The organism is Deinococcus frigens DSM 12807 (assembly GCF_000701425.1).
Classification (GTDB): Bacteria; Deinococcota; Deinococci; order Deinococcales; family Deinococcaceae; genus Deinococcus; species Deinococcus frigens.
On sequence record NZ_JNIW01000012.1, the window covers coordinates 1 to 55858 of the forward strand.

Genomic DNA, 55858 nt, shown 5'->3' on the forward strand with positions numbered 1-55858 from the left:
TCTTTTTTCGTTGCCGCTCCACTGTGTGCGAACCAATGCCATGCGTCGTGAATGGTTCTTGTCCATGACGCTGTCATCGAAGATGACATAGCCCCTGTCGCTGAATTGGACGTGTGGGCGCACCTGCGTCCACAGCTCCGCTGCCGTCAGGCGATCTCCTTGCAAGTACCGCTGAACTGCGTCATGAGCAAAATCGTCGATGTGATCGGCAAAATAGGTTTGCGTTCGGTTGATCTGTGTGGCAGCCAAAAACTCGCAGTACCGTTGCCGACTGACTTTTCGAGGTCTTCCCATCAGCTCAGAATCTCAAATTTGTCCAGTTTCGCGTAAGCCCTACTGGCTTTAATCCGTCGCGCCCGCCACTTCCCGGACCAGCTTCTCAACCACTTCCGGCACGCCGTCCCGCACGTCCTTGTGGATGCCGAAATCCTGGGCGATCAATCGGGCCGTTATCTTCGCCGACATCATCACGCTGGGGGTGCCGCCGCCAGGCTGTGCGCCCGCGCCCACCATGTACAGGTTGCCAATGTCCTCGCTACGGTTGTGCGGGCGGAAATACGCGCTCTGGATCAGAACCGGCTCGGGGCCAAATGCGTTACCTAGGTAGCTGTCCAGCGTTCCCTCGAAGTAATCCGGGGTGATGTACTCGCTGTGCGTCAGGCGTTCGCGCAGATTGGGGATGTAGCCGCGCTCTTCCAGAAAGCTGTAGACGCGCTCTACCAGCTTCGGTCCTTCCACTTCCCAGTCCAGGCCGCTGGCATTGTGCGGCACCGGAACCAGGGTGTACGCGGCGTGGTGTCCGGCGGGGGCCAGCGCGGGATCGGTCAGCGTCGGCACATGCAGGTACTGGCTGAAATCGTTGCCCATCACCTTGTGACCGAAGATCTCGGTCAGCAGTTCCTCGTAGCGCGGCCCCAGGATGATGTTGTGGTGGCGCAGGTCCAGCGGACGGGCCGGATCGTCGCGGAAGCCGAAGTAGATCACCAGCAGGCTCATGCTCTGGCGGGCGGCCTTGATGCGCACATCGCTGTTGACCAGGCGGGCGGCGGCTGGAATGCGCCTCAGGTTGGTGTTGGCCCAGTCGCCGTTGCTGACCACGATATCGGCGCGCAGTTCCTCGCCGTTCTCCAGCCGCACACCCCGCGCTGTCCGTTTGAGGGTGAGCCGCTTCACAGGCTGACCGCGCCCGTCCGTGACCAGAATCTCGTCCACGCCCGCGCCCAATCGAAGCTGGCCGCCCAGTTCCTCGAACTTCTGCACAAAGGCGCGCACCAGCGCCCCGGTGCCGCCCATCGCGTAGTGGATACCCCAGGTTTTCTCCACAAAGTGGATCATGGCGTAGATGGCCGGAACGCTCAGGGGATTGCCGCCCACCAGCAATGTCTCGAAGGAAAAGACCTGCCGCATTTTGGAATTGCTGAAATACTTGCTGGTGAACGAGAACAGCGTGCGAACGGCGTCCAGGCGCATCAGATCCGGCACGACGCGCAGCATGGATGCCATGTCGCCAAAGTGCGTGTAGCCCAGTTCCAGAAAGCCGCGCTCGAAGATGGCGCGGGCGTCGGCGTGGAAGCGCTCATAGCCCGCTAGGTCTTCGGGCGCAAGTTCGGAAATCTGGCGGCGGGTGCTCTCGGGATCGCCGTCATAGTCGAAGTAGGTGCCGTCATCAAAATAAATGCGGTAGAAGGGCAGGATCGGCACCAGTTTCACGTAGTCGCGGGTGCGCGGGCCGCCGCTCTCGCCGGACTTGATGCGGGCGTCCTCGGTCAGCGTGTGGGGCGGGTAATCCGGCTGGCCCAGCATGCCCTTATCGCGTTCCAGGGCAAACAGCTCCTCAATAAAGTGCGGCACCGTGATCACGGTAGGTCCCATGTCGAACACATAGCCGTCGTCGGTGCGCTTCTGGTAGGCGCGGCCCCCCGGCGCGTCCAGGCGCTCCAGGATGGTGGTGTCAAAGCCCAGGCTTTGCAGCCGGATGCCCAGCGACAGCCCGCCGATGCCGGAGCCGATGATGATGGCGGTCTTGCGCCTGCTGTTGGAGGAATGAGAGGTGGCAGTCATGCTGCGCCCACTACAGCACGTCCGGGCGCGCGGGTCTGTAGCAACGGGTCAAAGGCAAGAGGAAGCGGAGGCCAATTGCTCTGGCCCCCGCTTAATGTTTGTGGCCAGATCAGCGCACGGTGATGATGAGGTCTGCCGGGCGGATCAGCACGCCGTCGCCGTTGAACACCGAGCGGATGGTGTACGTTCCGGCGGGAACATTCTGGTTCTGATCGTCCTTGCCCTCCCAGCGAATCTTCTGCAACTCGCTTGTCTCGCCGGGAGCCACGTCTGTCCCGACAATCTGCATGGTGCAGATGGCGTCTTTCGGCGTGGTGCGGACCACCTGACCCGCCGCGTTCACGACCTCAAAGCGCACGTCGCACGCGCCGTGTTGCAGCTTGATGGCGCTGCTGCCCGTATTGGTCAGCCGCACGCTCCACGTGTTCGCCTGACCTGCCTGCACGCTCTGCGGTCCCTCCAGTTTGGCGGTGTGGGGCTGCGCCAGCGGCGTGTTGACGGACGGCAGGGTGGTCACGGTGGGGGGCGTCACTGGGGTTGCTGAGGCGGGCGCTGGAGCCGGAGTCGTGCTGGGCCGTGCCGCGCCGCTCTGGGGCAGGACGGGGATGTCCGTGATGCTCATTTGCGCGTGGGCCAGCGTGCCGCCCAGCAGGGCCAGCGTCAACAGCAGAGGTCTCGTCATGCCCCCAGCCTGACGCGCCGCGCCTGATGGGGGGTGAGGACAGGTGAAGAAACGGTCATGTGACCACCGACTTTCAGCGCCACGGCAATCAGCGCAGCAGCTTCAGCATTCCCTGGTACATGGCAAAGAAGGTCTGCTCGTCCAGCGGTTCGGGGCGGTTCCAGGTGGCGCTGATGCACAGCGTCTTGCCCGCCCTGGTGGTGACCTGGGTGGTCAGGTTCAGCACGCCGATCTCGGAGCCGCCCTTGTAGCTGACGCTGGAGAAATCGGCGGGATCGGCGAGGCCGGGATTCAACTGGGTCTCGGGCAACCCTGCCACGTCGGCCAGCAGGTGGCACAGGCGCTGGGGGCTGGCGAACCACTCCACGTCCTGCGCGGTGGTCTTGGCCTGCGCGAAGACCCCGACATTCGGCAGTGGCAGGGTGTCGGCCCGCTTCAAGACCTCGCGCCGCGCGTCCCGGTCCAGTCCCGCAGAACGGTAGGCCCGCAGCAATTCGATGTTGGCGGGATCTTTCAGCACAAAAGCCTCGCGGGTACTGGGCATGGCGGTCTGGCCCAGCCGGGCTTCCACCCCCGCGCGGCCCACGGCCTTCAGCAGCAGATCAGTGGCCGTGTTGTCGCTTACGCTGATCATGCGGGCGGCCAGATCGCGCAGGGTGTATTTGCTTCCGCTGGGCGCGTTCTGCAAAGTTCCGCTGGGCAGGCTCTTGTCAGCGTCGGTCAGCGTGACCTCATCGGTCCACTGTTTCTCGCCGCGCGTGACCTGCGCCTGCAATTCACCCAGAATCGCCAGCTTGAAGGCCGAGCCAATCGCCAGCAACTTGCGGCTGTTCAGATCGGCCAATGGCTGGGGCTGCCCCAGCTCTTGCACCAGCAGACTGACCTGACCAGGCAGGGCAGCGAAGGCGGCGCGGGCCTCGTCCAGACTGGCATACGAGATGTCCGGTGCGACGGGGCGCAACAGCAGGCTCGTGATCAGCCCCTGCTCATCCACAGCGAAGCTGGGCACGTCCAGTTGCCCTTTTTCAAAAGTCAGCCGGAAGCCGTTGTCCTGCGGTTCCACCCTCTGGAGCGGGCCGTTCTCGGTGCGGATGTCTGCAAAATTCCTGGTCAGGTCCGCCGCACTGATCTGGGACAGAAACTCCGGGCTAAAACGCGAAGTGTCCACCGGATCGGTCTTGAACAGCTTTTCAAGGAGGGCAGCCGCCCCCGCCTTTACGCCCTGCGCCGCCGCTGGATCAGCCGCTGCCGCCGCCGGACCCGGCACCGCTCCAAATCCAGTCAGCCGTCCCTGGCCGTCCAGCGAGGCAATGGTGACGATCAGTGTGCCGCGCTCGTAGACGGCCAGCGGGCGCTCCTGAAAGGTATCCAGCCGCACGAACTTGCCAAACTGCGTGGGCAGGCTCCTGAGCTGGGCGGCAAGGGTCCCGAACGGCACCTGCGCCAGAAAGTCCGGCGAGAACCACTCCGCCCTGATCTCCGGGGCCGAGAGCAGGCGGGTCAGCGCCTCCGTCTGCGTCATGGTCTGCGCCTGTGCCGGGGCAGAGGCGATCAACGCGATGCTGGTGGTCAGGGTCAACAGTGATCTGTTCATGCCAGTGAATACGAGATGACTGCCGTAGCGGTTGCGTATCTTACACTTCACGCGCCCCTTGATTGTCTGCCTTTCCTCGCCGCCCCGTATGCCGTAAACTGAACCCATGATCCGCTCTGCGCTTACCACCAGGGGACCCCGCGACTAGCCCACGCTAGAGCGCCTGTCCCCGGCTGTGTCACGCCGGGGCTTTTTTTGGTCCCCGCCCAATTTTTCAGATGCCCGGTCCCTTAGACCCTCAGAATTTTAGACCCTTAGACCTCCGCAGGAGCATCCCATGACCCAGACCGATGAAACCCCCATCTCAATCAACGAACCCAATATTCAGGAACCCAGGGCCGAACGCTACAATCCCCACGCCATCGAGCAGAAGTGGCAGGACCGCTGGGCCGAGGAAGGGCTGTACCGCTTCGACGAGAACGCGCCCGGCGAGAAATTCTACGCGCTGACCATGTTCCCGTATCCCAGTGGCAACCTGCACATCGGACACTGGTACGCCAATGTTGCCCCGGATGCCCGCGCCCGCTGGATGCGGATGCGCGGTTACAACGTGCTGTTTCCGATGGGCTTTGACGCCTTTGGCCTGCCCGCCGAGAATGCGGCGATCAAGAACAACGTGGACCCGGCCAAATGGACCTACAGCAACATTGAAAGCATGACGGGGCAGTTTCAGCGCATGGGAACCATGATCGACTGGAGCCGCCAGTTCGCCACCTCTGATCCGGAGTATTACCGCTGGAACCAGTGGTTCTTCACCGAGTTCTTCAAGCGCGGCCTGGCCTACAAGAAGGGTGGTCTGGTCAACTGGTGTCCCAAAGACCAGACCGTGCTGGCCAACGAACAGGTGGTGGGCGGCGCGTGCGAACGCTGCGGAACGCCCGTGGAGCGCCGCAACCTGAACCAGTGGTACCTGAGAATCACCGACTATGCCGACGAACTGCTGGACTTTTCCGATACCGATATGCCCGAGCGCGTGCGGGCCATGCAGACCAACTGGATCGGCAAATCGGTGGGTGCGGAAATCGTCTTCGACACCCCTGCCGGGCCGGAAACCGTGTTCACCACGCGGCCCGATACCATCATGGGCGCAACCTTTCTGGTGCTGGCCCCCGAACACGCCAAGGTGGCCGAACTGACCACTGACGGGCAGCGCGCCGAAGTAGAGGCGTATATCGCGGCGGCGGGCCGCAAGACCGATGTGGAGCGCCAGCAGGACGTGGGCGAGAAGACCGGCGTATTCACCGGCAGCTTTGCCACCCATCCCATCGGCGGCCATCAAGTGCCGATCTGGGTGGCCGATTACGTGCTGGTCACCTACGGCACGGGTTCAATCATGGCCGTCCCCGCCCACGACGAGCGCGACTTTGCCTTCGCCCGCAAATTTGGCCTGGACATCACCGAAGTGATTCGCGCCGAGGGGGCCGGGCCGATGGGCGCGGACGCGGAGGGGGCTTACAGCGGCCCCGGCGTGATCGTCAACAGCGGCGAATTTGACGGTCTGCCCGGCGGCAAGGTCAGCATTGACGCTGTGACTGAAAAGCTGGAGGCGTCAGGCGTGGCGAGGGCCAAGACTACCTACCGCCTGCGCGACTGGCTGCTGGCCCGGCAGCGCTACTGGGGAACCCCCGTTCCCATCGTCTACTGCCCCGAACACGGCGCTCAGCCCGTCCCTGCCGATCAATTGCCCGTTACGCTGCCCAAATTCAAGGGCTTCACGGCCAGCGGGCAGAGTCCCTTGAAACTGGACCGCGAATGGGTGCAGACCACCTGCCCGGTCTGCGGCGGCCCAGCCGAGCGCGACACCGACACCATGGACACCTTCGTGGACAGCAGTTGGTACATGTACCGCTTCCTGTCGCCGCACGATGACAAACATCCCTTTGACCCGGCCAGGGCCAACCTGCTGCCTGTGGACCTGTACACCGGGGGCATCGAGCACGCCATCCTGCACCTGCTGTACAGCCGGTTCTGGACCAAGGTGATGCGCGACATGGGCCTGACCACCCAGAACGAGCCGTTCGCGTGGCTGCGAAACCAGGGCATCATCCTGGGCGAGGACGGCGAGAAGATGAGCAAGTCGCGCGGCAACGTCGTGGACCCCGACGATCTGGTGCGCGAGTACGGCGTGGACACGGTGCGGACCTACCTGCTGTTCATCGCTCCGTGGGAGGTGGGCGGCCCCTGGGACCCGCAAGGGATCAACGGCCCCTCCAAGTGGCTGGCCCGCGTGTGGAACGTATTCTTCGGCGAGCGCACGGCGGGACCGGACGAGGCCGTAAGCGTGGCTGACCTGCGCTACGGCGTCCACAGCACCCTGAAAAAAGTCACCGGCGACTTCGACCGCCTGAGCTTCAACACCATCGTGGCCGCGCTGATGGAGCTGACCAATATTCTGGTCCGCGCCCGCCGCTCGCCCGCCTACGTCACCCCCGAATGGGACGAGGCGCTGAACATCTTCAACTTGATGCTGGCTCCGGTGGTCCCCCACATCGCCGAGGAAATCTGGCACGAGCGGGGCAAAGAGGGCAGCGTGCATGTCGAGTCCTGGCCCGCCACCGACGAGGCCGCTGCCGTTCGCGACACCGTGACCATCGGCGTGCAGGTGGGCGGCAAGGTGCGCGGTCAGGTCAGCATTTCCAAGACCGCCACCCAGGACGAGGCCCTGGCCGCCGCCCGCGCCGAAACGGATGTGGCCCGCTTCATTGAGGGCAAAACGCTGGTTAAGGAGATTTACGTGCCGGGGCGGATCATCAATATCGTGGTGAAGTAAAAAAACTTGTGGCGCCGCTCTGGAGCCTGTGCCGGAGCGCCGTTCTCGATTGATGGTCCAGAGTCAATCTGTATTCCCTCACCTCACGGTAAGGTCAGCACCCGAACGTTGCCGTCCTTCGCGCTTAAATAATTCAACAATTTCCCGGTCGGGCTGATGTTCCAGTCGCCCTGCCGCACCTGATCGCCCAGATCGCCCAGCGTGTTCCAGGCGTTCGCCCTCACGTTGTACTGCCGCAAAATGTGCGCGCCGCCGCCCGGCTTCAGCGGAATCAGCACGAAGCGCCCCGCGTCGCGCCAGCGGTAGGACCCGTAATCGCCCATCTCGGTGGGGGAGCCGCCCGCCGTGCTTTGCAGCCACAGGCCGTTTCTCGCGGCGCTGTCGAAAGAAATCGTGTACAGCACCCGCGCCCCGTCCGGGCTGAGGCTGATGCCCCGGAAGCCCAGCGCTGTCCGCAGGGTCTTTTTTGCGCCGCTGCGAATGTTGAGCGTGAACAGCTCCCGGTCCCGGTTGCCCGGCGCGCTCTTGCCCGACAGCAGCAGCGTGTCGTCGTCCACCCAGCCGCTGACGCCGCCGCCGTAGAGGGTGGCGACAGTGCGCGGAGAACCGAAGGCATCGGCCACATAGACTCGGGTGGCGCGGCGGTCATAGTTGCCGCTGGTGTCGCTGCGGGTGTAGGCCAGACCCGTCTCGGCGTCGTTCCAGCTCACGTCCGCGCCGTAGGTGGGCAGCGTGAAGCGTTTGCCGTCGGCCAGCCGCTCCAGCACCGTGGCTTCACCGGGGCCGGGCCGCACCGCCCAGCGCAGTTTGGGCGAGAAATAGGCGACGCTTGAAAACCGGCGCGTGACCTCGCCCCCCGTGGCCGCCACCTGATAGAAGCCGGTGCTGGCGCGGGTGGGCGGGCCGTCCAGAAACAGCAGCGCTCCCGAATCCGGCGTCCAGACTGTGCCGGGGCAGCACTCGCCGCCCAGCACAGCGCGGGAAGGGAGGGTGGCGGCCAGGGCAGACGCGCCCGCGAGAACGGCGGTCAGCAGCAGCCCCCTCACCGCGCGCCTCCTGGAGCGATGGGCCAGGGGTTGGCGAATTCGTTGAGCAGGCGGCCCCCACGCAGGGCGGCGGGTTGCGAGTCCGGCGATTGCCACTTGCGCGGCGCACTCAGGTCGTATTCGTAGCCGCGCCCGAAGCTGCCCGCCAGTGCCAGCGTGTTCCAGTCGGCATTCAAGTACGGCAGTGGGTTGAAAAAACGCTGGTGCGCCCGGTCCCGCAGCTCCAGATGCAGATGCGGCGCGCTGATGCACGTTCCCTGCGAGTCGCCGCTCTGCCCGATCACCTGCCCGCGTGTGACCTTCTGGCCAGGCCGCAACGAAGCCCGCTGGAGCAGATGTCCGTACAGGCTGCTCAGGTTGCCCGCGTGGTCAATCACGACGTTGTGCGGGGGGCTGCCGTGCGGGCCGTCCACCTCGGCCACCACGCCGTCGCCGATGGCGCGCACCGGGGTGCTGCACGGCGCGCTGAAATCCAGCCCGGCGCGCTGAAATCCAGCCCGGCGTGGATGCCCTGCAAGTTGCCGTAGGTGCTGCGCCGCTGACGGTACGCGCCGGTGGTGTTGCCGTAAGCCTGGCCCAGCAGCCAGGAGTCGGGGCCGGGCGCGCCCGCGAAGGGCAGCCCAAATTGCCGCGCAGGTTGGGCGACGGCGCTCAGGGGCAGGGCTGGAGCGTAATGGGCTGCGGCCAGGGAGGTCAGCAGCAGGCCGCACAGGGCAGCCCACGCTGTCTGCGGGCCGCGCTGCGGAATAGAGGCGGGAGAGGCCATACGCGATCTTGACTTCATTCGCCGTGTAGAGGCGTGCCTGCGCCTACGGTTGGGGGTTGCGGCTCCGCGTGGTTCAGACCTCTGCCTCCCGCTGCGCCGCGCCGGGTCTACTCTGAGCGGCATGACCCAGATGGCCCCTGAAACTCAGCGCCACGCCGCGCCCGCCGCCCACGTCCCGCTGAACCGCGAACGCCTGATCGCCCCCGGCCCGGTGGAGGTGGACCCCCGCGTATTGCTGGAGCTGGCGCAGCCGCAGATGCACCACCGCAGCCGCGCCGCCGTGGACAAGTTGCTGGAGGCGCGGCAGAAGCTGACCCGCCTTCTGGGCGATCCCTACGAAGCGGTGATCACCACCAGCAGCGGCACCGGGGCCTTCGAGGGCGCGCTGGTCAGCACCACGCCCGCCGGGGCGAAGGTGGTCAATGCCCAGGCCGGGAAATTCAGCGAACGCTGGGGCGACATGGCCGGGCGCTTCGGCTACGACGTGGGGATCGTGGCCCGTCCCTGGGGCGAACTGCTTGAGCCAGATGAGGTGGCAGATGCCAGCCGTGACGCCCACACCCTGCTGATCACCCACAGCGAGACCAGCACCGGGGCGCTGCACGATCTGGGGACAATTGCGCGGGCTGCCAAGGCGCAGAACCCTGGTCTGATCGTCATCGCCGACTGCGTGACCAGTTACGGCGTGGCGGAGTTGCGGCCCGCCGCGTGGGGCGTGGACGTGATCGTGTCGGGCAGCCAGAAGGGCACGGCCACCCCGCCGGGCCTGGGCTTCGTGCTGTTCAGCCCGGAAGTGCAGGCGCGCATGGTGCAGAACAGCGCCCACGGCTACTACCTGGACCTGACCCGCGAACTGAAGGGACAACAGGCGGGCAACACCCCCCAGACCCCTGCCATCAACCTGATCTACGCCCTGTCTGCCGCGCTGGACCGCCCGCTCAGCGTGCCGCTGGAAGTGCTGTGGGCCGAGCAGCAGCGCAAGGCCGACGCCTTGATTGCCGCCGGGACCGCGCTGGGCTGCCCATCCTGGACCGCGCGCCCCAGCCCCGCCGTCGCCGTCCTGAAAGCGCCCGAGGGCCTGACGGGCCGTCAGATCGCCGCCGTCCTGACTGGCATGGGCCAGCGCGCCCTGGCGGGCCAGGCCCCCCACGAAGACGCCGTGTTCCGCGTCAGCACGATGGGCCACGCGGACCGTTACGACGCTCTGGGTATCGCCGGAATGCTGGAAGATGCCTTTGCGGCTCTGGGCCACGGCTTCGAGCGGGGGGTGGCGGTGTCGGCGGCGTGGGCGGCGCTGACATAGGGGCGACGTCCGAAGGCCGGCAAGATTCAAGCTCACCTCCAGCGTTCAGACCCTTCGACTTTTAGACGGCGAGGTCTAATCCAGCACAGTCATCCCCGAATCCTTCACCCGCTGCCTGACATTCTCCGTTCCCTTGCCACCGACGCGGATCACGAAGCGGCGGTGACCATCCCGGCCATCGTAGGTGGCGACGCTGATGATATTGCTGGGCATGATCGCCTGGGTGGCCCTTTCCAGGCTGCCGGGGGTGTCGGGCATTTCCAGCGTGATGCGCGGACCGCCCTCACGCATGCCCAGAATCTCGGTGAACGCCCGCAGCACGTCCATGGTGGTAATGATGCCGCTCAGCTTGCCGCTGTCGTCCAGCACCGGCAGGCCGCCCACGTGGTGCTCCTGCATACGCAGGGCGGCGTCTTCCATGTACTCGCCCTCGGCAGCCGTGATCACGGGCCGGGCCATCATCTCGGCCACCGTCAGCTTGCTCAGCAGGTAATTCAGCTCCCACACGCTCAGGGTGGTGGCCTTGCTGGGCATGGCGTCTTTAAGGTCTTTGCGGGTGGTAATGCCGATCAGTTTGCCCCCCTCCATCACCGGCAGGCGGCGGAAGTTGCCCTCCTTGAGGATCTTCAGCGCGTCCATCACGGGCGTACCGGGGGTCACGGTCACGGGATCACGGGTCATCCAGTCGCGTACAAGCATGTAAATAATCTACTGGATTGCGCCTGTGCCGAGATCAGGCCAATGTCCTGTGCTGGCTGGTTCGCCAGAACGGCTCCGCCGGGGGAGAAGCCCCTACAGCACCAAGACCCCATGATGCTTGGCCTTGTCCTGCGGCTCTACATGAATGGTAATGCTGCTGTCGGGCATCTCGGCGCGGATGGCGTCTTCCAGGCGGTCACAGATGGCGTGGGCCTCCTGCACGGCCATCTCGCCGGGCACCACCATGTGGAACTCGATGAAGGCCAACTGCCCGGCGTGGCGGGTCCGCAGATCGTGCATTTCCAGCGCGCCGTCGCCGTGTTCGCTCATTACGTGGCGGATGCGGGCCTCGGTCTGCGGGTCCACGGCGGCGTCCATCAGACCGCCCACGCTCTCACGGACCAGGCCAAAACCGCTCCACAGGATGTTGGCCGCCACCAGCAGCGCCAGCGCCGGGTCCAGCCAGGTCACTCCGGTCAGCTTGGCGGCCAGCACGCCCAGCAGCACGCCCACGCTGGTCAGCACATCGGTCTTCAGGTGCCGTCCGTCGGCCAGCAGCGCCGGGGAGCGCAACTCGGCCCCCATGCGCAGCAGCCGCGCGGCCCACAGCGCGTTGACCACGCCCGCCGCCAGATTGACCAGCAGCCCCGCGTAGGGCGCGTCCAGCTCGCGCGGGTTCATCAGCCCCCCAATCGCCTCGCGCCCGATGCTCAGGGCGGCCAGCACGATCAGCACGCCCTCGGCCACCGCGCTGAAATACTCTGCCTTGGTGTGGCCGTAGGGGTGGTTCTGGTCGGCAGGCAGAGCCGCCACGCGCAGCGCGACGAAGGCCGCCAGCGCCGCCGCCACGTTGACCACGCTCTCCAGCGCGTCCGAGTACAGCGCCACGCTGCCGGTCATCAGGTAGGCCACGAACTTCAGGCCCAGCACCACGCAGGCCACTCCCACCGTCCACAGCGCCAGCCGCGCCGCCCGTCCGGCCCCCTGCTGCCGGGGCGTGGTGCGGGGAGGGAACGGCGCGCTCATGCCCGAAGATTAACAGGGTTAGGCACGGCAAAAGGCGTGGTGGGGGGATGAAACTGGCCCGGAGACAGTCCAGAAGATGAGGTTTGGACGTGCCTCGCTCCAGCCCAGAACCAGCCCAAAATCAGCTCAGAACCAGTGCAAATACCAAGAGGTCATCTGGGCGCGGCGGTCTTCATAAAGTGCCGATCAGATGGGGGGGGGTGGCCCAGGTTGCCAGTCTCAAAAGTGCCCTCTGGCACGCGCGTCAGCCGCCCGTCATGCTGCTGATCGTAAGCTGAAGCACCATTAACGTTCCCCCCCTGCGCCCTCATGGCCCGTCATGTTGTCCGGCTTAACCTGCTTCTCGGAGGTACTACCCGTGAAGAAACTCTTGATGATTCCGGCAGCCCTGCTGCTGTCCACCGCCGCCGCCGCCCCCAAAATCAGCGCCCAAAGCATCATCGTGAACCCCACCCAGCCTGACCTGAGCGTCAGCGTGCGGATCAACAAGGACACCACCGGCAACCAGAACCCGGCCTACAAGGTCGATGAGAACGCCGTAATTACCGCCACCGTCAACCGGGACGCCTACGTGTACCTGTTCAACGTCAACCCCGACGGCAGCGTGGACCAGATCTTGCCCAATCGCCTGAGCGACAGCAACTTCGTCAAGGCCGGGGCCACCAAGAGCTTCCCCGAAGCGGGCGACAACTTCAAGTTCACCATCGCTGGCCCCATCGGACAGAACAAGGTGCTGGCCCTGGCGAGCCTGACGCCTCTGAAGCTGGACCAGATCAGCTCCTTCAAGACCGGTCAGGACCAGTTCGCCACCGTCAACGCCAAGAGCCAGGCCGGGCTGGCGCAGGCCCTGAGCATCGTGGTCACGCCGATTCCCCAGAACTCCTGGGTGTCTGATACGGCCTTTTACACTGTGGCCGCCGTGAACCCGGTCAGCACCGGCAGCCTGTTCGTGGGTGCCAACGTGGACAACGCCACCGTGATCCTGAACGGCCAGCGGCTGGGCGGCGCGAACGTCACCTACAACAACCTGCGCCCCGGCAGCTACCCGGTCCGCATCCAGGCCCCTGGTTACAATGACATCTCCACCACGGTTGCCATCCGCGCCGGCACCACCACCAACCTGAACGCCGAGTTCGTCGCTGTGGTGGTCACCCCGCCCGCGCCCACCCGGCTCACCATCTCCATTCGCAGCAACCTGAACAATGCCCGCGTGTTCGTGGACGGCCAGGAGGCCGGCACCGTCCGCAATGGCACCCTGAGTGTGCAGGTGGACCGGGGCAGCCACGAAATCGTGATGATCGCTCCGGGCTACCGCACCTTCCTGAGCACCTACAACGTGACCACCAACGGTCAGATCACCATCAACCCCACCCGCTAAATTGGCCCCTGTGGTTGTGATCCCCCGCCGAAGAGGCGGGGGTTTTTCTGTGGTTTGGCCCTTAAATCCCCGGCGGTCTACCGTGGTCCCGTGGTCAGCAGATCGCGCAGCACCCGCGCAGTCATGCCCCAGATGTCGTGGCCCTGCCAGGGATAGCGGTACAGCACCGCCAGTTGCCCGTCGGGCATGCGGCGGGTCTCGCGCGTGGGCGTCAGGGCGCGCAGTTCCGAGAGCGGGGGCAGTAAGAGTTGGGCCACCTCGCCGGACAGCCGCAGCAACGGTTGGGCCGGAATTCGCGTCAGCACGGGTGTGACGTGAAAGCCCGCCGGGGTGTACACGTCGTCCATCTCGCCCAGCACGGTCACGGCGGCGGGGTCCAGGCCCACCTCCTCCCACGCCTCGCGCACGGCCCCGGCCACCACGCCCTCCCCAGATTCCAGGCTGCCGCCCGGAAAGGCGATCTGGCCCCGGTGGGTGGGCAATTCCGAGGACCGCACGGTGAGCAGCACGCGTGGGTCCACCTCGCGGGTCAGGGCCACCAGCACGGCGGCGCGGCGGTACTCGGGCAGGTGCAGCGGCTGGCGGCGGCGCGCGGACAGCCAGCCCTCCCAGGGGTCAGGCTCCAGTCCTGTGCGGGCATCTTCGAGCAGCGAAACGTCCAGCGGATCGGTCATGCGGTCCCGGTCATGCAGCCTCGGTCATGGCGCCGGGGTGGCGTCGGGCAGGCCCTGAAGCATGCGTGTGGTGTGGTCCCGCAGCGCCAGTTCGGGGTCCACGCCGCTCGCACGTGCCCACGCCACCACGGCGGCCAGGACCTCCGCAACGCCCTGCGGCGAGTCGGAGGCGACCTCCAAAACTCCGGTCACCTGTTGCCGACTGCCCTGAGTGCCCGTCAGTTTCTGCGCCGTCCCCTCGCGGGCCAGCGCGCCCAGGGCAGACGGCACCCGGTCCAGCGCGCGGCGGGGTTGGCCGCCCTGTTCTGCCGCCTTGATGGCCTGCCAGTTGCGGACCACCTCGGCGCTGCCGCTGACCCGCGTGGTCCCGAAGACATGCGGGTGCCGCCGCACCAGCTTTTGCACGATGGCCCCCTCCACATCCGCGTAACTGAAGGTGCCCTGTTCCTCGGCAATGACGCTGTGGAAGGCCACTTGAAGCAGCACGTCGCCCAGTTCCCCGGCCAGTTCCGCCGGGCTGCCGCCGTCAATGGCGTCCACGGCCTCCGCCGCTTCCTCTAACAGGTAAGGGCGCAGCGAGGCGTGGGTCTGCTCGGCGTCCCAGGGGCAGCCGTTCGGGGCGCGCAGGCGGCGCATGGTGTTCAGCAGGTCCTGCATGCGGGCCACTGTAGCGCCTGGGTCTGGTTTTTGACCGTGGGCCAGTGGCATCCGCCTCATGCCCGCTTCACGAGGCGTCAGGCGGGATGTGCTGCACTGTAGGCATGAAGCCCCAGACCACTCTCGCGCCCGCCGCGCTGCTGACCACCCTGCTGCTGGCGGCCCAGGCCCAGACATCCGCGCAGACTGCCGCTACGGCGCTGCCCGCCCCGTGGACCACGGCCCGGCTGGCCACGGCCACCTACGTGATTCTGGACCCACAGATGACCGGCCCCAGCCTGATCGGCGGCAGCGATCAGAGCAGCGTGCTGGCCGCCATGCGCCGGGATTCGGGCGGGGCGCTCAAGCGGCGGTATCCGGGGGCTACGATCAGCGCCGACGCCGCCAATCCCCAGGCCATCCGCGTGACCCCGGTGCTGAAGACCCCCTCCGCGCTGCTGCCGTGGCTGAAACTGACTGCCCGCCTGGATTTTGCGCTACCCGAGGGCGAGCGGATCAGCGTGGGGCAGGATTTTACCCTGTGGGACGTCTACCAGCACCGGGCCGAGGCCGCCAACTTCGTGTATGACCAGTTGGCCCAGCGCCTGCCCTGAGCAGGGGGCGGTGCTGCCAGCACTGCCGCCGATCACGCTGTCACTCTTCTTCACTCCACTCTCCTGTTTTTGCCCACCCACCGCCCACTCATGGCATGTGCCGGGGCCAGGACTCCGGGGAGGCTTGAGATGAATAGAACGGCATATTTGAGACGTTGCATGGTCATTAGCCTGCGGCACCGCGCCATCTGGATTCTGGTGGGAGGGCTGGCCGGATTGACCCTGGCCACCGTCTTGGGGCTGCGAGCGCCGTGGTGGATCGTGCTGGCCCTGCTGGGGGCCGGACTGATTGCTGCGTCAATAGCCGCCAGCTCCTCCCTGCGGCATGCGGCGGACCCGGAGCTTCAAGCCGAATATACGGTCCCGGACTCCTCTCAACGCAACGATCGACCGCGTTGAAACCCATGATTGCGTTGAAACCCACGACTGCGCCCGTTCGTACTGCGCCCGTTCATTCAGTGGCCGGACGCCCGGGCGTGTTAGCGTCGGGGAATGACTGACCAGACAGTACAGGACAAGGCGGGCACGCGCGGCAGTGCATTTATCACCGGGTCCAGCAAGGGCATCGGCTACGAGGTGGCGCGCGCTCTGGCCGGAGCGGGCTACGCCGTGACCATCACCAGCCGCAACGAGCAGGAGATCGGCGAGGCAGCCCGCAAGATCGGTGGTACGGACAAGGTCAGCAGCGCAGTCAAGGTCAGCGGCGCAGTGCGCGGCGTGGTCTGTGACGTGCGCGATCCAGCGGCCCTGGAGCGCGAGGTGGCCGCCCACGTCGCCGCTTTCGGCGGCCTGGACGTGCTGTTCGTCAACGCGGGCGTGGGCAACTTCGCCAACGTGGCCGATATGAGCATCCAGCAGTGGCAGGACGTGATCGATACCAACCTCTCGGGGGCCTTTTACACCATCAAGGCGGGCATTCCGGCGCTGAAGAAGGGTGGCGGCTACATCTTCACGCTGTCCAGCCTGGCGGGCAAGAATCCGTTCGCGGGCGGCGCGGCCTACAACGCCAGCAAATTCGGTCTGAATGGCCTGTCCGAGGTGCTGACCCTGGACCTGCGCCAGCACGACATCAAAGTGACGCAGATCATGCCTGGCAGCGTGGCCACCCATTTTGCCGGGCACACGCCCAGCGACGCCGATGCCTGGAAAATCCAGCCCGAGGACATCGCGCAGCTCACGCTGGACCTGCTGAACATGCCCGTGCGGACGCTGCCCAGCAAGGTCGAGGTCAGGCCCAGCAAACCGCCCAAGAAGTAAGGGAACAGTAGAAATAGGGAGACAGATTGAAGCCGCTCGTAGGTTGTGGCGGACGTGCCATACGACATGGCCGAGAACGGGACCGCCCTACCCAACCCCGAGCGGCCAGAGCCAGTCCGGGCGAATCTGGAGCGTCCCGCCGCTGCGGGCCATGAAATCCCGGCCAGCCGGGTGCCTGGCATGGGTAACGGCGTGTTCGCCATCGTAATCACCCTGCTGGTGCTGGAGCTGCGGCCTCCCGGAATCTCTGGAGTGCTGGACGGTGCCGGGCGCGCTCAGGAGCTGAATGGGGCCATTCTTAATCTCTTGCCCCGTCTGATCGTCTTTTTCGTGACGTTTTTGGTGGCGGGCATCAGTTGGGTCAGTCACACCTGGTCTCAGTCCCATCTCTCGCGGCTCGATTCGCGCCTGGCGTTTTTAAACATCATCTACCTGATGTTCGTCTCGCTGTTGCCGGTTCCCTCGGCACCGCTCGGCGCGTTCGGCGACACGCCCACCGGTCTCGCCAGCTATGCCCTCAATCAGGTGCTGATCGTGCTGGCCTTCCTGTGGATGCTCTGGCACGCGGTCCGCCACGGGCTGATGGCTCCTGGCTGGCAGGCCGAACGCCTGGGCAGCGGGCGCTGATCAACCTAAGCGTGTTCGCGCTGATGGCGCTTTTGGCCCTGACCGCGCCGACGCTGGCCTTGTTTGTGCCATTCGTGCTGCTGGCGGCCCATCCGCTGCTGTCGCGGGCGCGTGGGCTGGGCTGTTGAGACGTTCAGACTGCGGCGCGGCGGCCCTGCTAGACTGCGGGGCGTGTACACGAACCGCCGCGCGCATTACGAGTACGAGTTGCTGGAGCGCTTCGAGGCGGGGGTCAGCCTGACCGGCAGTGAGGTCAAGAGCATCCGCGCCGGGGGCGTCGATTTTCGCGACGCCTTTGCCCGGCTCTCGGGCGGCAACGTCGATCTGGAGGGCCTGTATATCCCGCCCTACACCGAGGCCACCTACAACAACCACGAGCCGCGCCGCACCCGCCGCCTGCTGCTACACCGCGAGGAAATCCTGAAGATGAAGCGCGGGCTGGAGCAAAAGGGCCTGACCCTGATTCCCACCCGGCTGTACGCCAAGGGCCGCTATTTCAAGGTGGAGGTGGCCCTGGCGCGCGGCAAGAAGCTGCACGACAAACGCCGCGCCGAGGCCGAGAAGACCGTGCAGCGGGAGTTGCGGGCGCTGTGAGGTTTCTCGGAAGATCTTTTCTATCGAGGCCGCCTGCGACGGGCCGCGCGGGCGGGCTGCGGCGCTCCTGGCCGCTGCTGTCTGCCGCGCTGCTGGCCGGGCTGGCCGGGGCGCAGGTGACCTTCGGCAAGCTGAATCTGGCCGGGCAGCAGGTGGACAGCATTGGGCTGTACGGCGCGGAGTATGTGAACGGCGACGTGCTGGGCAAGCTGGTCCGGGTGACCCGAGATGGACCGATCGTGCGCGTCAGGGGGCTGGGCCACACGCTGCTGGTTCCCATCGACCTGGACCAGGAACGCGCCACCACCGATTTCAACATCGTGCAGCTCGACACCCGCCGGATTCAGGCCCCAGCAGCCACACTGGTCAACGGCAAGCTGTACCTGCCGCTGAGCACCCTAGCCACCGGGCTGGGGGCCAGGTACGAGCAGGGCAAGCTGACGCTGGCGCAGCCGGAGTTGCTGGGCGTCAGCAGCCGCGCGGGCCAGGACAGTGACCGGCTGGTGCTGGACCTCAGCCGTGACGTGGGGATCAGCGATGAGGCGCGCGGCAGCCGGGTGGTGGTGCGGTTGCGCGGCGTGAAGGGCGAGGCCCGCAAATACACCACGCGCGGGGCCTTTGTGCCGTCTGCCGAGGTCAGCCGTGACGGCGATGACCTGATCCTGAGCGCGCCGATCACTGCCGCCAGCGGCTACCGGGTCTACAAGGTGGTGCGGCCCGGCGGCACGCGGGTGGTCCTGGACCTGGGGCCGGGCATCCCGCGCGTTAGCCCGGCCCTGCTGGAACGGGTCACGCGCCCGCTGATCGTGCTGGACCCGGTCAAGGTGACGGGGATTGGCCGCGACCCCACCCTGGACGTGGCCCGCCGCGCGGCGGAGATGCTGAGTGGGGCGGGCTGGCAGGTGCAGGTCACCCGCGATACCGCCAGCGCCCTCAACCGCGACGAGAAAATGACACTGGCCCGCCAGAGCGACGTGTATCTGGCCCTGAACCTGGGCCGCTTTCCCGGCTCGACCCGCAGCGGCGTAACTGTCTACGAGCCAGCCGGGCCGGCCCCGTCTCAACTGGTCAGCAGCGTCCGGGTGGGCAGCACGCTGCCTTATGGCTCGCTGGTGGTGGGCGACACCGGCGGCACCCGTCGCCTGAGTGAACTGCTGCGCGGTGAACTCAAGGGCGGCAACATCACGGCGGGGCAGGGCAGCCTGTCGCGGGTCATGACCCTCAGCGAGGCTCCACAGGCCGCGCTGCTGCTGGAACTGGGCTGGGCCAGCAATTCCAGGGATCTGGCCAACCTGAGCGTCGAGCGCCGCTTGCAGGCGCTGTCGGTGGCGGTGGCCCGCTCGGTGGCCACCTACCTGACCGCCCGGGCCAACAACAACGCCAATGTCGGCGCAGGCAGCGCGCCCAACGCGGGGGCAGGCCAGTGATCCGCCGCCTGTTCTCGCTGTTTAATGTCATCAGTGCCGCGCTGCTGGCCGCCGCCGTGCTGGCCTATCAGGCGGTCCAGCGCCCCCCCACCCTGCCAGAGGCCCCCAAATTGCGACTGGCCGAGCGCACGCCTATGAAAGTCCAGGTGTACTTCACCGATCCGCAGGTGCGCGCCATGAAGGCCGAGACGCGCACCGTGCAGGTGACCCAGAGCAACCCGCGCGCCGTGGCCCAGGCCACGCTGAACGTCTGGGCCGCCGGGCCGAACAGCTCGTCGAATCTGGCGGTGGTGCCTGTGGGCACGGCAGCCCCCAAGGTCTACCTGCGCGGCACGCATTACTACGTGGACCTGCCCGCCGCCTACGCGGGCCTCCGCTACGGCCCCAGCGGCGAGCGCATGCTGCTGTGCACCCTGACCCGCACCCTGCTGAACACGCGCGGCGACGACGTGTCCTTTGTGCTGGACGGTCAACCGGTGGACAGTCTGGGCCAGATCAATCTGCGTGGTCCGTTCACGCGGCAGGACTGCGCCGATGAATAGGAGGGAGATGTCTGACCGTCTAAAGGTCTAACCGTCTGACCGCTTAAAAAATGAGGACTTGCTGCCTCATTCTTTTACGCTTTGACCGTTTGACCTTCAGGCAGTTCGACCCGCAGCCATGCTGAGGACCATTACCCTTCAGGGCTTCAAGAGCTTCGCCGAGCGTACCCGGCTGGAGTTCGGGCCCGGCGTCAGCGCCGTGATCGGCCCCAACGGCAGCGGCAAGAGCAACGTGGTGGAGGGCCTGCGCTGGGTCACGCACGGCGCGCGGGCGCGCGAGTTGCGGGCTGGGCGCGGCAGCGAGCTGATCTTTCACGGAAGCGGCGGCAAGGCTCCGCTGGGGCTGGCCGAGGTGCAACTGGAATTGCAGACCCCGGAGGGCCGCGTGAACCTGTCGCGCCGCATCTACCGGGGCGGAGCGGGCGAGCAGGACCTGAACGGGCGGCCCGTGCGCGCCCGCGACGTGCAGGCAGCGCTGCGCGGCACCGGTCTGGGACCGGGCGGTCTGGCCGTCATCGGCCAGGGCGAGGTCAGCGGCGTGGTGGGTGCGGAGGGCCGCACGCTGCTGGGTTACGTGCAGGAGGCCGCCGGGCTGTCCCGGGCCGTCAGCGCCCGCCAGGAAACCGAGGCGCGGCTGGGGGACGCCGACACCCATCTGGCCCAGTTGCGCCTGCTGCAAGGCGAGCGCGAGGCGGCGGTGTCACGCCTGGAACGCGCCGCCCGTCAGGCCAGGCGCTGGCGAGAATTGAGTTTGCGGACGCTGACCCTTGAAGACGCCCTGAAGCGCGAACGCCAGGCCGCGCTTCACCGTGAGATTGCCGGGGCCAGGAGTGAGACGGCGCAACTCGAAACCCGGAGCGCCGTCCTGGCCGCCCAGGTCCAGATTGCCGCCGCAGGTGTGGAAACTGCCCGCGAGTCCGCGCAGGACGCCCGCGCCCGCCGTGACGCGTACGCCGGGGCCTTGGACGCGCTCAGGGCCGCCCGCGACGCCCACGCCCAGGCTGAACGCTACCGGGGTCACCTGCGGGGCGAGGCCGAGGGCTTGCAGTCCGAACTCGCCAGCCTTCCCACATCCCCTCCGGCCCAGCCCGCGTCCGATCTGGCCGCGCTGGACGCCGCCTCTGCCCGCATTCGCAGCGACGCCGAGGCTGCCGAACGCCGCGCCCGCACCCTGGACGCCGAGCTGACCCGCGCCCGCACGCTGGCCGCCCGCGCCGCAGAGGGACTGGCCCGTGCCGATGCCAGCCGCGAAACGCTGAGCGCCGAGCTGGAGCGGGCCGAGGGGAACCTGGAAGTCGCTTCCGAGGGCTTGGAGGCTGCCGCCGAACGCCTGAGCACCTCGCGTCTGGCCCGCGAATATGCCGAAACGCAGTACACCGCGCACGCTGCCGAACGGGAGACCGCCGTGAACCAGGAACGCCACCTGGCGGGCGAGCTGGCCCGCGTGAACGCCAGCGTGGCCCCGCTGCGGCGTGAACGCCAGCGCCTGGAAACCGCCCTGAACAGCTACGCCCGCTACGGCGAGGGCGCGCGCAACGCGCTGCGGCTGGACCATCCCGGCATCGTGGGTTCGGTGGCGGACCTGCTGACCGTGCCTGCCGAGTATGAAACCGCCATTGGCGCGGCGCTGGGGCGGCGGCTGGAGCAGGTGGTGGTCTTGCGGGCCGACGACGCCCGCGACATCATCGAGGAGTTGAAGCGTTCCGGCGGGCGGGCCACCTTCCTGCCGCTGGACCTGATCCGCGCCCGCCCACGCCGCGACGCGCAGTTCTTGCACGAAACGGGCGTGGTGGGCAATCTGGCGGACCTGTGCCCCAGCGATCCGCCGCTGGTGGGCCAGGCGATTCTGGCCGATACGCTGGTGGTGCAGGACCTGCGCGTCGCCAACCGGATGGCCCGCTCGCACGCAAGCCGCCCGCGCCTGGTCACGCTGGACGGCGAACTGGTGGAACCCGGCGGGGCGATCACCGGGGGCCGCCTGCGAGACAGCGGCGCGGGCGTCCTCGGCGATCAGCGCCGCTTTCAGGAGCTGGAGGCGGAGCTGGAGGAGGCCGACGCGCTGGGAGCGCGCCTCGCTGATCAGTTGGAGCAATTGAGGCTGACTTCAAGCGGCGGCAACGAGCGCCATGATCTGATTCTCGCCGCCCGCGAACGCGCCGCCCGCGAAGAACGCGAGGCCGAGCGCCGGGTCACCGAACTGACCGCCCAGACCCGCAGCCTGGGCGAGAACCGGGACCGCCTGCTGGCGCGGCTGGGGCCGGAAATGGGGGTTGTGGCGGCCTCGGAGCTGCCGGATGTAGAGGCGCTGGAGGCCAGGTTGACCGCCGCCCGCCACGCTGCGGAGACAGGCCGCGCCGCCGAACGGGAAGCTGTTGAGGCGCTGGCCCTGGCCCGCGAACTGGCTGCCGCGTGGCAGGCTTACGAATCCGCCCAGAGCCGCGCCGCCGAACTCCGCACCCGGCTGGATGCCAACGCCGGGGCCACCGCCACCCAGAACGCGCATCTGAGCGCCGCCGCCGCCGAACTCGCGCGCCGTGAAGCCGCCCTGGGCGAACTGGACGAATCCGAATTCCCGCGCGCCGAGGCTGCCCGTGAGGCCGCCGCCCTGGCCTACGCCACCCTGATTGGCAGCCAGAACAAGGTCCGCGCCCGCCTGGACGACTTGCGCGTGCTGATCGCCCGCCGTGAGGGCAGCCTGGAACCGCTGCCCGACGGCTGCACCCCACCCGGCACCCCGCGCGAGTGGACGGCGGAATCAAGCCGCGCCCACGCCGAACTGGGAGAATTGGGGACCGTCAACGCCCGCGCCGAGGCCGATCACGCCGCCGAACTGGCCGAACTCCAGACCCAGCGGGCCGAGGCCGCCGACGCCGAGAGTGCCACCGCCGAACTGCGTGCCCACATGGGCGAGCTGCAAGACGCCGAGGGAGCCGCCACCCACGCCGCCTTCACCCGCGTCAACGCCGCCTTCCGTGACTACAGCGCCGAGCTGCTGGGCGGCGAGGGCGAGCTGGAAGGCGAGAGCGACGACTCGGGCCGGTTGACCGGACTGCGGTTGGCCGTGCAGCCCAAGGGCAAGCGCACCCGCAACCTCAACCTGTTGAGCGCCGGGGAGCGCACGATGGCGGGCCTGGGCTTCCTGTTCGCGCTGAACCACGCGGGCGGCGACGGTGGGGCAGGCGGGTTGCCTCTGGCCGTGCTGGACGAGGTAGACGCTCCGCTGGACGAGGCCAACATCCGCCGCTTCACCGCCTTTCTGGAGCGCTTCAGCGCCCGTGGCGCGCAGTTTTTGCTGGTCACGCACCAGAAGGCGACGATGGAAGTCGCCACCGCCCTGTGGGGCGTGACCACTGACGGCAGCGGAGCCAGCCGCGTCCTGAGCATCCGCCAGGCCGAGGACGGCGCGCGGCGGGTGATGGTGGAGGGTTGAGGAAGGTCTTTCTTACGTCGGCGTCTTGCCAAAACGGTCCAGCTCCCGTTGCAGCTCCCGGTAAAACTGCGCGATGTGAAAGCCGTCGCAGGCGGCGTGGTTGGCATGGACCGCTACCGGCATCAGCAGTCGCCCCGCGCTCTCCTGATATTGCCCCACGGTGAAAATGGGCAGCAGAGAGTCCGCTCCGTCCTGAATCTTCAGCTCGAAGGCGCTGAAGCCCAGCCACGGCGCGACGGAGATGTTCAGCACATGGGGCGGCGCACCCGGCTTGGGCAGATACTCCAGGAGTGAGCCGTAGCCCTGCGCGTCGGCGTGATAATTGCTGAGAAACCCTCCGAAGTCGTCGCCCAGTTCCGTCCACAGGGCCGAGAAAGTTTCCGTCTCTGGATGAAAGACGGTGTAGAGGGGCAACACACCGTCCCAAATGCCGGGCTGATCTCCGTCCAGGAGGCCCATTCGCAGGGCGGGGAGCCGGTTGACCACCGCGCAGATGCTATAGATCACGGCGGGTGCGAAGGGCGTCCCGCGTTCTTTCAGTCGGCCTCTGAATGCCGTCACGTCCACGGAAGCGGTGACGTTAAAGGTGCAGGGGTTTTACCGGAAGTGCTGATAGGTTTGCCGACGGGGCCAGGTGATCAGATCAAGGGGACGGAGCATCCCCGCAATTTAGCGGCATCAGTGGGCTGGCCTCCTCACGCTGCGCCATTTTGCCAACCCCCCCCGACTCCGCCAGAAGGCTCAAGGCAGCGTGGGGGCAGATTTGCGACAATGGGGGCATGAACACCCCGACTCCGCAACAGGCGCTGACCGAATTCCTGTCCTGCTGGCAGAAACGGGATTATTCCAGCATGTCGCGGCTGCTGCCCGCGCACGGCACGCCGCCCAAAAAGCAGACCGTCAAGGCCACCCGCGAGCTGTACGGCACCCAGAAACTGACCGATTTCAACCTGCTGGCCGCCCGCGACACCGACCCTGCCGCCACCAATCTGGATGTGGAACTGCACTACCGCGAGGCCGGGGAGCTGGAGGTCAAGCGCTGGCGCTTTCGCATGGTCTATGTCAACGACGCTGGGCAACCGATCCCGCGCAACCAGCCGTCTGGACACTGGAAGCCGTATGTCCGCCGCGTGCTGCCGGACCCCCCGGCACTGCGGGCCTGAGCTGCGGTAAGCGACAGAGTCACCGAAGCAATTCCGCCCGGCGACTCTGTTTTTAGTGGTGCGGGTGCGGCTTATTTCTTTCTGGCTTTGGGAACCGCGACGGCCAGATCGGCGGCGGTGATCGGGTGCTCCTGCGCGCCAAAGCCGGTGGCGGCCAGCGCTCCGGCGGCGTTGGCAGCGCGCGCACTCTCGGCCATGCTGGCCCCGGACAGGACCGCGTGGGCGAAGGTGGCGGTAAAGGTGTCGCCCGCGCCGGTGGAGTCCACCACTGCGCCCTCAGGGGGCACGGCGTCCACCAGCTCGGTCTCGGTGGGGGTCCAGATGATGCTGCCCATCTTGCCCACCTTGACCACCACCCGCTGCGCCCCGGCCTCGCCCAGTTGCTTGAGGGCGGCGCTGATCGAGCGCGTGCCGGTCAGCGCCTGCAACTCGTGCTGATTGAGGGTCAGGTAATCCGAACTCAGCGCCTCATCGCGCAGGCCGGTGCCCACTTTGTTGACCGCGCCGGTGCCCAGGTCGATGAACACCAGAACAGGTTTCTTGGCTGTCCGCGCGTACTCGATGGCCTGCAATGTAAATTCGCGCTGCGGACCCTCGATCAGGCTGTAGGCGTTGACGATCAAAGCGTCGCTGGCCTCCACGTCCTTTTTCTTTAGCTTGGCCGGGTCCAGTTGGCGGTTGGCTGCGCCGTCGCTGATCATGGTGCGCTGGCCGTCTGCCGTCTGCATCAGGGTAATGGTGCTGGTCAGGTGATCGCCGCTGCGCTGGATGGCCGCCTCACTGACGCCGCTCTCGCGCACGCGGCCCAGGGCGTAGTCGGCAAATGGATCGTCGCCCACGCAGGCGGCCAGCGTGACGCTGTGGCCCAGCCTCGCCAGCGTCACGGCAATGGTGCCGCCCGCGCCGCCGGGCTTCATGCTGGCACGCACGGGCGTGACTTCCTCGCCGGGTTTGGGCAGTTTGTTCAGGTGGTACAGGTGGTCAACGGTCACGTCGCCGATTACGTAGAACTTCAAGGGGAAACCTCCGGGGCAGACCCCGTGTCGAGAGCGTGGTGTTGCCGAAGCAGGATGATTTTAAACAGGCGACAGGCGAGGCGGACGGCCCCGCCAGCGATGGGGTCAGGCAAACAGTTCCCGGGCATGGAATCGTAACCGTCACCCTAGCACGCCCAGCCGCCCGGCCAAATCGCGCAGGGCGTCCAGCGGCACGTCCTCGGCGCGCACGTCCGGGCGCAGACCCCCAGCCGTCAAGGCCCCGTCAATGGCCGCCCCATCCTGACCGATCATCCGCAGGTTGTTCCGCAGGGTCTTGCGGCGGTGGTGCAGGGCGGCCTCGACAAATTTCAGCAGCGCGGGTGGGGGTGGCGGTCGTGAGCGGTCAAAATCCAGCCGGATCACGCTGCTGGTTACGTCGGGGGCCGGAAAGAACGCGCCCTTGGGCACGTCCCGGACATGATTGACCGTCCCGTAGAGCGCCGCCAGCGCGCTGAGGAAGCCGTAGTTTGCCCCCCCCGGTGCCGAGGCCAGGCGCTGCCCAACTTCCTTTTGCACCAGCACGGTGGCCGACACGATGGCGGGCGCACGCATAAAGCGGGAAAGCAGCACGCCGGTGATGTAATACGGCAGATTGGCGATGACCCGCGTGTCGCCGGGGAGCGCCGAATAATCAAATTCCAGCGCGTCACCCCAGACCACGTTCACGTCCAGCCCGGCCAGCGTCTCGGCCAGCACCGGGCGCAGGCGCTCGTCCTTTTCCAGCGCGGTGACCTGTGCGCCGCGCGTGGCGATCTCGCGCGTCAGTACGCCCAGGCCGGGGCCAACTTCCAGCACCGGGGTGCCCCGTGCTTCCCCCCCCGCCAGCCCCACCTCGGCAATGGCGCGCAGGATGTTGCCGTCGATCAGAAAGTTCTGGCCCAGGCTCTTGGTGGGTTTCAATCCGTGCTGGGTCAGCAGTTCCCGCACCCGCGCGGGCGAATACAGCGGGGCGCTGGGGTTGGGGGCAGCGGTGTGGGTGAGCAGGTCATCGGGCATCAGTGGGCCATCTCCAGTGGGCCGCAGGCGGCGCGTCAGTATACCCGCGCGGTGGTCAGGACAGGAGATCGTCGTTTGGTGTGCGCTGCTGCCCGGGAGCTGGCGGCCTCCAGACTGGGGAAGAGGGGCCGAACGGGATGAACGTGAGGTCCGCTCCTATTGGAGTTTGTCCGCTGGTCCCCTTACATCCTTGCCCCGCAACGCCCCGCCGCCTCGCATCTCTCTCGTCAAGTCGAAGGTCAGGGGGTCATCCGCAAGGGACGGGGGGGCACTGTGGGGCCTGGGCCAGATTGAACGCCGCTCAGCTCAACTCAGCGCAACTCAGTGCAACTCGGCCAGGACCTCGATTTCCACCCGCACGTCGCGGGGCAGTCTGGCCACCTGCACGGTGCTGCGGGCTGGCGCGGGGGCCGGGAAGTGGCGCTCGTAGACGGCGTTCATGTCGGCAAATTCGTTCATGTCGGCCAGAAAAACGGTGGTCTTGACCACGCGCTCCAGATCGGTGCCTGCGGCCCGCAGCACGGCGCGCAGGTTCTGCATCACCTGCTCGGTCTGCTCGGCAATGCCGCCCTCCAGCAGTTGACCGTCCGGGGTCAGCGGAATCTGGCCGCTGGTCACCACCAGATTGCCGAAAACGACGGCCTGGCTGTAGGGGCCGATGGCGGCGGGGGCGTCGGCGGTCTGGACAATGTCTTTCATCGCCTGAGCATAGCGGTCCGTGAAGGAGAGCGCGTGGCCTGCCTCTCACTGAAGCTGGTTCAGCGTCCGTTGTCGGGGGTGGAATGCTGCGGCGGGGCTTTGGACGCGGGCGCAGTGGGCACTGTGGACGCAGTGGGCACTGTGGGCACCGTCCGGGGCGGCACGATCATGGCGCTCCCAAGAACGGCGCTGGGGCGGCCCAACCGCCCGCTGACCCGGTGGATCAGGGCCAGCCGCTGGACCAGCAGGATGCCGGCCAGCAGCGCGGTGCCGATGACGGCGATCAGGACGCGCTGGATGGGCAGCAAGATCACGCCCAGCAGGGTGAAGTACGCCAGCATCAGCAGCAGGTAGGTGTTCAGGCTGTTGCCCCGCTGCGCGCCGAGCAGCGCGTCCACGTAATCGGGGCCGCTGTGCTGGGGGGCGGGCAGGTCATAGCTGGGCAGGTGCAGGTCCAGCCGGACGTCGATAACCAGCGCCGTGATGTTGTCCGGGCCGCCCGCGTCGTTGGCGGCGTCGATCAGGCAACGCACGGCGGAGTCCGGAGCGAGCGGACGGGTCAGTAATTCCAGCAGGTCGGCGTCGGCTACCACGCTGCTGAGGCCGTCGCTGCACAGCAACAGGCGGTCCCCGGCGCGCAGCCGCAGGCCGAACAGTTCCAGCCGCACCCGTTCCTCGCCGCCCAACGCGTTGCTGACCACGCTGCGCCACTGGTGGTCTCTGGCCTCTTCCTCGGTCAGGTGCCCCAGGCGCACCTGCTCGCTGACCCAGGAGTGGTCATCGGTGAGACGGTGCAGCTCTCCGCCGCGCAGCAGGTAGGCGCGCGAATCGCCGACGTGGGCAATGATCAGCGCGCCCCGGTCGATCAGCGCGGCGATCAGCGTGGTGCCCATCCCCATGTATTCACCGACGGCGTGCCGCAGTACCGACACGTTGGCCGCCTGCACGGCCTCGGCCAGCCGCACGGGCGGCGCAGTGCGGCGGGCCAGATAATGGGCGCTCAGCGCTTCTAAGGCCAGCGTCGCCGCGAGTTCCCCCGCCGCGTGGCCCCCCATCCCGTCGGCCACCGCGAAGAGACCTCCCCGCGTCAGACCCAGGGCCAGGGCAGCGTCCTGGTTGACCCCTCCTCGCCGCTGACGACCCACGTCCGTCAGCAGGCCATACGACCAGTTGGGCGCTCCCGCAGCCTGCATGCGGCCACTATATGTCACCCTTCCTTACTCAACTCTATAAAACATCTCATCTTTCTGACGAAGTGCGAACTGTACTTGCCCTTCCGACCTAGACAACGAAATTTAGTAAATGCTCCATTTTTTTGAAGTTCTTTCTTGAGGTATCGGTTACTCTGCGCGGAGATTCGCCGTCCACACATGAGGCGGTCCCTCCCAGCTGCAGGTCACTTACATCGGGAAATCTGCCGATTGGCTGTCAGGTGCGCTGTAAGCTCCTGCGGCGAGACTGTTGTCGCCTGGGTCCCCCCTGACGAACGGGTGTGCGTTCCAGGGCGGCGCGGCGAACTGTGATTGTCGTGCGCGCGTTTCTCGGTTCCCGGCAGCGCCGCTCCCCGGCTACACTGACGCGGTATGTCGCTCCCGTCCATTGACCTGTCATCTGCCGCCGAACTCGTCCGTGCCGTGGGGGCAGGTGAAACCACCCCCGCCGCGTTGCTGAACGCCGCCCGCATACGGGCCGAGGCGGCGGGTCACCTGAACGCGCTGATCAGCCTCAACGATCATGCCGAAACCGGGGCGGCGGCGGTGCAGTCGCGTCTGAAAGCAGGCGAGAGGCTGCCTCTGGCGGGCCTGCCGGTCATCGTCAAGGACAACCTCAACCTGAGCGGCACGCGCACCACCTGCGGCAGCCGGATGCTGGAACACTACGTCAGCCCCTACACCGCCACCGCCGTGCAGCGCCTCCTCTCGGCGGGCGCGGTGATCGTGGGCAAGGCCAACATGGACGAGTTCGCGATGGGCAGCTCCGGCGAGAGCAGCGCTTTTGGGCCAACGCTCAATCCCTGGGACACGTCGCGCGTGACCGGCGGCACCAGCAGCGGCAGCGCGGCGCTGGTGGCGGCGGGCGTGGTGCCGGTGAGCCTGGGCAGCGACACGGGCGGCTCGGTGCGCCAGCCTGCGGCGCTGTGCGGGGTGTACGGATTGAAGCCCACCTACGGGCGGGTCAGCCGCTACGGTCTGGTGGCCCACGCCAGCAGCCTGGACCAGATTGGCCCGCTGGCCCGCAACGCCGCCGATCTGGCCCTGATCATGAACGTCATCGCCGGGCACGACGGGCGCGACGCCACCAGCCTGGACGCGCCGCCCGCCTTCGTGGCCGGAACGCCTGAAGACCTGCGCGGTCTGCGCGTGGGCGTCATCCGTGAGAGCCTGGGCGGCAACACTGCGGGCGTCAGCGCCGTGCTGAACGCGACTCTGGAGGCTCTGCGTGGTGCGGGCGCAGGCGTGGGCGAGGTCAGCCTGCCCGCACTGAAACACGCCATCGCCGCGTATTACCTGATCTCCATGCCCGAGGCCAGCAGCAATCTGGCCCGCTACGACGGCATGGTCTACGGCACCCGCGAACCGGGGGCCGACGTGCTGGGCAGCATGACCCGCACCCGTGAACGCGGTTTTGGGCGCGAGGTCCAACGCCGCATCATGATCGGCACCTACGCCCTGAGCAGTGGCTATTACGATGCCTACTACAGCAAGGCCACCCGCGTGCGCCGGTTGATCGCGGGCGAATTCAGCGCCGCCTTTGGACAATTCGACGTGCTGGTCACGCCCACCAGTCCCTTTCCGGCCTTCCGCCTGGGCGAGAAGATGGATGACCCCCTGACCATGTACGCCGCCGATGTGGATACCGTGGCCATCAACCTCGCGGGCCTTCCCGCCCTGAGCGTCCCCGCCGGATTTGAAGAGGTCAAGGGGAAGCGGTTGCCCGTGGGCGTGCAATTCATCGCCCCTGCCTTGCAGGACGAGCTGCTGGTCAGGATCGCCGGTGGCCTGGAAGGGATTGGAGCGGTGCGGGCGGAGGTGGCTCCAGGTCAGTGAAGTGCGAGGACCGCTTTCGCCGTTCACTTCACGCCCAAGCCCGCACCACCTTCAACCGCTCCCCGTCGCCGTCCACCACCGCCACCAGCTCGCCGCCAAGTGTTACCACATGCCGCCCCACTTCCGAACGCCTGGGACGCTTCCCCTGGCGCAATTCGCGGGCCATCTGTTCGTCGGCATCAATGTGCGGAAAGTCCAGTGCGGCCAGATTGCTCAGGCCAGAGGCGGCCTCTAAGTCCTCCAGTTGCACGGCGTCGGCCAGGCTGTAGCGGCCCACCCGCGTCCGCACCAGGCCCGAAAGGTGGGCGGGCAGACCCAATGCCGCCCCCATATCCCGCGCCAGCGAGCGCAGATACGTGCCGCTGCCCACGCGGGCACGCAGGAGCAGGGTGGGAAATTCCCCCAGTGCTTCCGGCAGGGTGAAGGTCAGACCCGTTCCGGCAGGATTCCAACCTGACGGGTCAAAGGTGCGCGGCGCAGCTTGAACGCTGGGAAACACGCCCAGCAGCTCCAGCGAGTGGATCACCACATTCCGTGCGGGCAGGTCCAGCTCGCCCCCCGCCCGCGCCACCGCGTAAGCGCGTTGCCCGCCCACCTGAATGGCGCTGTACTGGGGGGGAATCTGTTTCTGCGGGCCGGTGAACTGGCCCAGCATCGACCTGATTTGGCCGGCCTCCAGGGTTGGCACCTCCGCCGTCTCGTCCAGCGGCCCCTCGGCGTCCAGCGTCGGCGTGCCCGCGCCCAGGCTGATCCAGGCCAGGTAGTCTTTGCTGTCGGCCTCCATGAACTGCACCACCTTGGTGCTGTCCTCCACGGCCAGCACCAGCACCCCGGTGGCCAGCGGGTCCAGCGTGCCGGTGTGGCCCACCCGCTTGGTCTTGCGGGCGCGGCGGGCGCGGTTCACCACGTCATGCGAGGTCAGGTGCAGCGGTTTATCGACGGCAATCACGGGCATGGGGCAGATGCTAGAGCGTGGACACCCACGGACACCACGGCCCGCGCCGTCAGGGCTTCTGCCGGGGGCCGTGTACTCGCAGTACAAAGCCCTGGGGAGAGTCGTAGGCTCGCTCTGGAGCGTAGAACACTGCCAGCACCTCGTCCTGACCGAAGGTGCGCCCGCGCGTCCACGCCGCCAGCCGGTAACGCCGTGGATCACTGGACGTCATGGCCTGACGCACAAAACCAGCATCGGCGAGCGTTTTTTGCACGGATGGCTGCGCGTAGAACGCCTCAATGTCGTCCCAGCCCTTGCCCACATCCAGCTTGGCGAAATCCCCGACCTCCACAGGTCCGTACAGCGGCCTAAGATGGTCTCGCATGCTGCCCATTGCCAGGTCGACACGGCTCTCGAAGCTGCCGTTGTATTTGCCCTCTACTGCAAACGGTGGCAGGGGCAGCGTATTCAGGGTGGCGGGAGCAGCGGCGCAGCCCACGGCAAACGCGCCCAGCAGGGCGTTCTGGATCAAGCCGCGCGCAGAATTCACCCGAATCATGCGTCAATTTATCAACCCCCTGCTGACCGTCAATGAGGCAGAAGCAGTGAGGTCAGGGTGAAACGATGGCTGAACCCACGCACGCCCGCCAGTTGCGTACACTACCGGGCGTGCTGCGCGCCTCGTTCTGGCTGACCGCCCTGCTGTTCATTCCGCTGGGGCTGCTGTTGTATTTTCTGCCGCCGTCGCTGGCCGCCACGCTGGGCGTCTCGCCGCTGTGGCTGCCGCGTGTGGCGGGCGGATTGCTGCTGGCCTGGGGCGCATTCCAGGTGGCGGCGGGCGTTGCGCCGGACGCGGCGAAGGTGGGCGGACTGGCCGGGGGCAACCTGCTGACTGTGGCCGCGCTGCTGCCCGCTGCCCTGCGCGGTGAAGCGTTGCCCCCTGTGGTACGGACGCTGTTGCTGACGGTGTCGGTGGCGCTGCTGCTGCTGGCCGTGCTGGCCATTGTGGCGGTGCCATCCCCCCGCACTCGGCCCGTCAAGGTGGACCAGTGAGCGGCCCGTCTGGTGGCGAGCGACTGCAAAAGCGGCTGGCCCGCGCCGGAGTCGCCTCACGCCGCGCCGCCGAGACGCTGATCAAGGCCGGGCGCGTGCAGGTCAACGGCGTCGTGGCGACGCTGGGGCAAACGGTCACGGAGGCCGACGATATTCGCCTGGATGGGCAGTTGCTGGATACTGGAGCAGCGGAGAAGGTAACCTACGCGTTGTACAAGCCGCGCGGCTACGTGACCACCGCCAGCGACGAATATGGGCGTAAGAACGTGCTGGACGCCATGCCCAGCATTCCCGGCCTGCATCCCATCGGGCGGCTAGACCGCGATTCGGAAGGACTGCTCCTGCTGACCACCGACGGTGACCTGACCCTGACCCTGACCCACCCGCGCTACGGCCATGAGAAGGCGTACCGCGCGTGGACCCACGGCGACGCCCCGCCCACCCAGGCCGAGCTGGATCAGTTGCTGGGGGGCGTGATGTTAGAAGACGGCCTGGCGAGTGCAATCAGCGCCACGCCGGCCAGCGACGGCGCGTTCATCACGCTGGGCGAGGGTCGCAAGCGGCAGGTGCGCCGCATGCTGGAGGCCATCGGCCACCCGGTGGGCCGCCTGATGCGCTACCGCGTGGGCGGCTACTGGCTGGGCGATCTGGACGTGGGCGAATACGCCGCGCTGAGCGAGCGCGACTTGCAGGGCTTGCTGGATCCATCGAGTATTCCGGCGGGCATCTGGGACGGCAAATGGGAATTGATGGAGCGGCGCTGGGGATAGGGGAGGGCTGTCTACTTTTGACCGGACAAAGTGAGTGAATTTTACCGAGCATCTGGGACTGGCACAGCTCCGTAGGAGAGAATGGAAGCATCGGGAGTCTCCCTGCCCAATGCTGTAATCCGGACAAATGCTCTCAAGACCAAACAGTCAAACGGTCTAACCGCCACAACATTAGTGTCAGGGGACTTGGCGGCGCGGTGAACCGGAAGGTCAACCCCTCTGTCCGCTTCACAGCCAGCTTCCCTCGACGGGAGCTGAGAAAGCACCCTGCCTTTCATTGAACGCAGGTCTCCCGCACGGGGGAGGGGTGAAGCTGGTCTGCTCACCTCAGAACCGAATTCCAAGACGGCCCTTTTCCCGTCAACCCTCGTCCCCAGTCTGCTATCCTTCCCCGCGCGGGGGAATGTTCGGTCGCGCTCCTGGGGTTCATTCGTGGACTCTGGGGGTGAGGAAAGTCCGGGCACCGCAGGGCAGGATGCCAGTTAACGGCTGGTCGGCGAGTCAAGTGCCCGCACGCGCGCCTGCGTGTGGGTGGCGGCGAAGCCGAAGGACAGTGCCACAGAAACTGAGACCGCCAGTTCCACACAGGCCGGGCGTGGGCCGGAGCTGGTCAGGGTGAAACGGTGCGGTAAGAGCGCACCAGGCCGCAGGGAGACTTGCGGCGTCTGGTAAACCCCATCCGGTGCAAGACCCGAGAGTGCGCGAGGAACGGCCCGTTCCATTGACCGCCAGGATGGTCGCAACGAGGCGCGGCGGCGACGCCCGCCCCAGAGAGATGGCCGAACAGTCGCTGCAAGGTGATGGACAGAACCCGGCTTACAGTTCCCCCGCACCACCCGCCGCCTCTCCTGTTTTGGGAGGGGTGGTTTCTTTTGACGGTTTGCTGCCCCCTGCCAGTTTCAGTCCAATCAGCGCGGCGATCAGCAGCCCGATCAGAATCAGCCGCGCCGGGCTGAGACTTTCCTCAAACAGTACCGTCCCCATGAATACTGCTCCCACTGCCCCGATCCCGGTCCAGATGGCGTAGGCGGTCCCCAGCGGAATGGTCTTCAGCGCCCGCGAGAGGAAGTCGAAGCTGAAATAGGCACAGACCAGAAATACGTAGAAGAACGCGGGGCGCGCCTGCTCCAGCTTCAGCGCGGTGGCGAAGCCGATTTCCAGCAGGCCCGCACGGCGCTCAAGACCGCCCTGTCGCGGATGCTGATTGATCCTGGCTCAGCCTGAGCGCCGGAAGTCCACTGCCGCCAGCACGAGGCCGGCGATCAGCAGGACGCCGCCAAGCGGGGTGATCGCGCCGAGCCACTTCATGCCAGTCAGGGCCAGGATATACAGCGTGCCGCTGAAGATCACGGCCCCGCCCAGCAGCAGCGCAGGCGCGCGGCGTTGCTCTGGACGGGTGCCCAGCACCAGCAGGGCCAGCGCGGCGTACATCTGGTAGCGCACGCCGGTTTCAAAGTTGGCAAGTGATGACGGCTCCAACGTGGCTTTCAGCCCATGCGTGGCGAAGGCCCCCAGCGCCACGCCCAGCGCGGCCAGCACGGCCCCGGTCTGAAACGCGGGCAGCGGGGCGGCGGGAAAAGCGGCACGGGTCGTTCGCATCCCATCAACTTAAAGCATTTGGCATCGGAGCTGTACGGAACGGTGGGAATCCACGGCTCTGGCCTGGAGTGACGAACGCGGCCTGTCGCTCTGTTGAAACGGGCCGCCCCCGGACAAGCTGCACGTCATTTCTCCGTTCATATCCGTACGGTCAGGCGGTAGCGGGAACGGCATGCCGATACCCTGGATGTGCGGGTCAGGCCCACGGGTCGGCACCAGAAGGTGACGGTGACGGCGGCCCACGAGCCACAATGACTGGGCAGGCCCGTATGCCTGAAGAGGCCACTGGCCTCAGGGTCTGTCTCAAGACCGTGGACCGGGTATTTCGACGCCACCACAGCCTACGCCCTGCATTAAATTTCAGGACATCCGGGACAGTGCTGCATGTACTTTCATTCTACTCAGGAGTTGCACCTATGAATAGCGCGGGAGCAGCGTCCCAGACGATAAATCTTGACCTGCTCGCGTGGGGCGGTTTCTGCCATTCTCTCGCCTTCCTCCGCTCCCCCGCATCTCAAAAGCCCAGTGTCTCAATGCTGTCGTCACGCCTTTCATCATTTTCCCGAACCGATCACGCCTATCCAATTTCGCCAGACCAGTCTGGCGATTACTCTGGGATTCTCCCGCCAGGAGAGGTTTTTTCTGATTATGCAGGTGCAACTCCTGAGTTCTACGCACTGCGTCTTGTTTGCCTTTCCTTCCAGTCGGGTTGAGGTGCCCACCACAATCCGCAGCGCCGGGACAGCTATTCAACAAAACTTCCAGAATGGCGTGGTTGCCGTATTTCTTGTCTTGCCCACGACATAGGGTAGTGGGAAGAGTTGCCCTGCTGTCCCCGCCTTTTTCTAGCCCTCAGCAGGTCTTGCAGCGCGTCAGCTTGAACGGCGTCTTAGGGCCGCCTGACAAACAGGGGCAACCCAGAAGCCTCTACCGCGCCCACCTGTACGGCCCGGCGGTGCAATTCCTGCACGGCGCGCGTGCCCTCCTCTCCCACATCCAGGCTAAAGAGGTTGACGTACAGGTCGATGTGCGCCTGCATCACCTCGTCGGCCATCTCCAGCGCGTGCCGCCGGATGTAAGCGCGCGAGGCATCTGGGTTGGCATGGGCGTATTCCAGGCTGGCCCTCACCGCCCCGTTCAGCGCCCACTGCGTCTCCGGGGCCAGATCGCGGCGCACCAGAATCGCGCCCAGCGGCAGGGGCAGTCCCGTCTCGCCCTCCCACCACGCGCCCAGGTCCATATGCTTGCTCAGGCCGTGCTGCGGGTAGGTGAAGCGCGATTCGTGGATGATCAGGCCCGCGTCCACTTCACCCCGTTCGGCGGCGGGCATGACCTGGTCGTAGCGCATCCGCACGACTTTCACTTTGGGATAGACCAGTCGGAGCAGCAGTTCCGCCGTCGTCGAAGCGCCGGGCGAGGCCACGGTCAGACCGTTCAGATCCGGCACGTCGCCGCGCGTCACGATCAGCGGCCCCACCCCGCGCCCCAGCGCCCCACCCGCGCGCAGGGCCACGTAGCGGTCCATCACGCCGAAATACGCGCGGTAACTGATCTTGGTCATGGGCAGGCGGCCCAGCGTGGCCCAGTCGTTGAGGGTCTGCACGTCCTCCAGCACCTCCTGCACGGGTATGGGCGAGGGCACCAGCCCGGCATGCAGCGCGTGGAAGATGAAGGTGTCGTTGGGGCAAAAGGAATAGCCCAGTTGCAGGGGTGCGGAAGTAGGAGGTGCGGGGGTGGAGGGCGGGAGATTCATTGGCCCCAGGGTACGCCTCACCGCGCGCGCGGGTCAGCGTTTGATCACACGGCGTCCTATCACGCGGCCCACGCCTCAGCGCACGTCCCTGAGCGCCTCGCGCGCCCCCTGCGCGTCGCGCCCGAGTTGCGCTTTCAGCTCGTCCAGGCCGCCGAATTTCTGTTCGCCGCGCAGGTGCGAGAAGAACTTGACCTGCAACTCCTTGCCGTAGAGGTTGCCCTCAAAGTCGAACAGGTGGACCTCGAAGCGGCGGGTCTTGCCGTTCACGGTGGGCCGGAACCCCACATTCGCCATGCCGTGCCAGCGTTCGCCCCTGTCGCCCAGCGCCACCACCGCGAACACGCCCAGCGGCAGCGCCTTGCCGTCCGGCACGCCGATATTGGCGGTGGGCCAGCCAATCGTGCGCCCCAACTGATCGCCGTGAATGACCACGCCCTGCGCGTCGTAGTGGCGGCCCAGCAGCCTTCCCGCGCCGTCCACGTCGCCCGCCGCCAGCAACTCGCGGATGCGAGTGCTCTTGATGTCCTCGCCGCCCAGTTGGTGCATCGGCAGGGCCACCACCTCGCCCGCCACGCCCCGCAGGTCCTCGACGCCCCCGGCCCGTCCGCGCCCGAAATGAAAGTCCTCGCCCACCACCAGCGTGCGGGGGCGCAGGGTCCGCAGATCGTCCAGGAACGCCTCCTTGGGCCGGGCCGCAAATTCGGGGGTAAAGGACATGGCAATCGTCTCGTCCACGCCGTAGCGGGCCAGCAGGTCCAGCTTTTCCGGCAGGGTGGACAGGAATTCCACGCCCTGGGTCAGCACCCGCGTGGGCGGATCGAAGGTATAGACCACGCTGGGCACGCGGTGTTCGCGCGCCTTGGCCTTTAACTGGGCGATCAGCGCCTGATGTCCCAGATGCACGCCGTCAAACGATCCCACCGCCACCACCGTTTCGGTATCGGGGCGCTGGGCGGGTGACACGTAGGTTTTCACCCGTCTGCCGGGTTGTGGGTGTCCAGGCTCTGAAGGCCGTACAGCGCCGCAGCCAGCGTCGTCGCGCTGCCCACGATGCGGCCCTCGCGCATGCCGTCCAGCACCCGCTGGGGCGGCATCCAGACCACCTCGATGTCCTCGTCCTCGTCGTGGGGCAGCTTGCTTTCACGCAGGTTGGTCGCCTGGAACACGTACAGGTGCTCGTCGCAGAAGCCGGGGCTGGAGTAAAAGCGGGTCAACAGGCGCATCTCGCCGTCCAGTCCAGCCTCTTCCTGCAACTCGCGGCGGGCCGCCGCCTCCGGGGATTCCTCGCCGTCGATCAGGCCCGCCGGAGCTTCCAGGGTGTGGGCGTCCACGGCGCGGCGGAACTGGCGCACCAGCAGCATCTCGCCCGCGTCGTTCAGGGCCAGCACGGCCACGGCGTCGGCGTGGCGGATCACCTCCCACTTGTTCTCCAGCAGTTCCAGTTTCAGGATGTGGCCGTCATAGATGGTCCGGGCTTCGCCAGTCATGCGGGCCATTGTAGGGATGTGCGGCGGGGGTTTGGCTGCTTGCAGGTGGGAAGGCTTGAGCTTTAGCTGGTTGCTCCACCCCCCAGCCCCCAGCCCCAGAGGGGACGGGGGAGCTTACGTTGCACTGGGCAGGGGTTCGTTGGGATTGATCGGCGGGAATTTGAGGTAGAGGTTCCTGCTCACACGCCCCGCTCCGCCCAGCGTCGTAAGGCCCGTCCGCTGCGCGTCCGACGGCCTTCGGTGGCTGTGTGCGGTGGGGTTGATGTGGAGTTCTGAAGGCTGGATCTGTCCCCTCTCCCCTTGTGGGTGACTGGTACAGCCGCGTAGCGGAGGGAGGGAGAAGCGAAGCGTCGGAAGGGTGAGGGGGCCACCGTGCAGGCCGCAAATGCAAACTGGATGGATACGGTTTCATCTCTCTTTCCGCCCAATACAATGCCCCCTATGTCCGCCCTGCCCCCCCATCTGGCCCAACCCCTGACCCCCTACACCGGGCAGACGGTGGCGGTAGGCGTGTCAGGTGGGGCCGATTCGGTGGCACTCTTGCGGGCGCTCCTTCTGGCCGGGGCGCGGCCTGTCGCCGTCCACTTGGACCACGCCCTGCGCCCCGAATCGGCTGAGGACGCCCGCTGGGTGGCGCAACTGGCCGAATCGCTGAACGCCCCCCACGAGTCGGCGCGGGTGGACGTGGCGGCGGTGGCGGCGGCGCGCGGCTGGAATCTGGAGGACGCCGCCCGCCGCGTGCGCTACGACTTGCTGGGACGCGTGGCCAAGCAGCACCGCGCCGCCGCCATCCTGACCGCCCACACCCGCCGCGACCTGGCCGAGACGGTGCTGATGGGGGTGCTGCGGGGCGAGGCGGTCCTCAGCGGTATTCCCGCCGAACGGGGCCGGGTGCGCCGTCCCTGGCTGGATGTGCCGCGCGAAGACCTCGAAGCGTTCCTGACTGTACTGGGTCAGCCCTGGCGTGAGGACGCCTCCAACGCCGATCCCGCGTTTACCCGCGCGTGGATTCGCCGCGAGGTGATGCCCGTGCTGAGCGCCCGCTTTCCGGGGGCCGAGGCGGGACTGGCGCGGGTGGCACGGTACGCCGCACAGGACGACGCCGCGCTGAATGAACTGGCCGCCCGCCTGACGTCGCATGTTCCTCTGCAAAAGCAACCCGCCGCCGTGCTGCGCCGCTATGTGCGCCGGGGGCTGGTGGGTGCGGGGCTGTCCTTCCACGCCGGTCACCTGGAACTTCTGGCGGGCGCATTAAAAACCGGCGAAACGGCCCACGTCACGTTGCCGGACGCGCGGGAGGTCACGGCTACGGGCGGGCGCTTGTATCTGGCGGCGCAGCGTTGGCCCGAACCGGATTTCTCCCTGCCGCCTGGCTGGCAGCGCCGCACCCGGCAGGACGGGGACCGGGTTCGCCTGCCCAGCGGCACCCGCAAGCTCAGCGACGTGCTGACCGATCTCAAGATTCCGCGCCGGGACCGCTCCGCCGCGCCGCTCGTGGTGTCCGGGGGCGGCGTGCAGTGGGTGGGCGTCTCGCCTCCGGTGTGGGCCGTGGGCGCGCGGGAGGCGGTGGGCGCGGCCCCGGACCCCATGCACTCCGCGATGGGCGAGGCGCTGGATTTGGCCCGGCAGGCGGCAGCCGAACAGGAGGTCCCGGTGGGCGCGGTGGTTCTCGGCCCGGATGGCGCGGTGGTGGGCCGGGGCCGCAACACCTCGCGGGCAGACGGTGACATGACCCGCCACGCCGAACTGGCCGCTTTGCGAGATGCTTGCTCTCACCTGGGAACACCGTATCTGACGGCCTGTACCCTTGTTGTCACGCTGGAACCCTGCCCGATGTGCCTGGGAGCGGCGCTGGAAGCGCGGGTGGGCCACATCGTTTACGGCGCGGCCAACCCCAGGGCCGGTGCGCTGGGCGGCGTGACCGACGTGCTGGCCAGCCACTGGGGCCACGCACCCACGGTGACGGGCGGCGTGCGGGCGGGAGAGGCGGCGCGGCTGCTGCGGGCCACCTTCCAGGGCATCCGGGAGGGTCGGCAGGTGGACGGCTCCTGATTTCGTCCCGCGCATCTTCCCGACTTGCTACCCTCCTCGCGTGACCATTCCCGCCTCTGCACTCCATGACGCTGCCGAACGCTTCGGCACGCCGCTCTACGTCTACGACGCCGCCGAGCTGGACGCCGCCCTGGCGCGGGTGCGGGCTGCCTTCGGCACGGCGCGGGTGTATTATGCCATGAAGGCCAATCCCAACCTCACGTTGCTGCGCCGCCTGCACGGGGCCGGGGTGGGCTTTGAATGCGTCAGCCCCGGTGAACTGGCCCGCGCAGAGGCGGTGGGGGCATCTGGCGAGCGGATTCTGGTCAACGGCCCCGCCAAGTCCGAGACCGAGTATTCGGCTGGCGGGCGGCTGGGCGCAACATTCATCGTGGACCGCGCGGAAGAGGTGGCCCTGTTGCCGCCTCACTCCCGTGCGCTGGTGCGCGTCAATCCGGCCCTGGCGGTCAGCACGCACGATCACCTGGCAACGGGGGCGGTAGGCAGCAAATTCGGCGTGACGCTTGCCCAGGCCCCGCGCGTGCTGGCCGCGTTGCGCGACGCCGGGCACACCGCGCTGGGCCTGCACGTCCACATTGGCAGCGCGATCCGCGACGCCCACGATTTCACGGCGGCCTTCGGGCGGCTGACCGAACTGCGGGCGCAGACCGGGCCGCTGGCCGTGCTGGATGCGGGCGGAGGCTGGGGCCTGGACGCCGATCTGGGCGGGATCGCGCGTGAAGCGCGGGCCGCCGCCTCGGCCTTTGGCGCAGCGCTGTGGGTGGAGCCGGGGCGCTATCTGGTGGCCCGCGCCGGAACGCTGCTCACGCGCGTGGTGGGTACCAAACGCACCGGCGGCACCTTCTGTCTGGTGGACGCGGGCATGACCGAACTGCTGCGCCCCATGCTGTACGGCGCGCTTCACCCGGTCACGCCGCTGTGGGACGGCGGCGAAACTGGGGTGTGGGACATTGCCGGACCCGCCTGCGAGAGCGGCGATCTGCTGGCCCGGGGCGTGTCGCTGCCGCAGCCCCGGCGCGGCGAACTCCTGGCCATCGGGGAGGCCGGGGCCTACGGCGCGGCCATGAGCAGCACCTACCTGACCCGCTCCCGCCCCGCCGAGGCGCTGTATCAGGCCGGAGGAGAAAACGGCGCGGACTGGACCCTGATTCGCCGCCGCGAAACCCCGCAGGACGTGTGGGCAGCGGAAACCTGAGCGATCTGCACCAGCGCCTTCACGTCCTGTCCTCTACGGCAGCAGGTCGGCCTCGTCGATCAAAAAGTCCACCGCGCCGCTGCCGATCTCGTAATAGCCGCCGATCACCTGGATCTGGCCCCGCGCCTCGGCGGCCTGGATCACGGTCTGCTCGCGCAGGGTCTGGACCTGGTGGCGCACGTTGTTCAGCACCGCCTCGCGCATGCGGGCCTTTTTGTCGCGGATGCGCGGCATGCCCACCAGGCTGGGCGTGATGCGGTGGATGAGGCCCTGAAGGTTCTGCGGCTCCTGCGCGATCTTCTCGGGCGGCAGCATGGCGGCGGCCACCGCGCCGCAAGCCTCGTGGCCCATCACCATCACCAGATGCACGTCCAGGTGTTCGATGGCGTATTCCAGCGTCCCCAGCCCCGCCTCGCCCACCACGTTGCCCGCCACCCGCACCACGAACAGGTCCCCCAGCCCCACGTCGAAGACCAGTTCCACCGGGACGCGGCTGTCGCTACACGCCAGCACGGCGGCGTAGGGCGTTTGCCCCATGATCTGTGCGCGGCGCTCATTGACGCCCAGCTCGGGCCGTCCGCTCTTGCCGCTGAAGAAGCGGGCGTTGCCGTCCTTGAGCGCCTCGATGGCCCCGGCAGGCGTCTGGATGTCGGTGTGGTGGCGCAGCGCCGCGATGTCCTCCATGCTGGCCCCGCGCCGGATGGCGTCCAGGATGCGGCGTTCCAGTTGGGCGGTCGTCTGCGCGGGGGCCGTGACGGGCGGTGAGTCGGTCATGTGTGCCGACTTTATCCGCTCGGCGGCGCGGTGCCCCTTCGCTGTCCATCGCGCCGCGCCGCTTGACCTATCCTCGGTGCATGACCGACACCCAGGGCGACTTTCAGGCCGAGACGCTGACGACGCAGGAACTGCTCGAACGCTACGCCATGCTGCGCGACACCATCCAGGGTTTGGAGGCCGAGCGCGAGGTGCTGGGCGCCCAGCTCAAGGCCGCTCTGGCAGGCGGCGAGCGGGCCGAGACGGACCTGTACCGCGCCGTCCTCAGGGTCTCGCGCCGCATCGAGTACCCGCTGGACCGCTTCCGCGAAGTGTTTGGCGACGCCGCCGCCCTGGAAGTCGCCACGGTAGACCGCAAGAAGGCCGACGCCCTGGCCGGAGCGGGCGATCTGGACCCGGACCGCCTGCACGAACTGGGCGTGGTGCGGGAAATCCAGGTGTTGACGTTGCAGCCGAAGACGCGCTGAGCGCGTGGTCTAAAAGTCTGAAGGTCAAACGGTCTAGCCGCTCTAACAACTGCTTTGCTTTAGCGATTTGACCTTTTGACGGTGGCGCAAGTTGACGGTGGCGCAAGCATGGCTCCCGCGAAGACCAAAAAAAATGCCCACCCCTCGGCGAGCCAAAAAAAGCATTGCCGGTGAGCAACGGCACCCACGAATCATCCCTTATGGCTGCTGCCTTCCGGCTCTGACCAGGTTCGAGCGTCCGCGCTGCGCTGCGCCAGCAATGCGCCGTAGAAGATAGCACAGCGACCTGGCAGGTCAAGGATGGGCGGTGGCTCTGGCTGCGGCGGCAGTGGCGGGGGTTCAGTACACGGATGCATAACTTGAAGCCCCTTGCATAGTGCGCTATCTTCTTTATCAACACCGCTCAAGAGGCGGGTTTTTTATGGCTTTGTGTCGGGGCTTTCCGCTGCCAGGGCTGCCAGATCATCCGGCGTATTCACGTTCCGCAGAGCGGGGGAGAGGCCGGATACCAGGATGCTGCTTTCTGGTGGGGCCGCCCGTTTCAAACGCCGCTCCCCAGCGTCCAACAACTCGGTCACGCGCCCCAGCAATTCGCGGCAGTACAGCCCGGCCAGCGGCTGAGGGCGTCCCTCTTTGTCTAATGGCAGGACGGCCAGCGCCTGCGGTGTGCGTTCACGCGCCAGCGCGGCCCAGAACTCAGGCGTCAGGCCGGGCAGATCGACGCCCGTGAAGGCCAGCCAGTCGCTGGTCGTGTGACTTAGCGCCGCCTCCAATCCGGCCAGCGGTCCCTCGCCGGGGCGGGTGTCCGAGATGGTCTCCCAGCCGTCCAGCACATACTTTCCAGCAGGAGCGATCAGAATACGGATGGGGCAGTCCTGCAAACTGTCGGCGACGTGGCGCAGCAGCGGTTGCCCGCGCAGCAGTGCCAGCGCCTTGTCCGAGCCGAAGCGGCTGGAGCGGCCCCCGGCGGTGATGGCCGCCGTGATGTGCCCATCACTGGAGGCCCGGCTCACACGCTCGCTACTCGCGCGGCCCGGCCTGGCGTTCCAGCAGGCGCAAGGCCCAGGCGGTCAGGCGCGGCAGCGGGCGGCCATACGGCGGGTACATCAGGCGCACCGGGGATGGGCGCGGCTCGCGCAGGATGGCCCGCTCGTGGCTGAAGGTGCGGAACCCGTGTTCGCCGTGGTAGTTGCCCATGCCGCTACTCCCCACGCCGCCGAAGGGCAGGTGCGGGTTGATCAGGTGGATCACGGTGCCGCCCACCACCAGGCCGCCGCTGATGGTCTCGCGCTTAACCTGCTCCACGGCGGTCTCGTCCTGTGCGAACAGGTACAGCGCCAGCGGGGGGTCCAGATGCCGGATCAGCGCCAGCGCCTCTTCAAAATTGTTATAGGTCAGCACCGGCAGCACCGGGCCGAACAGTTCCTCGCCCATCAGCGGCATGTGCGGCGTCACGTCGGTGACCACGGTGGGCGAGATGAAGCGCGCCTGCGGATCGAATTCGCCGCCCAGCGCCACCCGCGCGCCCTGTTCTACGCTGTGGGCGGTCAGCCGCTGGAGGCGTTCCACGCTGGCCGCGTCCACCATGCGTCCGTAGTCCGGCCCAGCCCGCTGCCACGCGCGGTCCCCGTAGCGCCGCGCGATCACGGCGTCCAGCTCCAGCACAAAGGCGTCGCGCATCCCGGCGGGCAGCAGCACGTAGTCGGGGGCCACGCAGGTCTGCCCGGCGTTCAGCAGTTTGCCCCAGGCAATGCGCTCGGCAGCCGTCTTCAGGTCCGCGCTGGGGTGCAGCAGGGCCGGGGATTTTCCGCCCAGTTCCAGCGTCACGCTGCTCAGGTTCCGCGCGGCAGCCGTCATGACCTGGCGGCCCACCGCGCCGCTGCCGGTAAAGAAGATGTGATCAAAGGGCAGCGTGGTCAGGGTGTGGGCCGCCGCGCCGTCCCCCTCCACCACGGCCACCAGCCTCGGCTCGAAGACGCCTGCCAGCAGCTCCTTTAAAGCGCGCGAGGTGTGCGGGGCCTTTTCGCTGGGTTTGAGGATCACCGTGTTGCCCGCCGCCAGACTGGCGATCAGCGGCGACAGCGCCAGATTGACCGGGTAATTCCAGGGACTCAGGATCAGCGTGACGCCGCGCGCCTGAAAGCGCACCTCGCTGTGCGCCCCGGCCAGCATCAGCGGGGTGGCAATTTTGCGGGGAGCCATCCAGCGCGGCAGGCGGCGGACGATGAACTGGAGTTCTTCCAGAACCGGGTGAATCTCGGTGAGTTCGGCCTCGGCGCGGCTCTTGCCCAGGTCCAGGGCCATCGCGTCGGCCAGCGCCACGCGCCCGGCTTTAATGGCGTCGTGCAGCCGCCGCAACATCGCCTGCCGCTCGGCCACGTCCGTCTGCGCGGCCCGCCAGCGCCAGTCTTGCTGGGTCTGGAACAGGGTCTTCAGGTCTGCCTCGGAAGGCTGGATGGCGGTGGGCGGGGGCTGGGGAGCAGTCATGGCGGGACCTCGCAGATAGGGCAGGGCAAACAGGGCAGATAGGGCAGGGCAAACAGGGCAGACAGGTGAGAAGGAACGGGAATTGAACCAAGTATAAGACGCTGGGGAGATGCCGCGCGTGTGTGATTCGGGTAGGCATCTTTACCCGCAGGAGCCGCCTTAAGCTCTCCGTTACAAAGCGGGCGAAACGACACTCAGGGTCAGCACGGGGAAGCACACTGCGAGGCGAAAGACAATTCACTGTTCTCGGAGGTTTCTACATGAAAAATATTCTGATCCTGCCCGCCATGGCCCTCGCCCTCAGCTCCTGCTCCATGATGGCCGGGAACATGATGATGAAGCCCCATATGCTGTCCAAGCAGCCCGCCGGAATGGCCCTGGCGTCCAGCGGCACGGTCACGCCCAAGATGAGCGGCACCATGGTCATGACCACCGCCAAACTCATGGGTCTGGCCCCCAGCACCTATTACGTGGCCCACTACCACCTGATGGGCACCAAGAGCGCCAACCCCTGCGCCAGCGGCGGCGACGCCATCCTGGCCAGCAAGATCGTGGGCCAGACCGACGCCGCTGGCATGGTGACCCTCAGCGGCAGCGTGGACAAGACCGTCATCATGAACGCCAAGTACTTCAACGTCCACACCGCCACGGGTCCCGACGGCACCCCTGCGGACGCGGGCGTAAGCTGCACGTCCCTCGACGTCGCGATGATGAAGTAAGCCCCACAGGTTTTGAGGGGACCCCTGTCTGGCCCAGTGCCGGGCAGGGGTTCCCTCTGTGCCAAGAGGTGCGTGGACTGACCGGATGGCCGGAGGGCGGTTCAGGTCTGGAAACGCTTACCCGGACCCTCTGGGCAGTGAGACTGTCTGACGGCTCAACCTTGAGACCGCCCCCGGCCCGCTATCATGCCGCCCATGACCAAGGACGGCGGCAGCGACAGCAAGGGCAACAGGGGCGACAAGGGGCAGGGCAGGAAGGCGCAGCAGTACGGCGTGACCCCCCAGAGCGTGGATTTCAACGACTGGTACAACGAGGTGGTCAAGAAGGCGGACCTCGCGGACAACAGCCCGGTGGCCGGGGCCATGGTGGTCAAGCCCTACGGCAGTGCGCTGTGGGAAAACATCGTGCGCTGGCTGGATGACCGCTTCAAGGCCAGCGGCCACGAATCACTGATCTTCCCCACCCTGATCCCTATGAGCTTCATCACCCGCGAGGCGGACCATGTGGAGGGCTTCGCGCCCGAACTGTTCACGGTCAGCAAAATTGGCACCGAGGAACTGGCCGAACCCTATGTGATGCGCCCCACCAGTGAGACGATCATCGGGCACATGTGGGCGGGCTGGCTCAACAGCTACCGCGATCTGCCGTTCCTGCACTACCAGTGGGGCAGCGTTTTCCGCGCCGAGCTGCGGACCAAGGCGTTCCTGCGGACCTCCGAGTTCTACTGGCACGAGGGCCATACCGCCCATGCCGACGAGACCGAGGCGCGGGCGGAGGTGCGGATGATCCTGGACCTGTATCACGAGTTCTGCCGCGACGTGCTGGCCCTGCCGGTGGTGCGCGGCGAGAAGTCGGCCTCCGAACGCTTTGCCGGGGCAGCGGCAACCTACAGCATCGAGGGCATGATGCGCGACGGCAAGGCGCTTCAGAGCGGCACCAGCCATTATCTGGGCCAGGCGTTCAGCCGGGCGTTTGACGTCAAGTTCCAGACCCGTGAGCAGAAGGAAGATTACGCCCACACCACCAGTTGGGCCATTTCCAGCCGCATTATCGGCGCGCTGATCATGACCCACGGTGACAACGCGGGCCTGATGATGCCGCCCAATATCGCCCCGATCCAGGTGGTGATCGTGCCGGTGGGCCGCAAGGACAACTTCGATGAGATGGTGGCCGAGGGTGAACGCCTGGCCGCCCAGCTCACGCAGAACGGCCTGCGCGTCAAAGTGGACAGACGCGACGGCGTGACCAACGGCTTCAAATACAACGACTGGGAGCTGAAGGGCGTGCCCGTCCGCATCGAGCTGGGGCCGCGCGATCTGGAGGCGGGCGTGATGGTGGTCAAGAACCGCAACTCGGACGAGAAGGAGACGCTGGAGCGCGATCTGGCCGTGGGCGGGATGGGGGAACGGCTGGAGGGCATTCAGGCCTGGCTGCTGAAACGCGCCACCGACTTCATGCTGGACAACACCGTGACGGTGGACAACTACGACGATTTCAAGGCCGCCATCGAGGACGGCAAGTGGGTCCGCGCCTTCCACTGCGGCGACGCAGAATCCGAGAAGGCGATCAAGGAAGAGACCAAGGCCACCGTCCGCAACGTCCCGCTGGACGACGCCGAATTCTTCGCCGAGCGCGAGGAGGGCGGCGTGTGCTTCCACACCGGCAAGCCTGCGGCGTATGGCAAGCGCATTCTGTTTGGGCGGCAGTACTGAATGACCACAGGATGAGGTCAGTTCAGGTCGCTTCAGCTAAAGTGCCCCATGACTGATGGGCCGCGTGGCTGGGAAGAACGCATCGCTGCGCTGTGGGCTGAGCTGGACGCCACAGAGGAAGACGCGTTTGTGACCCGGATGGATGCGCTGGCCTCCGAACGCCCGGAACAGGACGCGGCGGCGCTCTTTGAGCGGGCCTGCGCTCAGGATTCCACCGGACACTCTGACCTGGCCGTACCGCTTTACCGGCAGGCACTTGCCAGTGGACGGCTGGGAATTCGCAGGCGACGGGCCACCATTCAACTGGCGAGTTCGCTCCGCAACATGGGCCAGAGTGCGGAGAGTGCGGCCCTTTTGACCGCTGAACAGGACGCAGACACAGACGAATTGGATGACGCTTTAAAAGCTTTTCTGGCACTTGCCCTGGCAGATGTGAGACGAGAACGGGAAGCATTGGCGCTGGCGCTTGCAGCGCTGGCCCCACATTTGCCGCGTTATCAGCGCTCGGTGGGCAACTATGCGCGTCTTCTGGTCGAAGAGGGCTAGCGCTTATCTGCCATCCCAGCCGCTAAACTCCCCATGTCCTCCTACTCGCCCGCCGAAGTCGCCGCCCAGTACGCCACCGAGCGCCACCTGCGAACCCGCATCCAGACGCACGAGCGCTACAGCGTGGGGCCGGGGCTGGAGGGAACGGTGGACCGCCTGCTGGCGTTGAGCGGCGACGAGGATCTGCTGGACGTGGGGACCGGCCCCGGCGACTTTCCAGGGCGGCTGCGTGCGGGCGGACACCGGGGGCGTATCGTCGGCATGGACTTCTCGGCGGGCATGGTGGAGCGGGCCTCGGCAGAATATCCAGACGCCGAATTTCAGCAGGGGGACGCGGCGGCGCTGCCGTTCCCGGACGCCACTTTTGATGTCGTGACCGCCCGCCACATGCTGTACCACGTTTCCGACGTGGCGGCAGCGCTGGCTGAATTTAAGCGCGTGCTGAAACCCGGCGGGCGTTTCCTGGCCGTGACCAACGCCTCGGGTTACATGGCCGAACTGTGGGACGCGGTGGCGGAGGCGTTGCCCGGCGATCCTAGATTTGCAGACTTGCGCGGGAGTCGGCAATCGTTTGCCACAGCATTCTCTGAAACGGGCGGCGTGGATCAAGTCAAACAGGCATTCGGTGATGTTGGCATCGAGTTTCTGGAAAGTGCCTTGGTCTTCTCGGAGCCTGAGCCGGCATTGGCCTATCTGAACTCAATCCCTGTGATGCAGCAACTTTCCGACCTGGATAGGGAAGACGCTCTCTCTGCGCTGCTCCGCACGTTTAAAGCCCGAACGCAGGGCGGCGAGTGGCGCGTGTCCAAGCGGGTGGTCTTCATCTCGGCCCAGCGCTGATCCACCACTCCTGCACCTGAAGGCCAGAACTGACCTCAACTGCCCACCATATAAATGCAAAACCCCGCGCCAGGCGGGGCAATTCCTGTGGTGGGCGGTATAGGATTTGAACCTACGACCACTCGCTTGTAAGGCGAACGCTCTACCGCTGAGCTAACCGCCCGCACGGGGGCCTATGCTAATGGCCCGGGCGGGCAGGATCAAGGGGCAAAGTGCAACAGGAGTGGAGCTGGCCTGGCGGCTGCCGCAGTGCCGACCAGCCCACCCACTTCAGCCTGTGCGCCTCGATAAAGTCGGTCACCTGCTGCCGCGTGCCCCCCAGAAAGGTCAGCGGCTGGGCCACCGCCGCGATGACGGTGATGTGGTTCAGGCCCGGCAACACTTTCAGTTCCGACGGCACGCCCGCCTTCTTCAGGGCCGCCTGCATGTTGACGCCGTTGTAGGGGTTCACCGTCGTGTCGTTGGCTGCCACCAGCAGCAGGTGGGGCGGCGCATCGGGGCGAACGTGGCGGTCCGGCATAATGTCGTCCGGGTTGCCTTCTGGCGGGAAGGCCACCTTGCTGGAAAACTGCCGGAAATCGTAACTGTACGGCCCGGCCACGCCGATCACGCCGCGCACCGCACTGATGGGTACCCCCGCCTCCCTGAGCCAGCGGGCGTTGTCCACCACTTCCACGGCATTGAAAGCGCCCGCCGAGTGGCCCATCACGAACAGGTTGTCGGGGTTGCCGCCGGAGCGCTGGGCACTGTCGCGCAGCACCTTGAGGGCAGCGGCGGCGTCCTGCACGTATTCCGGATACCGGTGTTCGGGAGCCAGGCGGTAGTTCATCACGCCGGTCACGTAGCCCGCGCGGGCCAGCGACACGCCCACGAATTTGTGGCCGTCCTTGTCTCCGCCCTGCCATGAGCCGCCGTGAATGAACAGCACCACGGGCGCGTTCTGTGCGTTCTCCGGGGCGTAGATGTCCATCGTGTTGCGCGGCGCGGGGCCGTAAGGCACGTTCTGGGAGACCTTGAGTCCACCTGTAAAGGTCACGACGTTCAGGGTGTTCTGGGGCGAGCAGGCGGCCAGGAGCAGGCCAAGTGCCACGGCGGCCAGGCCCCCGGCGCGGCGGAATTTGGGTGAAGACATGGGAGAGAGGCTAGTCCGGCGCTCCCGCCGCCTGTGCCGCGCAGCGCACAGTTGACCCCGAGGGCCGCTTTAAGTTGCGTTGAGACTCTGGTCTTGGGCGGCGTGGGGTCCGAAGCCCCACAGACCCGCCCCCCTGCCTGCGCTAGCCTGCCGCGAATGTCCGCTCCTCCTACCCATAAGATGACCGACGTGCTGGTGGTGGGCGGCGGTCCCGCTGGCCTGGCGCTGGCCGCCGAACTGGCCCGGCGGGGGCTGAGCGTGCGGGTGGTGGCTCCGCACCCGCCGCAACCCTTTGCCCCCACCTACGGCGCGTGGCTGGACGAATTGCCCGCCTGGGCGCAGGTCTGCACGGCGCAAGTCTGGAGCGACGTCCGGGTGTATACCGGCCCCCAGCCCACGCCCCTGATGCGCCCCTATGCGCTGCTGGACAATGCCCGGCTGCTGGCGGCGCTGCTGGAACGGGCCGGGGACACGCTGAGATGGACTCGGGGCAAAGTAACAGGGGCCGAACTGCGCGGCGCGCTCTGGCACGTCCGGGGTGAGGCTGGCGAGGACTGGACGGCCCGGCTGGTGGTGGACGCCTCCGGGCACGGCGGCCTGCTGCTCCCCACTCCATTCGAGGGCGGCGCGGCGTTGCAGACCGCCTACGGCATCGTGGCCCATTTCAAGCGGCCTCCCAGCGCTCCCGGCGCGATGGTGTGGATGGACTACCGCGCCGCGCATCCGAACCCGGCAGCCGTCCGCGCCGAGCCGACGTTCCTGTATGCCATGCACCTGGGCGGGGACCGTTATTTCGTGCAGGAAACCAGTCTGATTGCCCGCCCCGCGCCCAGCCAGGAGGTTCTGAAGGCCCGCCTGCATGCCCGCCTGGAGGCACTCGGCACACCTCCGCACGGGACCAAATCCGACGAATGGGTGGCTTTTCCCATGAACGCGCCTGCGCCGACGCCCGGCCCGGTTCTGGCCTTCGGGGCGGCGGCGGGGCTGGTCCACCCCATCAGCGGCTTTCAGGTGGCGGGCGCGCTGAACGACGCCCCGTGCGTGGCGCAGGCGGTGGCATCGGCATTTGAGCGTGGTCAGGACGCCGCCGCCGCCGGCTGGGCCGCGCTGTGGCCCCCCGAACGCCGCGCCGCCCGCCAGGTGCATCTGCTGGACCTGGGGGCGCTGCTGGAGTTGCCTGGAGACCGTCTGGGTGACTTCTTCGCCGCCTTCTTCCGGCTGCCCGCCGCCCAGTGGCACGCCTTTCTCGCGCCGCACACCGGCGTCCGGGAACTGGCCCGCAGCATGCTCCGGGTCTTCGCCCACGCGCCCAACGCTGTCCGGGTGCCGCTGGTCCGCGCCGCGCTGGCCCACCCCGCCGTCAGCCTGCGCGCCCTGCGGGAAGCGGCCTGCGGCACGGCTGCTCACCTAAAGGAACGTTCCGCCTCCTCCCATCCGGCCCCGGCTGCCGCCCGCCACCCTGGGGGCATGACGAAATCCGATGCGACCGGGCGAGAAGCCAACAGCGGTGATGTGGACCAGCAGGAAGTGATCGAGGAGGGCATGCAGGGCGCGGTCGGCAACGTGAACGCCGACGGCCTGGCCCCGGACGTGGACCGCGAGGAAAAGCTGGAGGAACTGCGCGAGAACATGGCGGAAGTCAGCGGCCAGCCGCAGTAAATCCTCTCTTCAAAGCAGACGAGCTTGGTGGGCTGAAGGTGTGGGGCGGCCACGGACCCCGGACGCCTATACTCCTTCCATGTCCCTCCTCGACATGATCGGCCCGGTGATGATCGGCCCCAGCAGCAGCCACACGGCGGGGGCCTGCCGCCTGGGTCTGGTGGCCCACCATTTGCTGGGCGCGGCTCCCCGGCGGGCCAGGATCGGCCTGCATGCCTCGTTTGCCAAGACCGGGCGCGGCCACGGCACGCATCTGGCGCTGGTGGCCGGGCTGCTGGGATTTGCGCCCGACGATTCCCGCCTGCCCCAAGCCTTCGAGGAAGCCAAGGCGGCGGGCTTCGAGTACGAATTCAGAGATGTGGACCTGGGCGACGTTCACCCCAATACCGCGCACATCGAGCTGTACGGCGAGGAGGAGAAGGTCATGGTGCAGGGGAGCAGCACCGGCGGCGGCGTCATCGTGGTCACGGCAGTGCAGGGGCTGGGCGTCAATTTTGGCGCGTCCAGTCCCACCGCCCTGCTGCGCTATGCCGACGCGGTGGGCATGATCGCCCGCATCGCCAGCACCATTGCCGCCGACGGCGTGAACATCGCTGCCCTGACCTGTACCCGGCAGACGCGCGGCGGACAGGCGCTGCTGGCGATAGAACTGGACGCGCCCCTCAGCCCGCAGGCACTGGCCTTTCTGGACCACTGGCCGGATACCAACTGGGTGCGGTTGCTGCCGAAACTGATGGACGGCTGAGGTGCGGAGCGCGTCTGAGGGTTTTAAAGTTTGAGGGTTCCAGAGTCTGAAGGTCAACCTGGGAAAGCTGGGGAAACTCATCCCCTGCCCCGGTAGCCCAGCGTCCAGCCCACCTCCGCCGCCGCGCCGTGCAGGGCGCGCAACAGGCTTTCAGAGGCCGCCATCCGCACGGTGGGCAGGCTGAGGCCCAGCGCCGCCAGAACCACGCCGCCCTCGCCGCGCACCGGTACGGCCAGCCCGCTGGTTCCTAGCGCCCACTCGTCCCGGCTGAGTGCATGGCCCTGCGTGCGGATGGCCCAGCTTTCGGTGTCCCAGGCAGCGGGTGTGATCTGCGTGTGGGCTGTGAAAGTCGGCGCGGGATGCGGAAGTGGCCGCCCGGCCAGCGCCATCAATAGCTTTCCGCTGGCCGTGGCGTGCGCGGGCAATTCAAAGTCCAGTTCCCCAGCCACGGGCGGCCCATCCCGCCCCTGCACGCTGCGGGCCACGCACAACACCTGCCCGCCATGCAGCACGCATAAAAAGGCCAGCAGGTGCGTCCCGCGCGCCAGCCGCTCCATCGCGTCGTGGGCGGGGGCGTACCACGGCAGGCTGCCGTACAGGGCGCTGCTCAGTTTCAGCAGCCGCCACCCCAGTCGGTAGCGGCCCCGCCCCACCCGCACCAGCAGCCCCGACCCCGCCAGCGTCAGCAGTTGCTCATGTACCGTGGACGTGGGTTGCCCCAGGTGCCGGGCCAGCTCAGACAGGGTCCATTCGCTGCGGTCTGCATCGAACAGCTCCAGCACGCGGACGGCGGCCTCGACGGTGGCGTGGGTGCGGGGCATTCAGAGGGTGCGAGTGGTGGCGCGTGGGCCGGGGTTGTTGACCCCCCGTCCTCTGTAGGTAGGGGGCTTTGTCGTGCAATTAGGGGAGGGGGCCACCGGGCAGGCCGTTACCCGCGCAAGTCCTTCCCGCCACTTCCGCATGCCACAGATTACTCCAGATGAATCTCTTTCCGGTATACCCGGAAAATCATGGCTCCTTCCCCCTGAAAGAGGCGAACCATAGACCTATGACCTTAACCCCGCCCGACGCCCCCGTGATTCGCGCTCCCCGTGGCCCGCAGCGCACCGCGAAGGGCTGGATTCAGGAGGCCGCCAAACGCATGTTGATGAACAACCTGGACCCGGAAGTGGCCGAACACCCGCAGGAGCTAGTGGTCTACGGCGGGCGCGGCAAGGCGGCGCGCAACTGGGACGCCTTCCACAAGATCGTGGAGACGCTGGACCGCCTGGAAAACGACGAGACCCTGCTGATCCAGTCCGGCAAGCCGGTGGCCGTGCTGCGGACCCACGAGTTCGCCCCGCGCGTGATCCTTGCCAATTCCAATCTGGTGCCGAACTGGGCCACCTGGGAGGAATTTGACCGGCTGGACCAGGCGGGCCTGATGATGTACGGCCAGATGACCGCCGGAAGCTGGATCTACATCGGCACGCAGGGCATCTTGCAGGGCACCTACGAGACGTTCGCGGGCGCGGCGGACAAGCACTTCGGCGGCAGCCTCAAGGGAACCATTACGGTCACCGCTGGCCTGGGCGGCATGGGCGGCGCTCAGCCGCTGGCCGTTAGACTGGCGGGCGGCGTGAGCATCACGGTGGAGGTAGACCCGACGCGCATTCAGAAGCGCCTGGACACCCGTTATCTGGACGAGGTGGCTGACAACCTGGAAGACGCCATCAAGCGCGCCGAGGGGTACAAGGCGGCGGGAGAGGCCCGCTCGATTGGCCTGCTGGGCAACGCCGCCGAGGTCATTCCCCAGCTTGTGAAGCTGAACTGGACCCCTGATCTGGTCACCGATCAGACCAGCGCCCACGATCCGATGTGGGGCTACCTGCCCATCACCACGCCGGACGAGGACGCCGCCGCCCTGCGAAAAGATCAACCCGACGAGTACCGGGCGCGGGCCTACGACGCGATGGCCGCCCACGTCCGCGCCATTCTGGAACTCCAGCGGCGCGGCGCGGTGGCCTTCGACTACGGCAACAATCTGCGCCAGCGCGCAAAGGAGGCGGGCGTGGAGGACGCCTTCGATTACCCCGGTTTCGTCCCCGCCTTTATCCGTGGTTCCTTCTGCGAGGGGCGTGGGCCGTTCCGCTGGGTGGCCCTTTCGGGTGATCCCGAAGACATTCACGCCACCGACAAGGCGCTGCTGGAACTGTTCCCCGACGACGCCCGCCTGCAATCCTGGCTGAGCTACGCCGCCGATCAGATCGCCTTTCAGGGCCTGCCCGCCCGCATCTGCTGGCTGGGCTACCGCGAGCGCGACCGGGCGGCGCGGCTGTTCAACGAGATGGTGGCCGATGGCCGCCTGAAGGCCCCCATTGTGATCGGGCGCGATCATCTGGACGCGGGCAGTGTCGCCAGCCCCTACCGCGAAACGGAGGCCATGCTGGACGGAAGTGACGCCGTGAGCGACTGGCCGCTGCTGAACTTTGGTATCGGCATCGCGTCCGGCGCGGCGTGGATGAGCTTTCACCACGGCGGCGGCGTGGGCATGGGCTTTTCGCAGCACAGCGGTCTGGTGGCCCTGGCCGACGGCACGCCGGAAGCCGCCGAACGCCTGAGCCGCTGCCTGACCAACGATCCCGCAATGGGTGTGCTGCGCCACGCCGACGCTGGCTACGGGCGGGCGCAGGACGTGGCGCGTCAGCGGGGGTTGGACTTGCCGAGCCTGGGCATTGGGGATATGCGGGGGGAAGGGTGATGGAGGAAGTGCTGTCTTCGGTGGGGGCCTGCCAGGTGGCCCCCTCATCCCGCTGCTGCGCCGCTCCACAGGTCACCGACAAGGGGAGAGGGGTCAAAAACATCAGCCCCTCAGCCCCTCTGACCCTCAGAACTCAGCCTCGCCAGAGGCGTACATGACCCACCTCCCCTACGCCGGAATCTCCACCTTCGCCCGCGCGCCCATCGTCCAGCCCGACGGCGACTGGACCGCAGATGTGGCCGTGCTGGGCATTCCCTACGACATTGCCCTGGGCTTTCGCCCCGGCGCACGCTTTGCGCCGCGTGCCCTGCGGGAGGCGTCGCTGCGGTACGTGCCACCCTTCACGGGTCTGGACGGCGTGATCCGTTTGCAAAACGTGACGTTTGTGGACGCCGGGGATGTGGTACTGCCCTCGCTGGAGCCGGAGCTGGCGCGTGAGCGCATTACGTGGGCGGCCCGGCAGGTGAAATCCCGCTGCCGCCTCCCCGTCTTCCTGGGCGGCGATCACAGCGTCAGCTATCCGCTGCTGATGGCCTACCACGATCAGCCCGAACTGCACGTCATTCAACTGGACGCGCACCTGGATTTCACCGACACGCGCAACGACACGCGCTTCAGCAATTCCAGCCCCTTCCGGCGGGCTGCCGAGGGGTTGCCCAACCTCGTCCACATCACTACCCTCGGCCTGCGTGGGCTGCGCCATGACCCGGAAGCCGTGGCGGCGGCGCGGGCGCGTGGACACTCGCTGGTGCCGATGGACGAGCTGGAGGCCCGCTTCTCAGGGATCGTGGAGGCGCTGCCCCCGGACCGCCCGGTGTACCTGAGTGTGGACGTGGACGCCCTTGATCCCGCCGTGTTGCCCGGCACCAGCAGCCCGGAGCCGGACGGCTTCTCGTATGCGCTGGCCCTGCGCCTGATCGCGGCGCTGGCCCGCCGTCACCAGATTCTCGCGCTGGACGTGGTGGAACTGGCCCCCAACCTCGATCCCACCGGGCGCAGTGAGCTGATCGCCGCGCGGCTGATCATGGAAACGCTGTGCGAGGTCTTCCATGACTGAGACGCTCTTGACCGGCATTTCCGAGCTTGTCACTCCGGCCCCGGGTCCCCAGCGCGGCGCGGCCATGT

General features: G+C 67.1%; 52 protein-coding genes, 1 tRNA gene, 2 other RNA genes and 3 pseudogenes (1 of these 58 cut by a window edge). 28 read left to right on the plus strand and 30 right to left on the minus strand.

The annotated features are described in order from the left end of the window. The 4 genes and pseudogenes from Q322_RS24115 to Q322_RS0106210 form a co-directional block, all read right to left on the minus strand. Positions 1–249: pseudogene (locus tag Q322_RS24115) on the minus strand (hypothetical protein); the annotation flags it as partial. Between the two features lie 93 nt (positions 250–342). Beyond that, positions 343–2061 (minus strand): phytoene desaturase family protein, encoded by a 1719-nt coding sequence (crtI, locus tag Q322_RS0106200; RefSeq protein ID WP_029476927.1) that lies wholly within the window; start codon positions 2059–2061, stop codon positions 343–345. A 109-nt stretch (positions 2062–2170) separates the two neighbouring features. Next, a complete protein-coding gene (locus Q322_RS0106205) occupies positions 2171–2743 on the minus strand; it encodes a BsuPI-related putative proteinase inhibitor (RefSeq protein ID WP_029476928.1) in 573 nt (190 codons plus the stop codon). 88 nt (positions 2744–2831) lie between these two features. Next, a complete protein-coding gene (locus Q322_RS0106210) occupies positions 2832–4337 on the minus strand; it encodes a serine hydrolase (RefSeq protein ID WP_029476930.1) in 1506 nt (501 codons plus the stop codon). A 277-nt stretch (positions 4338–4614) separates the two neighbouring features. Between Q322_RS0106210 and leuS the strand changes: the two genes are divergently transcribed. Continuing rightward, on the plus strand, positions 4615–7107 hold the full coding sequence (gene leuS, locus Q322_RS0106215; protein ID WP_051668289.1) for a leucine--tRNA ligase: 2493 nt from the start codon (positions 4615–4617) through the stop codon (positions 7105–7107). An 83-nt stretch (positions 7108–7190) separates the two neighbouring features. Here leuS and Q322_RS0106220 read toward each other — a convergent pair whose 3' ends face one another. The 3 genes from Q322_RS0106220 to Q322_RS24455 are packed head-to-tail and all read right to left on the minus strand — an operon-like array spanning position 7191 to position 8919. Next, complete coding sequence (locus Q322_RS0106220; protein WP_029476932.1) at positions 7191–8153, minus strand: hypothetical protein; 963 nt, start codon at positions 8151–8153, stop codon at positions 7191–7193. Next, positions 8150–8599: a M23 family metallopeptidase gene (locus Q322_RS24450; protein WP_245593163.1), complete on the minus strand. Its 450-nt coding sequence runs from the start codon at positions 8597–8599 to the stop codon at positions 8150–8152. The genes Q322_RS0106220 and Q322_RS24450 overlap by 4 nt, the downstream gene beginning before the upstream one ends. Beyond that, positions 8527–8919, minus strand: a complete 393-nt coding sequence (locus Q322_RS24455; RefSeq protein WP_245593164.1) for a hypothetical protein — start codon at positions 8917–8919, stop codon at positions 8527–8529. Before Q322_RS24455 ends, Q322_RS24450 begins: the two co-directional genes overlap by 73 nt. A 121-nt stretch (positions 8920–9040) precedes the next feature. On the opposite strand from Q322_RS24455, the gene Q322_RS0106230 reads away from it, so the two are divergent. Further along, positions 9041–10222, plus strand: a complete 1182-nt coding sequence (locus Q322_RS0106230) for an aminotransferase class V-fold PLP-dependent enzyme (RefSeq protein WP_245593165.1) — start codon at positions 9041–9043, stop codon at positions 10220–10222. 75 nt (positions 10223–10297) lie between these two features. Here Q322_RS0106230 and Q322_RS0106235 read toward each other — a convergent pair whose 3' ends face one another. Next, on the minus strand, positions 10298–10921 hold the full coding sequence (locus Q322_RS0106235) for a CBS and ACT domain-containing protein (protein ID WP_029476935.1): 624 nt from the start codon (positions 10919–10921) through the stop codon (positions 10298–10300). A 93-nt stretch (positions 10922–11014) separates the two neighbouring features. After that, complete coding sequence (gene mntE, locus Q322_RS0106240) at positions 11015–11947, minus strand: manganese efflux transporter MntE (RefSeq protein WP_084147838.1); 933 nt, start codon at positions 11945–11947, stop codon at positions 11015–11017. A gap of 358 nt (positions 11948–12305) precedes the next feature. Between mntE and Q322_RS0106245 the strand changes: the two genes are divergently transcribed. After that, positions 12306–13325, plus strand: a complete 1020-nt coding sequence (locus tag Q322_RS0106245) for a DUF4384 domain-containing protein (protein WP_029476938.1) — start codon at positions 12306–12308, stop codon at positions 13323–13325. 77 nt (positions 13326–13402) lie between these two features. Here the strand turns inward: Q322_RS0106245 and Q322_RS0106250 are convergent, their stop codons facing one another. Beyond that, positions 13403–13999: an NUDIX hydrolase gene (locus Q322_RS0106250; protein ID WP_029476939.1), complete on the minus strand. Its 597-nt coding sequence runs from the start codon at positions 13997–13999 to the stop codon at positions 13403–13405. Positions 14000–14023: 24 nt separating this feature from the next. Then, a complete protein-coding gene (locus Q322_RS0106255; RefSeq protein ID WP_029476940.1) occupies positions 14024–14656 on the minus strand; it encodes a MazG family protein in 633 nt (210 codons plus the stop codon). A gap of 104 nt (positions 14657–14760) precedes the next feature. Between Q322_RS0106255 and Q322_RS0106260 the strand changes: the two genes are divergently transcribed. From Q322_RS0106260 to Q322_RS0106300, 8 genes are all read left to right on the plus strand, one after another. After that, a complete protein-coding gene (locus Q322_RS0106260; RefSeq protein WP_051668290.1) occupies positions 14761–15249 on the plus strand; it encodes a hypothetical protein in 489 nt (162 codons plus the stop codon). Positions 15250–15408: 159 nt separating this feature from the next. Then, positions 15409–15648, plus strand: a complete 240-nt coding sequence (locus tag Q322_RS0106265; RefSeq protein WP_029476943.1) for a hypothetical protein — start codon at positions 15409–15411, stop codon at positions 15646–15648. 93 nt (positions 15649–15741) lie between these two features. Continuing rightward, a complete protein-coding gene (locus Q322_RS0106270) occupies positions 15742–16506 on the plus strand; it encodes an SDR family oxidoreductase (RefSeq protein WP_051668291.1) in 765 nt (254 codons plus the stop codon). 54 nt (positions 16507–16560) lie between these two features. Further along, a complete protein-coding gene (locus tag Q322_RS0106275; protein ID WP_156952919.1) occupies positions 16561–17133 on the plus strand; it encodes a TMEM175 family protein in 573 nt (190 codons plus the stop codon). A 162-nt stretch (positions 17134–17295) separates the two neighbouring features. Further along, entirely contained in the window at positions 17296–17727 is a 432-nt protein-coding gene (gene smpB / locus Q322_RS0106285; RefSeq protein ID WP_029476947.1) for an SsrA-binding protein SmpB, read from the plus strand. After that, positions 17724–19154 (plus strand): N-acetylmuramoyl-L-alanine amidase, encoded by a 1431-nt coding sequence (locus Q322_RS0106290; RefSeq protein ID WP_415831160.1) that lies wholly within the window; start codon positions 17724–17726, stop codon positions 19152–19154. The genes smpB and Q322_RS0106290 overlap by 4 nt, the downstream gene beginning before the upstream one ends. Continuing rightward, complete coding sequence (locus tag Q322_RS0106295; RefSeq protein ID WP_342667656.1) at positions 19151–19696, plus strand: GerMN domain-containing protein; 546 nt, start codon at positions 19151–19153, stop codon at positions 19694–19696. Before Q322_RS0106290 ends, Q322_RS0106295 begins: the two co-directional genes overlap by 4 nt. A gap of 118 nt (positions 19697–19814) precedes the next feature. After that, complete coding sequence (locus tag Q322_RS0106300; protein WP_029476951.1) at positions 19815–23126, plus strand: AAA family ATPase; 3312 nt, start codon at positions 19815–19817, stop codon at positions 23124–23126. A gap of 12 nt (positions 23127–23138) precedes the next feature. Here Q322_RS0106300 and Q322_RS20705 read toward each other — a convergent pair. Beyond that, positions 23139–23705: pseudogene (locus Q322_RS20705) on the minus strand (CatA-like O-acetyltransferase); the annotation flags it as partial. Between the two features lie 200 nt (positions 23706–23905). Between Q322_RS20705 and Q322_RS0106310 the strand changes: the two are divergent. Then, positions 23906–24289 (plus strand): hypothetical protein, encoded by a 384-nt coding sequence (locus Q322_RS0106310; protein ID WP_029476952.1) that lies wholly within the window; start codon positions 23906–23908, stop codon positions 24287–24289. A 71-nt stretch (positions 24290–24360) separates the two neighbouring features. On the opposite strand, the gene Q322_RS0106315 is transcribed toward Q322_RS0106310, so the two are convergent. The 4 genes from Q322_RS0106315 to Q322_RS0106330 form a co-directional block, all read right to left on the minus strand. Then, a complete protein-coding gene (locus Q322_RS0106315; RefSeq protein WP_029476953.1) occupies positions 24361–25305 on the minus strand; it encodes a carbohydrate kinase family protein in 945 nt (314 codons plus the stop codon). Between the two features lie 141 nt (positions 25306–25446). Then, positions 25447–26322: a 16S rRNA (adenine(1518)-N(6)/adenine(1519)-N(6))-dimethyltransferase RsmA gene (gene rsmA, locus Q322_RS0106320; protein ID WP_029476954.1), complete on the minus strand. Its 876-nt coding sequence runs from the start codon at positions 26320–26322 to the stop codon at positions 25447–25449. A gap of 321 nt (positions 26323–26643) precedes the next feature. Then, entirely contained in the window at positions 26644–27021 is a 378-nt protein-coding gene (locus Q322_RS0106325) for a RidA family protein (protein ID WP_029476955.1), read from the minus strand. A gap of 59 nt (positions 27022–27080) precedes the next feature. Beyond that, positions 27081–28214 carry a PP2C family protein-serine/threonine phosphatase gene (locus tag Q322_RS0106330; RefSeq protein ID WP_084147840.1) on the minus strand — a complete coding sequence of 378 codons (1134 nt, stop codon included), beginning with the start codon at positions 28212–28214 and terminating at the stop codon, positions 27081–27083. A 390-nt stretch (positions 28215–28604) separates the two neighbouring features. On the opposite strand from Q322_RS0106330, the gene gatA reads away from it, so the two are divergent. Next, positions 28605–30068 carry an Asp-tRNA(Asn)/Glu-tRNA(Gln) amidotransferase subunit GatA gene (gatA, locus tag Q322_RS0106335; protein ID WP_029476957.1) on the plus strand — a complete coding sequence of 488 codons (1464 nt, stop codon included), beginning with the start codon at positions 28605–28607 and terminating at the stop codon, positions 30066–30068. A 28-nt stretch (positions 30069–30096) separates the two neighbouring features. Here gatA and truB read toward each other — a convergent pair whose 3' ends face one another. Together truB and Q322_RS0106345 are read right to left on the minus strand one after the other, a co-directional pair. Continuing rightward, positions 30097–31023, minus strand: coding sequence for a tRNA pseudouridine(55) synthase TruB (truB, locus tag Q322_RS0106340; protein WP_029476959.1), 927 nt, complete (start codon positions 31021–31023; stop codon positions 30097–30099). A 49-nt stretch (positions 31024–31072) separates the two neighbouring features. Continuing rightward, complete coding sequence (locus Q322_RS0106345) at positions 31073–31561, minus strand: hypothetical protein (protein ID WP_029476960.1); 489 nt, start codon at positions 31559–31561, stop codon at positions 31073–31075. Positions 31562–31626: 65 nt separating this feature from the next. Between Q322_RS0106345 and Q322_RS0106350 the strand changes: the two genes are divergently transcribed. The 3 genes from Q322_RS0106350 (at position 31627) to rnpB (ending at position 33660) form a co-directional block, all read left to right on the plus strand. Then, the gene (locus Q322_RS0106350) at positions 31627–32055 is read left to right on the plus strand and encodes a hypothetical protein (protein ID WP_029476961.1); all 429 of its coding nucleotides are present in this window, start codon (positions 31627–31629) and stop codon (positions 32053–32055) included. Next, on the plus strand, positions 32052–32825 hold the full coding sequence (locus Q322_RS0106355; RefSeq protein WP_029476962.1) for a pseudouridine synthase: 774 nt from the start codon (positions 32052–32054) through the stop codon (positions 32823–32825). The genes Q322_RS0106350 and Q322_RS0106355 overlap by 4 nt, the downstream gene beginning before the upstream one ends. 395 nt (positions 32826–33220) lie before the next feature. Then, positions 33221–33660: RNase P RNA component class A (rnpB, locus tag Q322_RS21640), an RNA gene on the plus strand. Positions 33661–33758: 98 nt separating this feature from the next. On the opposite strand, the pseudogene Q322_RS20710 reads toward rnpB, so the two are convergent. The 5 genes and pseudogenes from Q322_RS20710 to Q322_RS0106380 form a co-directional block, all read right to left on the minus strand. Then, positions 33759–34034 (minus strand): annotated as a pseudogene (locus Q322_RS20710) (DMT family transporter); the annotation flags it as partial. Positions 34035–34040: 6 nt separating this feature from the next. Continuing rightward, positions 34041–34424, minus strand: a complete 384-nt coding sequence (locus tag Q322_RS0106365; RefSeq protein ID WP_051668294.1) for a DUF423 domain-containing protein — start codon at positions 34422–34424, stop codon at positions 34041–34043. Positions 34425–35313: 889 nt separating this feature from the next. Then, positions 35314–36177 (minus strand): 1,4-dihydroxy-6-naphtoate synthase, encoded by an 864-nt coding sequence (locus Q322_RS0106370; RefSeq protein WP_029476965.1) that lies wholly within the window; start codon positions 36175–36177, stop codon positions 35314–35316. A 75-nt stretch (positions 36178–36252) separates the two neighbouring features. After that, on the minus strand, positions 36253–37152 hold the full coding sequence (gene ribF / locus Q322_RS0106375) for a riboflavin biosynthesis protein RibF (protein ID WP_029476966.1): 900 nt from the start codon (positions 37150–37152) through the stop codon (positions 36253–36255). Further along, entirely contained in the window at positions 37149–37664 is a 516-nt protein-coding gene (locus Q322_RS0106380) for an NUDIX domain-containing protein (RefSeq protein ID WP_029476968.1), read from the minus strand. Before Q322_RS0106380 ends, ribF begins: the two co-directional genes overlap by 4 nt. Positions 37665–38105: 441 nt before the next feature. Between Q322_RS0106380 and tilS the strand changes: the two genes are divergently transcribed. Together tilS and lysA are read left to right on the plus strand one after the other, a co-directional pair. Continuing rightward, the gene (gene tilS / locus Q322_RS0106385; protein ID WP_029476969.1) at positions 38106–39716 is read left to right on the plus strand and encodes a tRNA lysidine(34) synthetase TilS; all 1611 of its coding nucleotides are present in this window, start codon (positions 38106–38108) and stop codon (positions 39714–39716) included. A 40-nt stretch (positions 39717–39756) separates the two neighbouring features. Beyond that, complete coding sequence (gene lysA / locus Q322_RS0106390; protein ID WP_029476970.1) at positions 39757–40911, plus strand: diaminopimelate decarboxylase; 1155 nt, start codon at positions 39757–39759, stop codon at positions 40909–40911. Positions 40912–40944: 33 nt separating this feature from the next. Here the strand turns inward: lysA and Q322_RS0106395 are convergent, their stop codons facing one another. Beyond that, complete coding sequence (locus tag Q322_RS0106395) at positions 40945–41685, minus strand: carbonic anhydrase (RefSeq protein ID WP_051668295.1); 741 nt, start codon at positions 41683–41685, stop codon at positions 40945–40947. Between the two features lie 80 nt (positions 41686–41765). On the opposite strand from Q322_RS0106395, the gene Q322_RS0106400 reads away from it, so the two are divergent. Then, entirely contained in the window at positions 41766–42152 is a 387-nt protein-coding gene (locus tag Q322_RS0106400; protein ID WP_029476973.1) for a hypothetical protein, read from the plus strand. 161 nt (positions 42153–42313) lie between these two features. Here Q322_RS0106400 and ffs read toward each other — a convergent pair. From ffs to Q322_RS0106410, 3 genes are all read right to left on the minus strand, one after another. After that, positions 42314–42412, minus strand: an RNA gene (ffs, locus tag Q322_RS22315) — signal recognition particle sRNA small type. A 159-nt stretch (positions 42413–42571) separates the two neighbouring features. Then, entirely contained in the window at positions 42572–43165 is a 594-nt protein-coding gene (mobA, locus tag Q322_RS0106405; RefSeq protein WP_245593166.1) for a molybdenum cofactor guanylyltransferase, read from the minus strand. Positions 43166–43172: 7 nt separating this feature from the next. Continuing rightward, positions 43173–44639: an aldehyde dehydrogenase family protein gene (locus Q322_RS0106410; RefSeq protein WP_051668296.1), complete on the minus strand. Its 1467-nt coding sequence runs from the start codon at positions 44637–44639 to the stop codon at positions 43173–43175. A gap of 260 nt (positions 44640–44899) precedes the next feature. On the opposite strand from Q322_RS0106410, the gene Q322_RS0106415 reads away from it, so the two are divergent. From Q322_RS0106415 to Q322_RS21630, 4 genes are all read left to right on the plus strand, one after another. Continuing rightward, complete coding sequence (locus Q322_RS0106415) at positions 44900–45358, plus strand: hypothetical protein (RefSeq protein ID WP_029476977.1); 459 nt, start codon at positions 44900–44902, stop codon at positions 45356–45358. A 195-nt stretch (positions 45359–45553) separates the two neighbouring features. Then, positions 45554–47071 (plus strand): proline--tRNA ligase, encoded by a 1518-nt coding sequence (gene proS / locus Q322_RS0106420; RefSeq protein WP_029476978.1) that lies wholly within the window; start codon positions 45554–45556, stop codon positions 47069–47071. Positions 47072–47209: 138 nt separating this feature from the next. Then, complete coding sequence (locus Q322_RS0106425; protein ID WP_245593168.1) at positions 47210–47617, plus strand: tetratricopeptide repeat protein; 408 nt, start codon at positions 47210–47212, stop codon at positions 47615–47617. 33 nt (positions 47618–47650) lie between these two features. Then, positions 47651–48457: a class I SAM-dependent methyltransferase gene (locus tag Q322_RS21630; protein ID WP_051668297.1), complete on the plus strand. Its 807-nt coding sequence runs from the start codon at positions 47651–47653 to the stop codon at positions 48455–48457. Between the two features lie 88 nt (positions 48458–48545). Here Q322_RS21630 and Q322_RS0106435 read toward each other — a convergent pair. Together Q322_RS0106435 and Q322_RS0106440 are read right to left on the minus strand one after the other, a co-directional pair. Continuing rightward, positions 48546–48620 (minus strand) — tRNA-Val (locus Q322_RS0106435). 15 nt (positions 48621–48635) lie between these two features. Further along, positions 48636–49589, minus strand: a complete 954-nt coding sequence (locus tag Q322_RS0106440) for an alpha/beta hydrolase (RefSeq protein ID WP_084147842.1) — start codon at positions 49587–49589, stop codon at positions 48636–48638. 156 nt (positions 49590–49745) lie between these two features. Here Q322_RS0106440 and Q322_RS0106445 point away from each other — a divergent pair, with 156 nt between their 5' ends. After that, a complete protein-coding gene (locus Q322_RS0106445) occupies positions 49746–51248 on the plus strand; it encodes a lycopene cyclase family protein (RefSeq protein ID WP_051668298.1) in 1503 nt (500 codons plus the stop codon). A 79-nt stretch (positions 51249–51327) separates the two neighbouring features. Then, positions 51328–51993 carry an L-serine ammonia-lyase, iron-sulfur-dependent subunit beta gene (gene sdaAB, locus Q322_RS0106450; RefSeq protein WP_029476985.1) on the plus strand — a complete coding sequence of 222 codons (666 nt, stop codon included), beginning with the start codon at positions 51328–51330 and terminating at the stop codon, positions 51991–51993. 77 nt (positions 51994–52070) lie between these two features. Here sdaAB and Q322_RS0106455 read toward each other — a convergent pair whose 3' ends face one another. Beyond that, on the minus strand, positions 52071–52814 hold the full coding sequence (locus Q322_RS0106455) for an IclR family transcriptional regulator (protein ID WP_029476986.1): 744 nt from the start codon (positions 52812–52814) through the stop codon (positions 52071–52073). 227 nt (positions 52815–53041) lie between these two features. Here Q322_RS0106455 and hutU point away from each other — a divergent pair, with 227 nt between their 5' ends. The 3 genes from hutU to hutI all read left to right on the plus strand — a co-directional run. After that, positions 53042–54733, plus strand: a complete 1692-nt coding sequence (hutU, locus tag Q322_RS0106460) for a urocanate hydratase (RefSeq protein WP_029476987.1) — start codon at positions 53042–53044, stop codon at positions 54731–54733. A gap of 154 nt (positions 54734–54887) precedes the next feature. Next, positions 54888–55790: an arginase family protein gene (locus tag Q322_RS0106465; RefSeq protein ID WP_029476988.1), complete on the plus strand. Its 903-nt coding sequence runs from the start codon at positions 54888–54890 to the stop codon at positions 55788–55790. Beyond that, positions 55783–55858, plus strand: the 5' end (the start) of a protein-coding gene (gene hutI / locus Q322_RS0106470) for an imidazolonepropionase (protein ID WP_029476989.1). The gene runs 1124 nt beyond the window's last position; 76 of the gene's 1200 nt are visible here — the first part of the coding sequence; its start codon is at positions 55783–55785; its stop codon lies off the right edge, out of view. Before Q322_RS0106465 ends, hutI begins: the two co-directional genes overlap by 8 nt.

What these genes read in the sequence shown, in the direction of transcription:
- Q322_RS0106400 (WP_029476973.1), top strand. Translation starts at nt 41,766, where the DNA reads ATGACCGACACCCAGGGCGACTTTCAGGCCGAGACGCTGACGACGCAG.
- Q322_RS24455 (WP_245593164.1), bottom strand. Translation starts at nt 8,919, where the DNA reads ATGGCCTCTCCCGCCTCTATTCCGCAGCGCGGCCCGCAGACAGCGTGG.
- Q322_RS0106365 (WP_051668294.1), bottom strand. Translation starts at nt 34,424, where the DNA reads ATGCGAACGACCCGTGCCGCTTTTCCCGCCGCCCCGCTGCCCGCGTTT.
- Q322_RS0106345 (WP_029476960.1), bottom strand. Translation starts at nt 31,561, where the DNA reads ATGATTCGGGTGAATTCTGCGCGCGGCTTGATCCAGAACGCCCTGCTG.
- gatA (WP_029476957.1), top strand. Translation starts at nt 28,605, where the DNA reads ATGTCGCTCCCGTCCATTGACCTGTCATCTGCCGCCGAACTCGTCCGT.
- tilS (WP_029476969.1), top strand. Translation starts at nt 38,106, where the DNA reads ATGTCCGCCCTGCCCCCCCATCTGGCCCAACCCCTGACCCCCTACACC.
- Q322_RS0106395 (WP_051668295.1), bottom strand. Translation starts at nt 41,685, where the DNA reads ATGACCGACTCACCGCCCGTCACGGCCCCCGCGCAGACGACCGCCCAA.
- Q322_RS0106270 (WP_051668291.1), top strand. Translation starts at nt 15,742, where the DNA reads ATGACTGACCAGACAGTACAGGACAAGGCGGGCACGCGCGGCAGTGCA.
- Q322_RS0106235 (WP_029476935.1), bottom strand. Translation starts at nt 10,921, where the DNA reads ATGCTTGTACGCGACTGGATGACCCGTGATCCCGTGACCGTGACCCCC.
- Q322_RS0106465 (WP_029476988.1), top strand. Translation starts at nt 54,888, where the DNA reads ATGACCCACCTCCCCTACGCCGGAATCTCCACCTTCGCCCGCGCGCCC.
- rsmA (WP_029476954.1), bottom strand. Translation starts at nt 26,322, where the DNA reads ATGCCCGATGACCTGCTCACCCACACCGCTGCCCCCAACCCCAGCGCC.
- Q322_RS0106445 (WP_051668298.1), top strand. Translation starts at nt 49,746, where the DNA reads ATGTCCGCTCCTCCTACCCATAAGATGACCGACGTGCTGGTGGTGGGC.
- Q322_RS0106250 (WP_029476939.1), bottom strand. Translation starts at nt 13,999, where the DNA reads ATGACCGATCCGCTGGACGTTTCGCTGCTCGAAGATGCCCGCACAGGA.
- Q322_RS0106370 (WP_029476965.1), bottom strand. Translation starts at nt 36,177, where the DNA reads ATGAATCTCCCGCCCTCCACCCCCGCACCTCCTACTTCCGCACCCCTG.
- Q322_RS0106415 (WP_029476977.1), top strand. Translation starts at nt 44,900, where the DNA reads ATGAAAAATATTCTGATCCTGCCCGCCATGGCCCTCGCCCTCAGCTCC.
- Q322_RS0106260 (WP_051668290.1), top strand. Translation starts at nt 14,761, where the DNA reads ATGAAGCCCCAGACCACTCTCGCGCCCGCCGCGCTGCTGACCACCCTG.
- Q322_RS0106410 (WP_051668296.1), bottom strand. Translation starts at nt 44,639, where the DNA reads ATGACTGCTCCCCAGCCCCCGCCCACCGCCATCCAGCCTTCCGAGGCA.
- proS (WP_029476978.1), top strand. Translation starts at nt 45,554, where the DNA reads ATGACCAAGGACGGCGGCAGCGACAGCAAGGGCAACAGGGGCGACAAG.
- Q322_RS21630 (WP_051668297.1), top strand. Translation starts at nt 47,651, where the DNA reads ATGTCCTCCTACTCGCCCGCCGAAGTCGCCGCCCAGTACGCCACCGAG.
- Q322_RS0106210 (WP_029476930.1), bottom strand. Translation starts at nt 4,337, where the DNA reads ATGAACAGATCACTGTTGACCCTGACCACCAGCATCGCGTTGATCGCC.
- leuS (WP_051668289.1), top strand. Translation starts at nt 4,615, where the DNA reads ATGACCCAGACCGATGAAACCCCCATCTCAATCAACGAACCCAATATT.
- mntE (WP_084147838.1), bottom strand. Translation starts at nt 11,947, where the DNA reads ATGAGCGCGCCGTTCCCTCCCCGCACCACGCCCCGGCAGCAGGGGGCC.
- crtI (WP_029476927.1), bottom strand. Translation starts at nt 2,061, where the DNA reads ATGACTGCCACCTCTCATTCCTCCAACAGCAGGCGCAAGACCGCCATC.
- Q322_RS0106330 (WP_084147840.1), bottom strand. Translation starts at nt 28,214, where the DNA reads ATGCAGGCTGCGGGAGCGCCCAACTGGTCGTATGGCCTGCTGACGGAC.
- Q322_RS0106230 (WP_245593165.1), top strand. Translation starts at nt 9,041, where the DNA reads ATGACCCAGATGGCCCCTGAAACTCAGCGCCACGCCGCGCCCGCCGCC.
- Q322_RS0106455 (WP_029476986.1), bottom strand. Translation starts at nt 52,814, where the DNA reads ATGCCCCGCACCCACGCCACCGTCGAGGCCGCCGTCCGCGTGCTGGAG.
- Q322_RS0106255 (WP_029476940.1), bottom strand. Translation starts at nt 14,656, where the DNA reads ATGCAGGACCTGCTGAACACCATGCGCCGCCTGCGCGCCCCGAACGGC.
- Q322_RS0106310 (WP_029476952.1), top strand. Translation starts at nt 23,906, where the DNA reads ATGAACACCCCGACTCCGCAACAGGCGCTGACCGAATTCCTGTCCTGC.
- Q322_RS0106300 (WP_029476951.1), top strand. Translation starts at nt 19,815, where the DNA reads ATGCTGAGGACCATTACCCTTCAGGGCTTCAAGAGCTTCGCCGAGCGT.
- truB (WP_029476959.1), bottom strand. Translation starts at nt 31,023, where the DNA reads ATGCCCGTGATTGCCGTCGATAAACCGCTGCACCTGACCTCGCATGAC.
- Q322_RS0106425 (WP_245593168.1), top strand. Translation starts at nt 47,210, where the DNA reads ATGGATGCGCTGGCCTCCGAACGCCCGGAACAGGACGCGGCGGCGCTC.
- Q322_RS0106325 (WP_029476955.1), bottom strand. Translation starts at nt 27,021, where the DNA reads ATGAAAGACATTGTCCAGACCGCCGACGCCCCCGCCGCCATCGGCCCC.
- hutU (WP_029476987.1), top strand. Translation starts at nt 53,042, where the DNA reads ATGACCTTAACCCCGCCCGACGCCCCCGTGATTCGCGCTCCCCGTGGC.
- Q322_RS0106350 (WP_029476961.1), top strand. Translation starts at nt 31,627, where the DNA reads ATGGCTGAACCCACGCACGCCCGCCAGTTGCGTACACTACCGGGCGTG.
- sdaAB (WP_029476985.1), top strand. Translation starts at nt 51,328, where the DNA reads ATGTCCCTCCTCGACATGATCGGCCCGGTGATGATCGGCCCCAGCAGC.
- Q322_RS0106265 (WP_029476943.1), top strand. Translation starts at nt 15,409, where the DNA reads ATGGTCATTAGCCTGCGGCACCGCGCCATCTGGATTCTGGTGGGAGGG.
- Q322_RS0106205 (WP_029476928.1), bottom strand. Translation starts at nt 2,743, where the DNA reads ATGACGAGACCTCTGCTGTTGACGCTGGCCCTGCTGGGCGGCACGCTG.
- Q322_RS0106440 (WP_084147842.1), bottom strand. Translation starts at nt 49,589, where the DNA reads ATGTCTTCACCCAAATTCCGCCGCGCCGGGGGCCTGGCCGCCGTGGCA.
- Q322_RS0106380 (WP_029476968.1), bottom strand. Translation starts at nt 37,664, where the DNA reads ATGACTGGCGAAGCCCGGACCATCTATGACGGCCACATCCTGAAACTG.